This window comes from Erythrobacter sp. MTPC3 (genome assembly GCF_042854385.1).
In the GTDB taxonomy this organism is placed as follows: Bacteria; Pseudomonadota; Alphaproteobacteria; order Sphingomonadales; family Sphingomonadaceae; genus Erythrobacter.
The window spans coordinates 57672-115342 of record NZ_BTGP01000002.1 but is presented as its reverse complement, the minus strand read 5'-3'; the positions used below and the strand labels follow the sequence as shown (position 1 = coordinate 115342).

The following is a 57671-nucleotide window of genomic DNA, read 5'->3' as shown; positions in this document are numbered from 1 at the left end:
GTGCCGATGGACCAGATAGTCGGCCAGCGCGGCCAAGGCTGGTTCGTCGCCAATGCGACACTGGGCCATGAACGCGGTATGCTGGGTGATCCCGATGCGCTCGAAAACCGCTTTCAGTCACTGGTTAAGCTGATGCAGGAAGAACGCATTGGTCAAGGCCGGGCCATCGACAATGCCGCGCTGCGCGACCGACTCGCCGCGCTTCAGGCCGAAGTTGCGGCGATGAAATACAACGGAATGCGCATCCTGTCGGACAATCTAAAAGGCGATCCCGGCGGCATGGCCAAGCTGATCGTCAAGCTACAAAGCTGCGAACTGGCGCATCAGATTTCGGCGCTGGCGATTGATGCAATGGGCGAAATCGGCATCCTTTATCATGGCAGCGAGCGCGAGCGTGATGGCGGCGCATGGCAGTGGAACTATATGTTCCAGCTGGGCCTGATTATCGGCGGGGGCACTGCACAGATCCAGAAGAACATCATCGCTGAACGCGGATTGGATATGCCGCGCGAACCTAAGCTGGCGAAGCCTGCGCCAGCACAGCAAGGCGCTGCCGTCGCGGCTCGCCAGAAACAGGGAGCGGCCTGATGGATTTCGGACTATCTCAGGACCAGCAAATGCTGCGCGAGGCAATCGCGCGATGCCTCGCCGATACCTGCCCGCTTGATCATGTGCGTGAATGCGCTGAAGACGAGGCGTCTTACAGTGAAAAGGTCCAGTCGGCGCTTAGCGCACTGGGCCTGACGGGAATGATGGTTCCCCAAGGGCATGGCGGCCTTGGCATGACCTTGCTTGATGCAGCGGTCGTGGCCGAACAGCTGGCCTATGCGGTTGCACCGGTGCCGTTCCTTGCTCACCATGTGCTTGTCCCCATCGCGTTTACGCAGGCGGGCAGCGATGCACAGCAGGCCGAATGGCTGCCGAAAATCGCCAGCGGCGAGGTGAGGATAGCCGTGGCAATCGCCGAAACTGTTGAAGCACGAAGCGGCGCAGGCGTGACCTGCGACGGCGAAAAGCTGAATGGAACGGCGTTGTTTGCGCTCGACTTTGCCGGGGCGGATGCCTTTCTGGTGGCTGATACAGGTGGCCGGTTGCACATCGTGCGCGCTGAGGCCGGAGGGCTGGAGAAAATCCCGCTCACGACAATTGACCGGACCCGCAGCGTGGGTGAGCTGCGCTTTGAGCAAGTTGCCGCAGAACCGTTGGCCGATGATGGCGGGGCAACTGCTGCTCGGCTGCGCGATGCTGGGCGCGTGATACTCGCCGCGGACAGCATTGGCGCAGGTCAGGCCATGATCGAAAAGGCGGTGGATTATGCGGGGCAACGCGAACAGTTCGGGCGGATCATCGGCAGTTTTCAGGCGGTAAAGCATATGTGCGCGGAAATGGCCGCGCGTCATGAACCATGCCGTTCGCTGGTCTGGTATGCTGCCCACGCGTTTGATGCTGCACCGGATGAAGCTATGCTCGCTGCGTGCCATGCAAAATCGCATACGGGCGAAGTGCATCGTTTCGTAGCTCGCACGTCCACCGAAGTGCATGGCGGGATGGGCTTTACCGACCTTCTGGGCCTCCATTACTGGTTCAAACGGATCGGTTTCGACCGACAGATTTTGGGCGGACCCGAAGCGGTGAGAGCCGAGGCGGCAGTGCAGCAGGGATGGACCCGGGCGGCATGATGTAAGCAATTGCGGGGACGCACGCGAGACAAGCGGCGACCCGCCATGAGAGGAGATGAAACCGTGATCGACTGGAACCTTGGCGACATCCTTGATGCGATTGAACCGGCCATGCCGAAGGAAGCGCCCGCGCTGATCCATGGCGACCGGATCGTAACGTGGCCAGAAATGTCGGTGCGTTCGAATAATCTCGCTCGTAATTTGCGCGAACGCTGTGCCGGCAGTGGGGCGAAAGTTGCGTTCTACATGCGCAACCGGCCCGAATATGGCGAGTTAATGGCGGCCTGTTTTAAGGGAAGACTGACTCATGTGAACATCAATTATCGCTATGTGCCCGAAGAGGTGTTCTACATTTTTGACGATTCCGACAGCGAAGTGGTCGTCTACAGCTCCGAATTCCGCGACAACATCCTTGAGCTCAAGGACAGGCTGACAAAGGTTCACACGTTTGTCGAGATCGGTAATCCGTCCGACATAGCGCCTTTTGCGGTGCCGTATGAAAGCCTCACCACGCACGGCGACGGTTCGCCGCTGGGCATAGAGCGTTCGCCAAACGATCTGCTGTTTATCTACACCGGCGGAACCACAGGCATGCCCAAAGGGGTGATGTGGCAGCACGACGATATGCGCAAGGCACAGCTCGATGCGCAAAAGCTGCTTGGCCCCGTGCCGCAGTCACACGAAGAAAACATCGAGCTCATCAAAGGTGGGGAGACAGCACGCCGCACCCTTCCCTCTTGCCCGCTGATGCATGGGACCGGCTTCATCACGGCGATCGGTACGCTGATGTCGGGCGGTGCAATTGTTACGCTGGATGACCCGTCATTCGATGCCGAAGAATTGTGGGACACGGTCGAAAAGCATGGAGTCGAAAGCATCGCCATCGTCGGCGACGCCTTCGCCAAGCCGATGCTGGGGGCGCTCGACGACTATCCTGACCGCTGGGATACCAGCAGTCTCATATCGATCATTTCATCGGGCGTGATGTGGAGCAAGGAGGTCAAGGCGGGCCTGTGCAAGCATATCCCGCAAGCGGTCCTGATGGACAGTTTCGGCGCGTCCGAAGGGCTGGGCTATGGCCTTTCTGTTACCACCGCAGAAGGCGGCACCAACACCGCAAAATTCGGTATCGGCGAGTTTTGCGATGTGTTCGACGAGAACGACCAGAAGGTCGAGGCGGGTAGCGGCGTGCCCGGCTTCATCGCTCGCAAGGGCGCGATCCCGGTCGGCTATTACAAGGATCCCGAAAAATCCGCAAAGACGTTCAAGACCATCGACGGGGTTCGGTATTCGATACCCGGCGACTGGTGCCGGGTCGAATCCGATGGCAGCCTGACCCTGCTTGGCCGGGGCAGCGTCTGCATCAACACTGCTGGTGAAAAAGTTTATCCCGAAGAAGTCGAAGAAGCACTGAAAACGCATCCTGCCATTACCGATGCGCTGGTGGTCGGTATGCCGGACGAGAAATGGGGACAGGCGGTGACCGCCGTGGTCCATCTGAGCGATCAGGATGAATTCGATGAGCAGAGCGTGAAGGACCATGTCCGTCAGCAACTCGCAGGGTATAAGACGCCCAAGGCTATCCACCCCACAACCACGGCCTTGCGCGCTTCCAACGGCAAGGCGGATTACGCTGCCGCGAAGAAGATCGCAGAAGGCAACCGGGCGGCAATGTGAGCGGCAAGACCACCCCCGATTTTGATGCGGTGATCGTGGGTTCCGGGTTCAGCGGCATCTACCTTCTTCACAAATTGCGCGATGCCGGGTTCGAGGTCCTGTTGATTGATGCCGCCGCCCAGCCCGGCGGCATATGGTACTGGAATCGTTATCCGGGTGCGCGGGTGGATTCGCAGGTGCCCCTATACGAATTCTCGCTTCCCGAGCTATGGCAGACATGGTCTTGGAGCGAGCGTTTTCCCGGATGGGAAGAGCTGCGCGCCTATTTTCGTCATGTCTGCGATACCCTTGATCTATGGGCGCACATGCGTTTGGGCACGAGGGTCAAAAGCGCGCGCTTCGCCCAAGAGGCCTCGCTCTGGCGTCTGCAGTTGGACAGCGGAGATACGGTCACAGCGCGGTTTCTTCTCCCCGCTCTCGGTTTCGCATCGAAACCTTATGTGCCCGATATTCCGGGCCTCGATACATTCTCGGGCGACTGGTTTCATACTGCGCGCTGGCCGCAGGACGGGATCGATCTGGCCGGCCGGAAGATTGGCCTGATCGGCACCGGTGCCAGCGGTGTACAGGTGGCGCAGGAGGCGGCAAAATCGGCAGATCGGCTCACACTATTTCAAAGAACACCGATTCTCGCCCTGCCTATGCGGCAGGAAACAATGACCGCAGAAGGGCAGGTCTGCGAAAAGCAGAGTTACCCAGCCATTTTCAAACAACGCACGCAGACCAGCGGGGGTTTTGAATGCCAGTCGCTGGATGAATCGGCACTTGAGGTTGGCGATGAGGAGCGCACCGCACATTTTGAGTATCTCTGGCAGCGCGGCGGCCTGAAATTCTGGTATCACAATTTTGCGGATATGCTCACCGATCGCAAAGCAAACCGCTACGCTTATGATTTCTGGCGCGAGAAGGTCCGGGAGCGGATCGTCGATCCGGCGCTTGCGGAAAAACTTGCTCCTGCCGAACCGCCCCACCCCTTCGGCACCAAGCGACCATCGCTGGAACAGAATTATTACGAGATTTTTGCGCAGGACAATGTCGCGCTTGTCGATCTGAAGGACACGCCGATTGTCCGGATCAGCGCCGACCGTATCGAAACTCAGGACGGGGCGTTTGGCTGCGATCTGATCGTCTTCGCGACTGGATTCGATGCGGGACGCGGCGGCCTTATCGACATGAACATAACCGGGAAAGACGATCTCTCGCTGTCGGCTGCATGGGAAGACGGGCTGCGCGCCTATTTGGGCATGGCTGTGGCCAGCTTTCCCAATATGCTGTTCGCTTACGGCCCGTTGAGCCCTTCGGGGTTCTCCAACGGGCCGACCGCTGCCGAAGTCCAGGGCGACTGGATTTGCGACTTCCTGATCTGGCTGAGAGATAATGATTTCGAGCGCTTCGAGGCGGACCCGGACGCAGAAGCTGGTTGGACCGAAATGGTCGCTCAGGTTGGCGCGATGACGCTCTTCCCGGAAGCGGATTCGTGGTACATGGGCGCAAATATTCCTGGCAAAAAACGGCAACTCATCAACTTCCCCAGCGTGGCCGGTTATGCCGCCCTTTGCGAAGAGGCCGCGCGCAATGCCTATCGCGGCTTTGCCACCACAAAGCTCACCAGCAAGGAACCCTTCGCGCAATGAACGACATGAAGTCAGTTAACGCCCTTCCAGCCGACATCGATCCCATATGGGCCGGTGACGGTTCGCACCTGCCCGAGTGGTTCATAACCGCGCTCAGCGTGCCGCGCGAAGAGGGCTATGTCGAGATATCCGGTGCGAAGGTGCATTATTTTCGCTGGGGTAACCGCGATAAGCCGAAATTGCTGATGACGCATGGCTTCCTCGCCCATGCCCGATGTTTTGCCTTTATCGCGCCCTTCTTCGCGCAGGATTATGACGTGGTCGCCTTCGATCTGGCAGGCATGGGCGATAGCGAGATGCGCGGGTCAGCCGATACTGCCTCGCGCGGGCAAGAGTTTGTTGAAATTGCTGAAGCGCTGGGCTTGTTCGCGGATGGGCACAGGCCGACTATCATCGCTCACAGTTTCGGCTCTGGTGCCGCGCTGACAGCAGTAACCCAGTCGCCCCATGCCTTTGATGGAGTGGTTGTATGCGATCTCATGATCATGCGTCCCGAAATGCTCGATGGGTATTGGAATAAAGAGCGATCGAGCCCAGGCTCAGGAAATCCGGATAAACCCAACAGGCGTTATCCCAGTTACAAGGCAGCGCGCGAACGCTACATTCTCTCTCCGCCCCAGCCGGTCGCGGAGCCATTCCTTTTAGACTACATCGCGTACCATTCGCTGAGGCAAGAACGGGGCGAATGGACGTGGAAGTTTTCTCCAGAAGTTTTTCGCAGGAGCAATACGCCCGAAGAATGGCTGCATATGGGTAAGCGCCTCGCGCAAGCTCCGGGCCGCAAAGCCATCATACATGGAAGCAAGAGTATGCTGTTTTCTCCTGCTTCGGCCGATTACATTCGCGAAATAGGCGGAAATGATATTCCGATAATATCTGTTCCCGAGGCCCGTCACCATTTGATGCTCGATCAACCCTTGGCCTTTGTCGCAGCTATCGAAGGTGTTCTGGCTATGTGGAATACGCCGCCACGCATCGATTCTAACGAGAAAGTCTGACTTGTCGTGGCCTGACCTCATGATTTCATTCCAAATGTCACTAGGGCCCGCCCCGATAAAAAGACGGGCGAGATGAAAAGAACAAGGTTCAGCGATGTTGGACAAGGCAGCGCTGCTGGATCGTCTGGCATGATAATTCTGACGCCCGCCGTCATGTGGTAAGCTGTGGTTTTTCTCAAGGCCTGCCGCGTCACGAAATGCCTAGCTAAGCAAGAGGCTCCGCGAGCTAGCCAACCAGCGCGCCTATTCAGCTATCGGCCTCTGCATATTTCTCTAGGCCGACAGGGGAATACATAGCCTCAATCATGCTGTCGGCATGAGAGCACCTGCTCTGGTGCTGGCTCTCTCAAATTAGCACTGGAAACTCAACATCGTCTACGGCCAAATAGCGGCCGACGGACGGGTCCGAGTGCTCGACGTGATCGATGAGGTAACCAAAGAGTGCTGAGCAGCGTTGCCTGATATGTGAGTTCGGGACGCCGCGTAATGTGGGAACTCACGGAGCTGATCGTCCGGAATGGCAAGCACAGCATAATAGCCAACGATGGTCGCGAGCTACACATAAGAGCGCCCTTTACTCTTACCTGAGAACCGAGACCGCTCTAATGCCCCCTTCCGTTCCTACCCATGAAAATCAGGACTAATTTCATTCGAAGGACGGACTTTATTAAAGCCCTTTACCAAAGACATATAACGTCGTAGCTTTTTCATTAGAGGAAACTTTGTCATAGTTTTCTCTCCACAGACTAGGGGCAGCTCATGCAGCTGCCCCGTTTTTGGCGAGTGGCCGTGAGGGTGGCGCTCGCTCAATAAAAAATACGCGAGGGAGAGGCGAGAAATGCAAAAGAAAGCATATTGGCCAACGGGCGCAGCTTTGATGGTGTTGCCACAGGTTTCGAATGCTCAGGAGGTGGAATCTGAGGAGCTACGTGCGAGTGATAACGTGATAATTGTTACCGCACAGCGACAGGCACAAAGTCTGCAAGAAGTGCCAATCGCGGTCAGCGCTTTTGATACTAAAGCGCTAGAAAGCCAGCAGATCGAAAATGCAGCTGATCTGCAATTGACACTGCCTAATGTGTCTTTCGCAAAAGGTAATTTCACGGCATCGACTTTTACAATTCGCGGTATCGGTGATCTCTGCGTAGGGGTGACTTGTGATTCAGCAACTGCCATTCACGTCAATGGGTCGCCATTGTTCGGCACGAGGCTCTTCGAAACCGAATTTTTCGATCTTGAACGCGTCGAAGTTCTACGCGGCCCTCAGGGCACGCTTTTCGGAAGAAACGCGACCTCCGGCGTTGTCAACATTGTGACGGCCAAACCGGACCTATCCAGTTTCGGTGCTTCTGCAGAATTTGAATACGGGAATTTCAACAGCATCGAAGCGAGGGGAATGGTCAACGTTCCCATTGGCGATACGATAGGTGCCAGAGTATCGGGCATCTATATCAAAAGGGATGGCTACACGACCAACCTTTTTGACGATTCCGATGTCGATGACCGCGATTTGTACGCCGTGCGCGGGTCACTGCGTTTTGAGCCTACGCCCGATACCACGATCGATCTTATGGGGTATTATTTCCGCGAAGAGGATTCCCGACTACGAAATCAAAAGCAGGCTTGCCAGCGCGATCCTCTCGGCGTTCTCGGCTGTCTGAACAACCGGCGTGATTTTGACATCACCAATGCCAACTCGACGCTTGGCGGGGTGCTCGCGTCATCCGAATTTCTCGCAATCCAAGGCATTCCAGCCGCTCTTGGCCTTGGCAGCCTGTACGGGCCGGACGCCTTTGCCGGCTTCGACAAGCCTGATGACGTCAGGACGGTGAATACGGCTTTCACACCATTCTATTTTGCTGAAGAGGTACAGGCTCAGGCGCGTATCGAACAGACCATCGGTGCAATGACGCTGACAGCAACCGGGCTTTATCAAGATACCGAAGTGGACTCCCGCCAGGATTACTTTCTGGGCATCCAGGATCGAACCGGTTTTGCCACGGCGCTCAACACGCTCTCGTTCTTCGGAGCGAACGGCTTGCCGACGGGCCTTGCGCCGCCCGCGCCTGCTTTCATCCCCGGCTCTTCTGACTATTTTTCTCCAATCGTCGATGCCCTTATTCCCAACGGGCCACAGGGAGTACTTTGTACGTCCGACAATGATGACGGAAACAGGGGCGCTTTCGAGGGCAATGTAGTGTGCGGCGATACACCCTTGTCATTTGACAGGTCCTCTGAATCGCGCGAATCATGGAATGCTGAACTTCTTCTCGCCAGCGATTTTGATGGCCCGTTCAACTTCCTGCTTGGCGGCATCTACGCAAAATCGACAACTACCGATAACAGCTATTATGTGAACTCGTTCGCGCTGGACTATGCGAGCTCGATCCTTGGCTCTTTTGGATCGCTTTCGGGGGGCTTGCCGCCCTCTTACCTCGCCTCATCCATGTTCCGGAACAATTCCCTGGAATCGAACTTGGAAAGTTTCGGAATTTTCGGAGAAGTCTATTTCGACATCACGGATAGGCTCACCTTCACAGGCGGGCTGCGCTACAATGATGACACGAAAGATGTGACAGCGCGGAACACTTTTGCAAGCTTCCTCAATCCGTATTCCAACGATGGTGCCCCATTCGACTCGCCATTTGCGGGAACTTATGACGCAGACTTGGGACTTGATGGCAATCAGCTTGTCCAGTTCCGGGAGGTGGGTTTCGATGAAATAACCGGCCGTGCTGTACTCGATTATGAGGTTTCTCCAGATAGTAATGTCTACGCCTCCTACTCTCGAGGGTACAAGTCAGGGGGAATAAACCCTCCGCTTATTCCAATCTTCAACGTGCCCGAAAGCTTTGGGTCGGAAACGATCGACGCCTTCGAAATCGGCTCTAAGAACGTGTTTGCAAATGGTAAGCTACAGCTAAATGCCACCGCATTTTATTATAAATATAGCGGGTTGCAGCTCAGCCGAATCGTTGCCCGGACGTCGGTAAATGACACAATTGATGCCACTATCTGGGGCGTCGAGCTGGAATCCGTCATTCGTCCGGACCCGGACTGGCTAATCAATCTGACGTTCAGCTACCTTAACGCTGAGGTTGACGGAGACCAGTTCTTCTCAAACCCACGCGATCCCGGGGGCGGCGATCCTGATGCCGTGATCATCAAAGATATCAGCAATGGCTCCAATTGCGCCGTTACTGGACCAGCCCCTGGTGTTGCGGATGCGTTCGTTGCTGGAGTCAATGCGGCTCTTGGACTGCGCGGGCCTGAGGAATTCCCGGCCGACGGAAATCTCCCGTCCAGCGGCGCTTTTGGTATATGTGATGTCCTTGCAGGCGCGGTTCCCGCAAATAGCGGGATCAATGTCCTGAGTCCCGGCGTGGAAGTGAACATCAACGGCAACAAATTGCCGCAGGCGCCTGAAATGAAGGCCGCTATGGGCGTCCAGTACACTGCCGAATTCGACAATGGCATGACCATCGTGCCCCGGTTCGATCTCGCCCTGACAGGCGAACAATATGGCAATATCTTCAACGGCCGGGTCAATCGAATCAAGCCGTTTGTTCAGGCGAATGCGATCGTGCAGCTAAACAGCGCGGACGAGAGATGGTTTATTCGGGGCTTTGTCCAGAACATCTTCGACAGCAACTCTGTGACCGGGCTTTATGTCACCGATGCCTCTTCTGGCAACTTCACCAATATCTACACCCTTGATCCCCGGCGTTATGGCGTTGCGATTGGCGCCAGTTTCTGATGCTTTAGCGTTTCCCTACTGCCTACAGACCCGAGCTCCCGCTTAGCGAAGGAACCTGTAGGCAGGGGTGCGCTGAAACGATGCTGCATCGACTGCCAAGGTATCGTTTCACTTGACGGTAGCGCTGATGGAATAGGGTTTGGCCAACGTGGTGTTGTTTTCGGTGCGAGCGCAATTCAGGCCATAAGCTGTAGATTCAAGCTCAGTGTTGTGGCCAATCCATAGAGCTCGTTGACCAAAGACTATCAGTCCGGCGTCGGCCCGGTACATGCATGGGATTTTCTACCGCAAACGACATTTTTGCTTGGTACTTTGTAGAGCGACCTCGACTCTGTCCGAAATTGTGACACCAATTTCCGACACCAAGAGAGAAGGCGAAAAACTGACGGTGTAGAACGCGAACCCACGTTTCGCGCTTTTCGCCTTATCTGTCAGTTAGTTCAGTGATCGGCGCGAGAAGGAGCTTAAACTCGAACCGATAATTGATCGAGGCCCGTAACTAAGGCCGCAGCATCAAACAAACTGTTCTCCGTCAGCACCTATGGCACAGATTAGGGGTTGACGAGAAACACGTTTAGCCAGAACCAGATTTGGACCATCCGTTTCTTCCTTGATTGCGAAAAGCCCGTTCGAGATCGAGCGCACTTTGATCTAGCAATCGACAGTAAACTGAGAGGCTGTGATCTGGTAGAGCTTAAGATTGGCGATCTAGTCAGCGGGCTGGACCTTAGGAAGCGTGCCGCAATCACCCAGCGAAAGACTGGCAGGCCTGTTCAATGTGAGATCGCGAATGATGCCCATGACGGTCTGTCTGCATGGCTTAAACGTGGAGGCGGCATTATTGAACACTGCGTATTTCCAAGTCGGATCGGCCATTCAAATCATTTAGGCACTCGTCAACATGCCAGACTGTTAGGTGAGTGGGTGCGCGCCGCGACGGGATCATTCACACCGCCCTGCAGCGTATGACGCAGAGGAGGGAAGATGGCACCGCCCAGACAATCGGTCTGTGGGCATGTCAGAGGTGCCATATCGGATAGCAGCGTGCTGCCTTCATCATTGGGATATGTTGTCAATCGTCTGTCAGCCCCCGATCAACCAGCAGTTGCAATAGCGCATCCCACACACTTTGTTGAGCCCATTTTCGGAAGCTGACATAAACCGAATTCCACTTGTCGCATCGCCCATACATGTCGCGTCACGGGCAGCCGATCCGCAAGACGTGCAGCATGCACTTAAGAAAACAACTAATTCCTTCCCGTCGTGCCCAGCGGCCACGCTCAGGCGGCAGCAGCGGCCCGATCACGTCCCACTCTGCATGTGACAAATCTCCGCGACCCATGACTGCTCCTCAAAAAACAGTATCGAGTCAGAAGAAGCCGGGTTTGGGAATCCCTTTGTCAACACTGCCTAGTAGCCGGCTTGCGCTTTCGCGGCGGCGCTTGCCACTGCAAACGGCGCATGACTTCGGGCAAAAGGGCGTTGAAATTCGCATGCGCGGAGGCCTGAGACACGAAACCCTAGCTTAGCTTAGCTATTTATTCGCCTGTACCTTTCTTCGTATTCTTTGTCATCGCGATGGTTGCGTCGCTTCGGCCCGTGCGTCAGGCCGTGCCTGGCTGAACGCCTGAGCCGCCTTCCGCGCCTTTGCCCGGAGGCTGGGTAACCTTCTCATTGGTGTCATCAGCCGCTTGCTCCTCTCCTTCAAAGAACCAGGCATAGAGAATCGGCACGACGCCAAGCGTAAGCAGCGTTCCCACCAAGAGGCCAAAGGCTATCGCACTTGCCATGCCGTAGAACAGCACGTCTTGCGCGATAATCAGTGGCAGCAAGCCCAGGATGGTGGTTATGTTGGTCATCAGGATTGGGCGAAAACGTCGAAGCGAAGCTGTGATGACGGCATCTGTCACGTCGTTCTTCTGCTCACGTTCGATATCGCATCTGTCGACCAATACGATCGCATTGTTGATGATGATGCCGACGAGCGCAAACAGGCCCAAGATCACCATAAAGCCAAAATCCGCCCGCATAACATGCAAGCCGATAGCGGCACCGATAATGGACAGCGGCAGGGTTAACAGGATAATTCCGGTCCGCTTGAAACCCCGGAATAGCGCGACCAGCATGATGATTATCAAACCGATCATTGCCGGGACGCTGGCGAAGAGAGCGCCTGTGCCCTCCGCACTTTGCGCGATAATCCCATCCCATTCGATGAAATGACCGGGCGGCAAGCTTGCTTCGAGCTCGTCGAGCTGTTCCTGTACTATCGGCACCAGATCCTGCGGCGTTACCTCGGTCGGCCTGGCTTCCACGGTTAGCGTTTCGATCAGGTTCTCTGTCTGGATACGGCCGAGCTGCGGACGCAGCGTCACGGCCGCAATCTCGCCGAGTTGAACGGGTCCGTCGCGGCCGCTCAACGTAACCGCTTGGATCCGCCCGGGGTCGGAGCGTTCGCGTTCGGGTGCGCGTAAAATGATTGGCACCAGATCGTCCCCGTCGCGGAACTCGCCTGCAGGCTGGCCGGAAAAATAGCCCGATAGAGCCTGTGATACGTCCAGCGAGGACACACCTGCAGCCCGCGCAGCGGCTTGGTCAACCGCAACCCGGTATTGAAACGACCGGTTTTCCCAATCTGAAGTAACATCGATGGTGCCGTCCACATCGCGCAGGATGGCGGCCAGTTTGTCGCCTGTTTCCAGAAGCACATCTCGGTCGGGACCGCGTACCTGCACTTGAGTGATGTTGGGATCGCTGGGGCCAAGAAACATTCCCGCTATTCGAAGACGGATACCGGGAAACTGCGCTGCAAGATCCTCGCGAAGCGCCAGGACGCCCTCATCGCGGGCTTTGGCATCGGTGGCGTTGATGACCATGAAGCCGCGATTTGGAGCGGGATCGACGGGCGCGAGTGACAGGACGAAGCGCGGGCCACCAAACCCCGAATAGGCAGCGACATTGTCGAAATCGGGATAACGCTCATCATCTTCGATATATTGTGCAATCTGCTGTATCTGATTGTCCGTCGCGGCGCTCGACGTGCCGACCGGCATATCGGCGTAGACCAGTATCTGCGCCCGGTCGGAGGCGGGAAAGAACTGCTGTGGCACGAATTGCAGTGAATAGCCGGCCAGGAAGAAGGCCACGCCCATCGCCCCCATGAACAGCTTGCGGTGATCGAGCGCCCAACGCAGGCGATCTTCGTATTTATCGTTGGCCCATTCGAACGCCTGATCCACTTTGCGGCGAATTTTCCCTTGCGTTTCCTTGTCAGTCGGCCGCGCGAACCAATAGCACAAAGTGGGCGTGACCATCATCGCGATCAGCCATGAAGAAGACAGCGAGATCAGGATGACGAGCGAGATACTGCGGGTATATTCTCCCGAACCTTCCTCTGCCAGCATCAGCGGCAAGAAGACCAGGATCGTAGTAACCGTGGATGCCAGAAGCGGAAGAGCAAGCTCCTTGCCTGTTTCGCCGACCGCATTGCGGCGGTCTACCCCTTGCGCCAGCCGGGTTTTGAAATCTTCGGCAATAACGATCCCGTTATCGACCAACAGCCCCAACGAGATGACGATCGTCGCCAGGCTCATCCGCTCCAACTTGATCTCGAAAACGCCCATCACCCCAAGCGTTACGAGAATGACGATAGGCACGATAGACCCTACGATCAGGCCGGTCCTGACGCCCAGGAACAGGATAACGACGCCCAGTACCAACGCCAGCGTCTGCAGGACATTGAAGCTCACCCCATAGACGGCATTTTCGACCTGATCGGCTTGCCAGGTCATGACGTTCAATTCGACCCCTGCGGGAAGGGCTTGCTGCAATTCGTTGATCGCCGTGCGCGCACGTCCGGCGTAATTTATGGCGCTTTCTTCGTCGAGCATCGAGATCGCAAAAACGATGGCCCGTTCGCCGTTGAAGTAGGCGGTTTGCGATGGAGGTTCGAGGAAACCGCGCCTTATGTCGGCATAGTCGCCCAGCCGTATCGAGCCGATCTCCGCGCCGAGATCGAGATAGAGGTTGGCGATGTCCTCCACGCTGTCGAACGATCCCGACGGCTGAATTGCAATGCGCCTTGTTTCGGTTTCGATTGTTCCACCCGGCGCAACGGTGTTCTGGGATCGCAGGGCCCGCGCGACCGCCGAAAGCGGTGCGCCCAGCTGCGCTAAAGTGGCATTGTCCATTTCGACATAGATGCGTTCATCCGGACGGCCCAGAATGTCGACCTCCCGCGTGCCGTCGATCATGTAGAGCCGGGTCCGGATATGTTCGGCCAGATCGCCCAGTTCGACCATGTCGAAACTGCCGGACTGTAACGCCATGGTTATGACGGCGACATCGCCGAACTCGTCATTGATGAACGGCTTGCGCGCACCTTCGGGCAGCAGGGGCGTCGTTTCTTCGACCTTGTCCGCCAGCTCGTCCCACACCTGGTCGAGGTCACTTGCCGAAAATTCAACCTCGGCGTGGATGATCGACTGACCTTCCATCGAGGTCGCACGCACTTCCTTCACCTCGGGGATGGTCCTGATCGCTTCGGCAAGCGGCGTGGTAATCAGCTGTTCGACCCGGCTCGCCGCCAGACCCGGCTGGCTGGTGGAAACCACCGCTTCGCGAATGGTGATCTGGGGGTCCTCGCGCGCAGGCAATGTGAAATAGCTGATCGCACCGTAGATCATTGCCAGCACGACGGTGAGCAACACCGCAGGGCGGAATCTGAACCCGATTTCGGATAAGTTGATCATCGTGCGTAGCGCCGCGGACCGACGCCGAGACGGCTGACCTCTTGGCCTTCCGACAAGAAGGCCGCGCCTTTTGACACGATCACATCCCCGCTCGACAAGCCGGAAAGTACGACCAGCTGATTGCCGCTGGCCTCGCCGAACCGGACGGGAACCTTTTCAAGCTGCTGCGTGCGCGGCGCTATACGCCATACATATCCGCTATCGTCTCCGTCTGGTATGATGGCGGTCAGTGGAACCAGAAGCCGGTCGGTGGCCTGCCCGTTCTCCGTTTGCGCAGGGCGATCGGGTAGGCGAACCTCGACGACCTGCCCGGACTCCAGTTCAGGACTGCCCGCTGCCAGAGCAGCGACGATCTCGAATGCTCCGGGTCCGCTCGCCCTGCTGCCGATATCGGTGATGCGAGCGGAGCTTGTCACGCCATCGCCAGACGAGGGCACCACGGTAACGGTTTGGCCGACCGACAGCCGACCGAGCTGGCGCTGCGGGACCGAGAAGGTAACTTCCAGCTGGGTGCCGTCCAGTTCATAGACCGGCTGTCCGGGGGACACCTGCGTGCCCGGTTCGACCATACGGCGAGCAATCTGCCCAGAATAGGGCGCACGCAACCGTGTGTCCGACAGCGCTTCCCGGGCGACACCCAATTGCGCTTCGTTCGCATCCGCAATTGCGCCAAGGCTGCCAAGCTGCGCGCGAGCATTCTCAAGTCTGGCCTGCGATGCCGCGCCTTCGGAATAGAGATATTCCTGACGTTCTTCATCCAGCCGTGCCTGATTGAGCCGCGCACGGCTTTCGGCGAGGTTGGCCTGCGCCCCCGCAACCTCCAGCCGGTAGCTTGCCGGGTCGAGCGATGCGATGACATTGCCGCGCCCGACACGGTCGCCAATATCGGCAGACATGCTTGCGATGGTACCGCCCACTTCGAAGCTCAACACAGTCCGGCTCGCAGCCTGTACCCGGCCGGGAACGGCGGTTGCGATTTCGGTATCGGAGCCGGCACCGATTTCGATCCATGCAACCGGTTTACGGGGCGCTGGCTCTTCTTTGCTGCCGCAAGCGGCAAGGGCGAGCGAGAAGGCGACGAGAATGGTTGATCTACGAAGAGGTGGGAACGGCATCACAGCTTTCTGTTCAATCGGAAACGGGTATGGGTGCGGGTGTGGTTGGCGGTGGAGGAACGGCTTGCCAGCCGCCGCCAAGCGCCGCGTAAAGCTGCGCCAGTGCTAGCGTTGAATTGCGATAGGAAATCGCGCCGTTGCGCAGCGAATCGCTATATGTCCGCTCGGCATTCTGTAATTCGAACCGGTCGATTTCGCCGGCTTCGAAACGGATCCGCGCAAGACGCAGATTTTCCTGCGCAAGTTCTATCGTGCGCAAGGCAAGCGGACGTCCCTCCCGCGCGAGATCATATTGCGCGATCGCGATTTCCGCTTCCTCGATTGCGGTCAGCGTGCCTTCGACATAGGCTAGGGCAGCCGTACGTGCTTCGGCCTGTGCCAAACGGATATCCGCGCGCACCCGCCCACCATCGAAAACGCGCCAGGACAGGAACGGTGCGATTGTGAACCGTGTGCTGTCACTAGACAGGATCGCACCGGGATCGATGGAGGTAAAACCCCCCGACGCGTCGAGCCCCAGTTGCGGAAACAGCTCGCCCCGCGCCACACCGATTTCGAATGTCTGCACCGCCAGTTCGCGTTCGAGCCGGGCGACATCGGGGCGGCGCTTGAGCAAATCCGCGCGTGTTCCCACCGGAATGTCCGGCAGCTCCAGAAGCGGCGGGACCCTATCGACTAGGGCGATCTCGGTTTCCGGCAGGCGGCCGGTGAGAACGCCGAGCGCAAGCGCATTGGCCTGAATTTCCGCTTCGACACCCGGCAGCTGCTCCTCCAGGCGCGCAAGTTCCGCTTCCACCAGGATCAGCTGCGCGCGTGAAATGGCGCCCGCTTCCAACCGTGTTTCGGCAAGACCGAGCTGGGTACGTTGCGCCTCAATCCCGAGCAGTAGTGCCCGTTTCTCCTGCTGAAAGCCGGCCATGTTAAAATAGGTTGCAGCCGTTTCCGATGCGATGGCCAGACGCGCACCATTGGCGGCGGCGATCAGCAACTCGACCCGGGCATCGGCCGCATCGATACGGCGCCTTGCCTGGCCCCATAGATCGACCTGCCAGTTGAACGCCGCGCCCAACGCATATTGCTCATATTGCCGCTCGAACCCAGGAAACTGCGCTTGGCCAAGCTGGGTGTTAAGACTTTGTTGGAGCACGGTCGTCGAACTTTCCGCACTGACCGTGGGATAGCGCGCTGCGCGTGCGCGAAGGCGGCGGGCGTTGGCTTCTTCGATACGCGCCAGGCCCTGTCGGATCGTCAGATTGTTCTCGAGCGCCGCTTCGATCAGTCTGGCAAGTTCCGGATCGCCCAGTTCGCGCCACCAAGCGACGAATTCCTCCTCTGCCACCGCTACATTTGCGCGATCGATCCAGTCGGTCTGCGCGGCAGGCGGCGGTTGGCGATCGTAATCGCCTCCCACAGCCATGCACCCCGATAAAAGCGTACTGGCGAGCAGAATTGGCAAGCATTTGGGCACGAGGCGTAGCCGGGAGGATTTTTCGCTAGTCAATTCGGCCGTTACTCTACGTTATATGAACTGCGTGGTTCAGCTGATTGAACTACCGGGACAAGGTTTTCAACCCTTTTTGCAACTACCGTTATATCATCTATTTGGGGGGCCATCTACGAAGGGGCTTACCGGGGAAAAGGGTGGTTCTTTCTCGAAAAGCACCATTCGATGATCAACTACAAGGCTTCAGAAATGACTGCACCACGCCTCAGTATCCACGAAAAAATTCTCGATGCAGCGGTCGAACAGTTCGCTGCCGATGGTTTCGAGGGTACCAATATGGATGTGATCGCACTCCATGCGCGTGTCGCCAAACCCACGATTTACAATCATTTCAAGGATAAGGCCGCGCTTTATCTGGCGTCGATCGAATATATGCTGAGCCGCAATCGCGCTACTATCGCAAGCCCCTCCTTCGCCCGCCTCCCCGCCGAGGGAGGGCTTTTGAAAGTGGCGCTCGAACTCACCTGGCTGTTCGGTCGCGATGACGACATGCTCATGTTCTGCAAGATGTGCATTGCCGGAAACGACCGGTTCCAGACGGCAACCGATACCTTCCTTCGTAACGGTCCATGGCGCGGGACGGATGAGATCGCGTCCCTGCTTCGTGTCTGGCATGAACGTGGAGAACTGCAAATCGAACGCCCGAGCTTCGCAGCGCGGCAATTGAGTGAATTGTGCAAAACTGATATTTTCGATGCGCGGTTGTTCGGCGGACCGGCCCACGCGACCGAGGAGGAATGTCGTTTCACAGCAGAACAGGCCGTCAAAACGTTTCTGGCGCGTTACGGCGTAGACTGACGAAAGGCCGGGGCGATCGTTACCAGACCTTGGTCGCAAAAGACGTCAGCCATAAACGTGTAGGGACGAGGACGAGGAAGCTCTCGAACGAATGGCATATCACCCCCACCCATTAGTTTTGAAAAGTCGGCGCTTCCGAAAGCCGCGAAACATTCGGACTTTGGATATTTTAAGTGGGCATGATCGGCTCAAACGCGACGCGAGAGCGAACATATTCCCGCACCTTTTCAAACGAGAAGCGGATATTCTGCTATCGGCGTACTTCTAGCCGTTCAACATATCGGCGGAAATCAAACGGGAGCGAGAGTTCGATGACTTTCTTCTGCGTGCTGCGCAGACCAAAGCCGGCGGCTTTCAAGCTGCCTCTGCAAACTTCCTAACTTTGATCTCGTCCTCATGCGCCCGCGCTTGTGCGAGCTCATAGGTTGTCTGCATCCGCAGCAAGGTATCGGCTCTGACTCCGAAGGCCTTCTCGAAGCGGATCGCCATATCGGCAGAGAGGCTGGCATTACCGTTGAGCAGCGTGCTCAGCGCCTGCCGCGAGACACCGAAATGTGCAGCGAGGTCCGTCACGCTAACTCCAGCAGGCTCGACAATCTCGCTTTTCAGCCAGTCGCCGACATGGACTGCAAGCGAGGGATGCATCTTAAGCGCCATGATAATCCTCCATATCCATATCAATCAGCGCGCCGTTCTCATTCAGCTTGAATGTCAGGCGCCAGTTGCGTGTCACGGTCATGGACCAAGTGCCATTCCGGTCTCCCGTAAGTTCATGGAGACCAAAGTTGGGAGGCACAAACAACTCATCCATGCTTTCCGCTGCATCGATGAAGGCAAGCATCTTTCGTAGCCTGCCTGCATCACCTACCAGGCCTTTGGCATTGCCGGTCTCGAAGAACCGTCGCAGACCTTTATGTCTGATGGACTCGATTTCCATGTATCCTATTTATGCGTGACACTCCAAATTGTCAAGCGTCGCGCGACACATGACGTCGGTCAGCGTGCCAGATTTCTTATCAGTTATTTGATAGCCAAGAGACGCGTCGAGCGTTGCGCTTGTGGGCCTCTCGATGTGGTTTTGATAAGAGCCCGCGAAAAGGCCCGCAAAAATTTGAAGCTGGGTCCATGCGGGACAATTCGAACTGAGCGCTTCTGGGCTCGCTTGGAATTCGAAAAAACAAGTAGAGACAACAAGATAGAGTCCTAAACGAGGACTCACATTATCATCTTTTTCTCTTTATATTTCAATGGCTTAAGCCGTTGGTGCCCAGAAGAGGCATCGCACTAATCTTATAACCTCTTGAATTAATTAAACTATTCTCCGGGGTCGTTGAGAAAGGCCCGCAAATAGGACCGCACAATCAACGGTAAGTGCTTCATATTGTTGATATAATTAGCCTTCTTGGCTCATTTCTTCAATTGGAAATTTAGGAAACTCCCTGCTCGATCAGCGCCATTTTGCCTGCACCCGCCTGTCAGGGAACACAGAACTGGAATTCATGGCGATACTCTGATGACAGCAATGCGCCCTAGAAGTGGTCATTTCCGCGCACTGCGGTTTCGACCAGAAGCAGTCATTGGACTAGGGGGCGAGCAGGTACTTGTTTGGAAGACCATTCAGGATTGTATCGCCAAAATCGGATAGTGGGCACTTTTATTGAGCTGAGCAAAAGCTAGGTTCCCCTTAAACATACACTGATCTGAACTAGCCACCGAGGGCTTCGCTCCAGGTCTCCTGCCAAGCCTCTTTCGCCTTGCCGATCTGACGTAGGCTCTTCGCAGCATCAAGGTTTGCATCGCGTCCCTCTCCTTCTACGATCACAAGGCCGACGATGCCGAGGCTGCGATGCGGAAGGCAGTGATAGCTGTAATAGCCAGGCTTGGCGAACTTGACCGAAACCGGCTTGCCGATCTGGCCGCGCCAGCCTTGCGCGCCTTCCGGGATCATGCCGGGCGTCGAGATGCAACTGTGGGTGGGTTTGCTCGATTTGAACGTTACCGTGTCGCCCTTGGCCATCCGCAGGATACGCGGGCTGAACATCATGCGCTCATCAGTGGCTGGGTCCTCGGTTAGCATTTCAACAGTGTGTGAGCGCGCCTGTATGTCACTTTGCCGCTCCCGAGGCTGTGTTCAACAGACTCGGAAAGGGCAGGGCGATTGAACCGCCCGGGGATCGCCGGAGACTCCAACTCTTGAGTAGTTGGAGACCTTATGGACAAGACAATGAACAAGTTTTCGCCGGAGGTTCGCGCCCGTGCGATGCGGATGATATTGGATCACGAAGTCGATTATCTGTCCGGCTCGTCGTCGGTGGCCGACAGGATCGGCTGTGCGCCGCAGAGGCGTCACGAGTGAGTGAAGAAGGCGGAGGTCGACAGCGGTAGCTCTGCCAATCGGAGACAAGTTGTAATTAGTCTAACAGCACCCACGACGTACTTTCCTATTTTACGATTCATCAAATCGGTATGCCAGCGACGGGCTCTCAGCAGCCCCGTCAAATGGGCCGGAGCTTGCATGAAACGTACTTCAGACGCATGAATATGGTATGTCGAAAGCCAAAACCGCGCGCTGGGAAGAGAAGAGAGAGGCCATCCTCGATGCCGCTGCGCGCGTGCTGAACCGCACCGGCTTGTCTGGTTTCAGGCTTGCAGAGGTGGCCAAGGAAATCGGCCTTAAACGACCTAGCATTGTTTACTATTTTGCAAATGCCGAGGAACTGGCCGAGGCGCTGTATGCGCGGGCTCTCGACCAGATCGAAGATCGCGTTACCCTAGCTCAGGCGCAACAGAATGCTCGCGCGCATATAGACAAACTGTTCCAACTTGAACTTTCGCATCACGCCGACGAACGCGAGGGCAAGGCCATTCGCCGTCCCCAGCTAGGCGAAGTGCGCGCCTTGTCGAGCGAACGCAGGCGAAAGCTCGGTACTCGATACCGCAGGATTATCCAGCGCGTTGCCAATATGCTTGGCGACGATGCCCCGCGCTCGAAGCTGATCGAAAGAATCGGCCCTGCGCATATCGTCATGGAAACGCTTTTCTGGCTTCCAGCTTGGCTGGACGAATACGAGCCTTGGGCATTCCAGCAGGTCCGCGAAACACTTGTCGACACTTTGACAAACGGAGTTCTGGCATCGCCTGGCCACCTCCAGACGCACAGACTAGTGGAAAGACCGCGATTTCGAAGCGAGACCATTGATCAGGACGACTACCTTCGCGCCGCCTCGCACCTCATCTGCGATTACGGGATCCGCGGTGCAGCGATCGACCGCGTTTCCGCCGCTCTCGGGGTGACAAAGGGCAGTTTCTATCACCATGTGGCGCAGAAAAACGAGTTGATCGAGGCCTGTTTCGCGCACAGCCAAGATCGCCTCACAGCGATTCAAAAAATGGCCAGTGAGCGCGTATCTCCTGCGGAAGAGCGGCTGTCTTCGGTTCTCACTAGCATTGTTGAGATACAGCTAAGCGGCAATTTTCCCCTGCTGCGTAGTTCCGCACTACCGGCACTCTCAGCCGATGCCCGAGCGAAGATTATCGCTCAGTCCAATCGCAACTTTCGCTGGTTCGCCTCTGAAATTGCCGCGGGTGTTGCCGCAGGTGCATTGCGAAGCTTCGACCCACATATTTCGGCGCAGGTAATCGGCACCGCCATTAATGCGGTCTACGATTTGGGGCGCCTTTATGGTGACGAAATCGGGCCAGACGATACGGCTTTTTATCGCGACCTGCTGATGCACGGAATTCTGTCTCCCAGATAGCATGCACCACCCACTGCAATTCGAAGCTTGCATTAAATTTTTCATAAGCGCAGTATGCTGTTTGCTTGGGAGAGCGAAAAGATAAAAGATAGGCCGAACGGCAAAAGGCACGGCGGCTTCATTTGCATCCCTCCCATGCAAGAGAGAATTATATCCGGGGAGGATACATGAAAACTGTACTTAAGAGCTCAATTGCTCGCAGCGCACTCGGCGCGGCGTTGCTGACTGCGCCGACAACCGTTTTTGCTCAGGCCGATGAGCAGGACGCTGATCCGACGGCACAGGAAGAAGGGCGCACGATCGTCGTTACTGGCTCGCTGATCCGCGGTACGCCGGAGGATACATCGCTTCCGGTCGACATTTTCACCAGCGAAGAACTCTCCCAGGAAGGGATCAGTTCGCCGCTCGATTTCATCAAGGATATTCCTTCGGTCGGCGGCGTGATCGGTGATTCCAATCAGTTTCAGGTGCAGGGCCTTGGTCCAGTCGGCACCATCAATCTTCGTGGTCTGGGTGCAGAGCGCACGCTAGTGCTGCTCAATGGGCGCCGCACAATCGTCTCGCCGGGCGATGGCCTAGTCGACACCAACGCCATGCCGCTTTTTGCGCTTGAGCGGATCGAGTTGCTCAAGGACGGCGCTGCTGTAACCTACGGCTCCGATGCGGTTGCCGGTGTGGCCAACTTCATCACGCGCAAGAATTTTGAAGGCGTCGAGCTACAGGGCGATTATCGCTTCATCAACGATAGCGACGGCGACTGGACCGCGAGCATTCTTGCAGGGATTAATCTTGGCCCGGACGTAAACCTCATGGCAGGCTTTGGCTACCGTCACCGTTCGCCTCTGGCCGCCTTCGATCGCGATTTCTCCAACCTCACGCCTGATATCAATCCTTCGCCTTATTCGGGGATCGTCAATCCGGCGCAGTATTTTCCCGCTTTCCGGGCCACCGGCCCGATCCGCGACGCGCAGCCGGGGCCCAAGCCCAACGCAACCCTCTTGGGCGGCGGCGTTCAAGACGTGGGCTGCACTGAGCTTGGTGGCTTCATCCAGGCCGCGAACGGTCGCTGCCTCTACCAGTATACCGATTACAACAATCTCGTCGAAGAGCAGAATTTCTATCAGGCCTATGCCGCCTTGAACGCGGATCTTGACGACAAGACTCGTTTCAACGTCGACGTGCAGTATTCGTTTGGCGAATTGTTCACGCGCCTGTCGCCGTCCTATCCAGCAACGCAGGGCCCCAACGGACCGGGTCTGACATTCAACTTCTTCGTGCCGGAATCGAACCCGGGTTACCAGACGTTCGTCGATCAGGTTGCAGCGGCCGGCACACCTTTTCCGACCGATGCGGTCGGGGGTTTGCAAAACGGCGCCTCGATCGTGCTGTATCGCCCGTTTGCACTTGGCGGCTTCCCGCTGAGCGATGAATTCCCGTTCGGCAACAAAGCGCAGAACGAGAACGAGAGCTTTCGCATTTCAGCCGGGTTTGATCGGGACATCGGTGACAGTTTCGTCGCGAGCTTACAGGGAACGTATATCGATTCAAGCAGCCTGGCAGTGATCCAGGACACGCTTGGCGTTCGCTTGCAGAACGCGCTCGATGGTCTTGGGGGGCCGGACTGCGATGTAGCGACGGGCACCCCCGGCGCTGGCAATTGCCAGTATTTCAACCCGTTCTCCAACGCGATTGGCGGCAACCCGGTGACGGGCCAGGTCAATCCCTTCTATGTCGGGCCGAACGCCGGTGATCCCACCGTCAACAACAATCCATCCGAGGTGATCGATTTCTTCACCGAGCCTGCTGCCTCCAACCGTCAGAAAGAGCGCCAGGTCGTGCTCGACTTCCTGTTCAGCGGAACGCTCGATTCAATCGATCTTGGCGGTGGCCCGATCGGGCTGGGCATCGGTGCGCAGTACCGGCGATCGGAATTCGAACTTCGCCCGACGAACTTCAGCAGCTCGGTGGACTTCCCCTGTCAGCAGATTGGCGTGACTGACTGTCAGTTCCCGTTGGGACCGTTCATCTTCCAAGGTCCGCTCAATCCGGGCGAAAACACCCAGGATGTCTACGCACTTTTTGGTGAGGTTCAGGTACCAGTCACCGATCAGCTCGAGGTCAATCTCGCCTTGCGCTACGAGGATTACGGCAATCCAATTGGCTCGACGCTCGATCCCAAGGCTTCTGTGCGCTTTGAGGCGACCGATTGGCTGGTGCTTCGCGGCTCGATCGGTTCGACCTTCCGTGCGCCGCTGGCCGGCCAGGTGCTTCCTGGCATTCAGTTCACCAACCTGACGGGCATTAATGCAGCCGGCGGGTTCTTCTTCCCGGTGGACCGTATCGGAAACCCACAGCTCGGCCCGGAAACAGCGTTAACCTACAACCTTGGCTTTGTAGTCAAAGCAGGCGATTTCAACCTGCAGGTCGATTACTTCAATTACGATTTCGAGGGTTCGCTTACGGCAACCCCCGAAAACCCGATCACCAGCGCTGTGTTCAGCGGCCCTGGCGGAACCGCAGACTGCACGAGCCCGCTCGTTCCGTTGATTGGTTTTAACTCGGTTACCTGTGACCCAACTCTGACCGCTTCGACGAACCTTGCGCGCGTCAGCACACAGTTCGTGAATGGTCCGGACACCAAAACTAACGGCTTTGATGTGGAAGCGGATTACAGCTTCTTCCTCGACGATCTGACACTGACGGTCGGGGCCTCGTTCACCTACATTCTGAATTTCGATGTTGATCCGTTCGTCGTAAACGGTGTGACGGTGATCGATGAATTCGACGCGGTGGGCTTCCTGAACGCCGACCGTGCACAGAACTCGTTGTCGGAATTCAAGGCCAACACCTTCCTCAATGCGAACATTGGCGGGCTCAATGCGCGCTATGTATTCCGGTATGCCAGCGGTCTTCGCGACGATCGTTATGACAGCGATCCGACCTTCGGCGCTGCAACCCGGTTTGGTGAAGACATCGACCCGTTCACACAGCACGATTTCACGGTTCTGTACGACTTGCCCTTCGACAGGGCGGACATCCAGTTGCAGGCTTCGGTCGAGAATATCTTTGACGAAGATCCGCCCGCGGCACGCCTTGTGCTGGGATACGATCCGTTCGTGGGCAACCCGCTCGGACGCGTCTTCAGGATTGGTCTGAAAGCCGGTTTCTGATCGAAGTAAATTCTGGAAAGGCCGGGGCGTTGCGCCTCGGTCTTTCTTTTTGGGATCACTGGAAGTTCTTTTATGAACGAAGCTTCTGCAAGCCTTGATAGCGCTGGACAGGCCATCGCGCCGCGAGCGCGCAATGTTACTTTGGCACTGCTCACCATCACCTATTTCTTCAGCTACATGGATCGTCAGATTCTTGCGATCCTGCTCGAAGACATCAAGGCTGACCTACTCCTAAACGACACACAGCTTGGCTTGCTGTCAGGTTTTGCCTTTGCGATATTCTACGCAACGCTCGGCATTCCGGTGGCGGCGCTGGCTGATCGAATGAACCGGGTCAACATCATCTCGATAGCGCTTGCTCTGTGGAGCGGAATGACGGCGGTTTGCGGGCTCGCCCAGAACTTCACCCACCTGTTGCTGGCGCGCATCGGAGTCGGCATTGGCGAGGCAGGTTCCAGCCCGCCCAGCCACTCTATCATCGCCGACCTATACCCGGCCAACAAGCGCGCGCTCGCGCTTTCGATCTATTCGCTGGGCGTCACGCTGGGCGCGGCGGCCGGGCAAATGTTCGGCGGGAACCTCACCTATTTCTTCGACTGGCGCGTCGCCTTTATCGCCATCGGCGTTCCTGGCGTGGTGCTCGCAATCATTGTCAAAGTGTTCGCGACCGAGCCCATGCGCAAGGCAGAGCCGGGCGCCGTAGATGCTACCGAAACTCCATCGATTGGCGAAGGCTTCAAAACGATCTTTGCCAATCGCGCTGCACTATGGCTGATCCTGGGCGTCACGCTAACCTCGATGATCGGTTACGCGCTAACCGGGTGGACCCCGGCCTATTTGATCCGGTCGTTCGGTCTCAACACCTTGCAGGTTGGCAACATTGTCGCCCCGCTTTTGGCCATTGCCGGCGTTGCGAGCGGGCTTGGCAGCGGCTGGCTGGCGAACCGTCTGTCCGATCGCTTCGGCATGTTCGCTCAACCGCTGATGATCGCTGCATTGAAAGCGATCGCGCTGCCCTTCCTCCTCTGGTTCTACTTTGCACAGGATGCGGTGTGGGCCGTGGGCGCTTACCTTGTCGCCGTATTGTTCCAGTCCTGCTATCTCGGTCCGACCTTCGCATTGATCCAGACACTTGCACCGTTGCGGATGCGCGCGGTTTGGGCTGCGGTTACGCTGCTCATAATCAACCTTGTGGGTCTTGGTCTCGGTCCGACGATGGTGGGCGTGATCTCTGATCTGTTTGTTGAACGGCATGGGGACGAATCCCTGCGTTACTCGCTGCTGGTGATCGCCTCATTCACGCCGCTAGCTATCTTTGCCTATTGGCGCTCGTCGGTTGCGCTGAAACAGCAGCCTGTCGAAGCTTTATAGATGGTATTATCAGACTAACCAAGATTTGGTGAGTTCGATGGAGATCGGAACAAATCTTGCTGATCTTCTCAGTAAATTGGCAAGACACATGCAGATCAAAAGCAGGGCAAAGCTAGATATTGATGAACCGAATTCTGTACTAACTTATTTGGAAAATGGTGTTCCGTTAGTCTGACAACGTCATTTTGGAAGCTATTAGGCCATCCCTGCGCGAGGACAGACTATTCAATCTCAGAAAAATGCGTCGCAACTTAATTGTCGTTTCTTCGGGCGATTATTGCCCAAACCAGACAGTCTTCAAACGGCCCAATTGCGGCCATTCGAGGAGGTGCTAGCTTATGGCCATGCGGTATCTAGTCTTTGCTGGCCTGCCTATACTCGCCTTAATGGCGAGTGGCTGTACCGCGGACTTACAAGAAACAAGATGTGGCGCTGCGTCTTCATACGTTGCTCACGAGCTATCAAACGCTGATGGCGAGAAGCTTGTTTATGGTTCTGATGACGATGCGAGCACTTTTGACATCACTTGGATTTCAGAAGGCAAACGCGCTGAAATGATCTCATCTTTTGTGGAGGAACCGTGGATTGACGTTCGCGGAAGATCAATTTGGCAAGGCGCGGACTCGAACAGCATAGGCAAGACGACTGCCGACAGCAGCCTGTTGCGTAAGCTATTTGAGACTGGGAAAGCTACCAATGCAGTTCAGCAATGTCCTTCCGTCAGAAAGGTTTTGAATGACCATCGTATAGACTATGGAGAGGGAGCTGTCCGCGCGGTCAGTGCGATCGAGGACCCTAATCTGGGACAGCATTCAAAGACGATTGCGGATGTATATCTTCCCATTGTGTCCGATGACGGACAGTCTGCAGTGCTGCTAGTTTCGCGTAGTTGGGCTCCGCTGGCCGGTGCTGGAGTAGTTGTAAAAATCGAACGCCAAGACAACGGTGAGTGGACGCCGACCAGAGTTCAACAAATCTGGGTATCTTAGCGACCGCTTTCCACCCTCATTGCAGCCAACCGCACCTTTCCAGGCGCAACCCGAAAGCGGTCGACCAGGTGAGGTCGACCGCCCGAAGGTGTCAGATTTCCGTGCGCTCCGCCAGTAGTAGTGCGTCTTCGACATCGACCCCAAGATAGCGAACGGTGTTCTCGATCTTGGTGTGACCTAGAAGTATCTGAATTGCGCGGATGTTGCCCGTAGCGCGGTAGATCATCGCGGCCTTCGTCCGTCGAAGCGAGTGCGTCCCGTACTCAGATTTCCGTAGGCCAATCGCAGTAACCCACTCATCCACCAAGCGCGCATACTGGCGCGTGCTCATGTGTCCGGCGTGGTCGATCCTGCTTGGAAAGAGGTACTCGCTGGTCGAGCCGCCCCGACGTTCTAACCAGGAAAGCAGGGTTGAACGGACATCGGCTGTGAGCTCGAACTGAACTGGCCGATTGGTCTTCTGCTGGACGACAATTGCCCTAGTGCGGATGTCGGTCCTAGCTATGACGTCGCCGATCTTTATCTTGACCAAGTCGCATCCGCGCAACTTGCTATCGATTGCTAGGTCGAATAGCGCCTTATCCCGTAGCCGACCTTCACGATCCAGATGGAAGCGTATTGCCCAAATCTGTTTTTGTGTCAGTGGTCGCTTTGTGCCGACGGTCTTGCCAGCATTCCACGCTGCACGCGCCTGTATGGCAGGATCAAATCTCGAATAGCCCATTGTCGTTCTCCTCGGCCATGATTGGCCACAAAGAGAACGGTTGCAGCTTGGCGGGAGGTGGGCCGATAGCCGACGGTCAGCTAACGGCCCCGTTTCTGCCGTGCAATGCATGGGCGGGTATCTACCTGGACCTAAAGTTCAGTCACTTTCCGGCGGGCAATTCGCAGACACAGGTCGGTAGCTGTCACGCGGCTTCAGCGAACTTCCCGACTTTGATCTCGTCCTCATGCGCTCGTGCTTGGGCTAGTTCATAGGCTGTCTGCATCCGCAGCAAGGTATCGGCCCTGACCCCGAATGCTTTCTCAAAGCGGATCGCCATATCGGCAGAGAGGTTGGCATTTCCGTTTAGCAGCGTGCTCAGCGCCTGCCGCGAGACACCGAAATGTGCAGCGAGATCGGTTACACTGACACCGGTAGGCTCGACAATCTCGCTCTTGAGCCAGTCACCGACATGGACGGCGAGCGACGGGTGCATCTTAAGCGCCATGATAATCCTCCAGATCCATATCGATCAGCGCGCCTTCTTCATTGACTCTGAAGGTCAAGCGCCAGTTGCGTGTAACGGTCATCGACCAGGTACCTTTCCGGTTTCCTGCAAGCTCATGCAGGCCGAAGTTAGGTGGCACGAAAAGCTCATCGATACCTTCAGCTGCATCAATAAAGGCAAGCATCTTGCGCAGCCTACCGACATCACCCACCAAGCCCTTAGGATTGCCGGTTTCGAAGAAGCGGCGCAGGCCTTTGTGCCTAATGGATTCGATTTCCATGAGGTCAACCTAACCATCACACCTCGCGTTGTCAAGCGTCACGCGACGATTGACACGTCTCGTTCAGGCGGGATGTGACAAGGTCGACTCTCGAAAATGGGTCGCCGAAGAAAGCGTTTGCGGGCCTCGGAATGTGGTTTTCTGGGAAGCCCACAAAAAGGCCCGCAAAAATTTCAAGCTAGATCGATCCGGGACAATCAGAGATTCGAACGCCTGAAACCGTTAGGCACTGAAAGAGAACGAAAAAGACGTGCCGAGACAAGAGTTTGGAGAACCAATGTGAGTCCTCTAAAACAGCCAATTTCTCTAAGTATTTCAATTACTTAAATCGATGGTGCCCAGAAGAGGACTCGAACCTCCACGCCCTTGCGAGCGCCAGCACCTGAAGCTGGTGCGTCTACCAATTCCGCCATCTGGGCACCGGGAGCGAGCATCTTCGGATGTGCTCGCTGGGTAGGGGCGGGCCAATAGCGAGGGCGGCGCGTGCCTGTCAACGACTCATATTCACCGGCAGTGGCTATTACGGTGTTGATTGGCCATCTCGGCATTGAACCAGCTGCGCCGAAAGACTAAATGCACGGCACGCTCTCACTTCAGAAATTCACGCCCGCACGGGACCCGTTTGCCATGACCTCAACCTCGCCTCTTACCGATAAGCTAATCACTGTTTTTGGCGGGAGCGGCTATATCGGTAATTATGTTGCGCAAAGCCTGCTTGAACGCGGTGCGCGCCTGCGAATTGCCAGCCGCAATCCTGAAAAGGCGCACGATTTGCAGCCGCTCGCCAATCTAGGCCAGCTTCAATTTGCACGCTGCGATATTACCAAAGCTGACAGCGTGGCAGCCGCGATGCACGGCGCCGATTATGCCGTAAATCTGGTCGGTGCGTTTGAAGGCAATCTTGATGAGGTCATGGGCGAAGCGCCTGGAACAATCGCACGCCTTGCCAGCGAGAACGGTATTACGGCCATGGTGCATGTCAGCGCGATAGGGCCAGACGCCGATTCCAGCGCAGCCTACGCACGTGGAAAAGCGAAAGGCGAAGAGAATGTGCGCGCTGGCTATCCCAATGCGACGATCATGCGCCCCTCGATCGTTTTTGGGAAAGACGACAACTTCCTCAATATGTTCGGGCAGATGATCGAGATGCTTCCGGTTCTCCCCGTGTTCGGGCCGGATGCAAAGTTGCAGCTGGTCTTTGCCGATGACGTGGCAGAGGCGATTGCCGTTGCGCTTGAAAACCCTGCCGAACATGGCGGTCACATTTATGAACTGGGCGGGCCAGAACAGCTTTCGATGATGGAGATAAATCAGCGTATCGCCGAAGCTCAGGGCCGCAAGCGCCGCTTCATCGCGATGCCGGATGGATTGTCAGGTGCGTTTGCCAGCATGCCGGGCACACCAATGAGCAAGGATCAATGGACCCTGTTAAAACCCGGCAGCACGGTCAGCGGTGAACATCGTACGTTCAAAGAGCTAGGCATTGAGCCGCGCCCACTGGGCCTGTTTCTCGACAAATGGATGACCCGCTACCGCAAATTCGGGCGCTTTGGTCGTAGCAATGAACGAAACAAAGAGCGTGAAGCACGAGGCGCTGATGCGCCTGGGACCGGCGCAGGGGCCAACTCCTAAAGCGTCGCTGAATACAGCGCGACAAGCTCGCTATAAGCCTGATCGGCCGCTGCTTCGTTGTATGCAGGACTGTCAGGCACGGTCCAGCCGTGATCACCGGCGAACACTTTCACCCGGGCTGCGCGGCCAGCGGCCTCTGCCGCTTCGGAGAATGTCACTTTCGCTTGCGGGTCTTCGGCATCGTCATCCTGCGCAACAGCGATCAGATAGCTCGCCTGTGACTGGTCCAATACCTTATGCGGGCTCATTGGGTTATCCTCTCGCACCAGCCCGCCTCCGTGGAAGCTGGCAGCTGCCTTGACCCGGTCAGGGACAGCGGCGGCGCTCCAGACGGTGAACGGGCCGCCCATGCAATATCCCTGTGTGCCAATCCCGCGCGAGGTGTCTACCTGGTCCTGAGCGTCGAGCCATTCCACAATTGCGCTGGCGTCCCTCATGATTGCTTCGCCATCGAGTTTTGAACGCCACGGACGGACTTTCTGGAAACCCTGCTGATCGATGAAGGTTGCGAAGTCGGCAAACTGCTCGCCTTTTACGTCCCGGTAATAGGGGTTGGCGACGAAAACGGCATACCCTTCGTTCGCAAGGCGCATGGCCATTTCAATTTTCGATTGCCGCAAACCGGCGACATCGGGCCACAGGATGACACCGGGATATTGCCGGTCAGCTTCTGGAAAGACGAAAAATCCGTCCATTGTGCCATCTGCGGTCGGGAAAGAGACAGCCTTGCTGACCATGCTGATACCGCGGGAACCGCCCGCGGGCGTATCTGAAATGGCGCTGCCCGTGCTGGCGGCAGGTGCGCAAGCCGTAACCGCTGCGGCCCCTGCAATCGCACCGAATTGACGGCGGCTAAGAGCATCCTTGGCCCAGCTTTTGAGTTTGGCTTCATCGCACATCGTGGTCTCCTGCTGGCGCCGCAGCGTCCGAAAATTGTTTCTTGTAAGACGACACTTATGGACAAGAGTTCCCTCCCACGGCAACATTCAATCCGAGAGGGAGAGTTTTGGGATGATTATTGGAAAGTGGGCGCTGCCTATATGTATGATTGGTGCGGTATCGCTTGCCGGCTGTGACGGAATGCTGGAGGGATCGTCAGAGAATAGCGGCATAACTGCCCCTCTCCTGATCAGTGCCGACGAAGATACGGCCAACTGGATGACGCATGGTCGCACCTATTCTGAACAACGGTTTTCACCGCTTGATCAGATCAACACCGATACCGTCGGCGATCTTGGCCTCGAATGGTTTGCCGATATGGACACAGCGCGCGGTCAGGAGGCCACTCCGCTGGTCATTGATGGCAAGATGTACCTCACTACCGCGTGGAGCAAGGTGAAGGCGTTTGACGCAGCAACCGGCGCTCCGCTGTGGGATTACGATCCGCAGGTGCCGGGCGAAACAGCGGTCAAGGCGTGCTGCGACACGGTCAATCGCGGACTGGCTGCGTGGGGCAACAGCCTGTTTCTGGGCACTCTAGATGGCCGGCTCGTCTCGCTCGACCGGGATACCGGCGAAGTGCAGTGGGAGACCGTGACGGTTGATCAGGCACAAAGCTACACTGTGACAGGCGCGCCCCGCGTCATCGATGGCAAAGTCATCATAGGCAATGGCGGAGCGGAATTTGGCGTTCGCGGCTATATCGCTGCATATGATGCGTCAGACGGGTCCGAACTGTGGCGGTTCTACACTGTGCCAGAGGGGACGGAGGACGACGCCTCGCCAGAATATCTGCAAGCAGCTGCGCAGACATGGAACACCGATGTGCTGGCGGCAAATGACGCGATAGGCGGCGGCGGCACGGTCTGGGATTCGATGGCGTATGACCCGGATCTTGACCTGCTTTACATCGGAGTTGGCAATGGTTCGCCGTGGAACCGCGCCTATCGTTCTCCGGGCGAAGATGGCACTGGCGAGGGGGACAATCTATACCTCTCAAGCATCGTCGCGATCCGGCCTGGAACCGGCGAATATGTCTGGCATTACCAGACCACGCCGGGCGAGACGTGGGATTTCACCGCCACTCAGCACATCATGCTGGCCGATATGGAGATCGACGGAGAAGAGCGTCAGGTCCTGATGCAGGCGCCCAAGAACGGGTTTTTCTATGTCATCGACCGTGCCACCGGCGAATTCATCAGCGGCGACCCTTACGTCACGGTCAATTGGGCATCTGGCATCGGTGATGATGGGCGCCCGATTGAAAATCCAGAAGCCCGCGTCGACAAAACCGGACTTCCCGCGTTGGTCACTCCCGGCGCGCTAGGCGGTCACAACTGGCATCCGATGGCGTATCACCCCGGCGAAAATCTTGTCTACATTCCGGCATTCGAAGCTGGCATGATCTATGCCCCGGAAGAAAATTGGAAGCCGGACCGCGCACGTGGTTTCAATGTCGGGTTCAACCTCGGCGCGGGCGATCTGCCGCCCGATATGGGCATACGCCGTCAGGTTAGCGACAGCCTGAAAGGGATGCTGGTCGCATGGGATCCGATTGCGCAGGAACCGCGCTGGACGGTCGAGCATGAGGGGCCGTGGAATGGCGGCCTGCTTGCAACCGGCGGCGATCTCGTTTTTCAAGGCACCGCAGGAAGCGAATTTAATGCCTACAACGCCGGAACGGGAGAAAAGCTGTGGTCGTTCGCTGCCCAGACAGGCGTTGTTGCGCCTCCCATCACCTACACCGTTGATGGAGAGCAATACGTCGCCGTCCTCGCTGGATGGGGCGGTGCCTATGCCTTGTCCGTCGATGGCGGGCTGGTGTCGAGCAAGGCGCCGGTTCGAAACGTCTCACGTTTGATGGTGTTCAAACTGGGCGCGCAGGGCGAATTGCCGCCAGAAATGGAACTGGCTAGCCTGCCGCTAGACCCTCCGCCGAGCCGGGCGAGCGCGGAGACGATCGCCCTAGGATCTGAGAAATATGCGCGCTATTGCGCCGTGTGCCATGCTCCGGCTGCCGTTGGATCGACAGTGCTTCCCGATCTGCGCCGCGCCGGATCGCTGGGCAACCGTCAGGCATGGGAAGCGGTCGTTCATGGCGGTATGCTTAAAGATAATGGCATGGCGTCCTTCGCCGAATCTCTCAGCAAGGAGGAGATCCAGGCTATCCGGGAATACGTCATATTCCGCGCAAATCAGGACAAGGCGATGGAACCCAGCGGGCAAATAGCGCGCAAATAAACCGCGCGATCAATCCGCAAAGAAGTTCAATTCCAGCAGGACATTGTTCGGGTCTGAGGTAAAAATCTGCCTCAGACCCGCCGAAGATACTTCATTGATCGTGTAATCTGCACCGCGAGCGTCCAGCCGCGATTTCACTTCGCCAAAATCATTGCAGCGCAGCGCGACATGATGGATCGCACCGGTTTCAGCTCCGGGTTCGACCTTACGATCGAAATGCCGGGGGAAGTCGGCCGAGTTCAGGTGCAGGATCGCGATGCCGCTGCGATCAACCATCCAGCGCACCTGATCAGACCTCATCGGAGGCGGGCCGTCGCGTTCTTCAAGATCCAGTAATTCGCGATAAAACATCGACGTTTCGGCCAGCTTGTCGGTGATGATGTTCACGTGGTCCAGCCGCTCGACAATCATTATACTGGCTCCTTCAACCCCGGAAAACGACGGTCCGGTTGCCGTTCATCAGCACCCGTTCCTGCGCAAACAGCCGCACTGCCTCTGCCAGCACGCGGCGTTCGATATCGCGTCCCTTGCGCACCAGATCGGCCGCACTGTCAGCGTGGGTTATCCGTTCCACATCCTGATGGATGATTGGCCCTTCATCAAGGTCGGCGGTCACGAAATGAGCGGTTGCGCCAATGATCTTGACCCCGCGCTCATGCGCCTGATGATAGGGCCGCGCACCTTTGAAACCGGGCAGGAAGCTGTGGTGGATGTTGATGCAGCGCCCGGAAAAATGCGCTGACTGGTCATCGGAGAATATCTGCATATACCGCGCCAGCACCACGAGTTCCGCATCGGCGTCATCAGCAATGCGGCGAACCTCAGCCTCTTGGTCCGCTTTGGTGGATTTGGTGACCGGCAAATGATGAAAAGGGATGCTGCCAAGATCGGCCTGCGTGGTCTGCGCAAGGGCGTGGTTGGAGATGACAGCGACCGGATCAATATTCAGCTCGCCTGATCGCCAGCGGTAAATGAGGTCCACCAGACAATGATCGAACTTGCTTACCATGATGATCGTCCGGCGCGGGCGGTCTTGCGCCTTGATGGACCATTCCATGGCGTAATCACTGGCCAGCGGGACGAAGTCATCGCGCAGGCTCTGCGCGGCTGTGCCAGTCGGATCAAACGCAACCCGCATAAAGAACCGGTCAGCCCCGGTGTCGCCGCCGCGGTCATTGAACTGCTGCGCGTCTAGGACGTTGCAGCCCCGATCATAAAGAAATCCCGTGACCCGCGCGGTGATACCGGGGCGATCAGCGCAGCTGAGCGTCAGGATTAACGGCTGCGACACATTAGCGGCGCGCGAGCGCATCCTCGCATTCCTGCATCAGCTGGGCGATGATATCGGCGGCGGGCTCTTCCTGCTTTACCATCCCGACGCTTTGGCCAGCCATCAGCGATCCGTTCTCGACATCGCCATCGATGACAGCGCGGCGCAGGGCCCCCGCCCAGTAATGCTCGATCTGCAATTGGGCCTCGCCCATATCGACCTCTTCGCGGTCGAGGTTGCCAGCGACTTCCATCTGTTTGGCAGTGAATTCCTCCGTGCCCTTGTTCTTGAGAGCGCGGACCGGGATCACCGGCAGACGCGGATCGACTTGCACGCTTGCCTCAGCATCGCGGGCCTTCGCGCGGAAAAATGCCTTCTTGAAATTGGGATGCGCGATGCTTTCTGTCGCGCAGGCGAACCGGGTGCCCAGCTGCACGCCGCATGCGCCCATTTCCAGATAGCCCGCAATGGCCTCTCCTCGCCCGATGCCGCCTGCGACGAAGACCAGATGATCCTCGGCAAGCTCCGGCAGAAATTCCTGTGCCAGCACGCTCGTGGAAACCGGGCCGATATGGCCGCCTGCCTCCATTCCTTCGATCACAAGCGCGTCGCCGCCAGACCGCAGCAGCTTTTTCGCAAGCGCCAATGTCGGGGCAAAGACGATCACTTTCGCCCCAAACTCCTTGATCGCTTCGACACTACCCTTGGGCGGAATGCCGCCAGCTAATACGACATGGGTGACGCCGTGTTTTTTGCACACGGCGATCAGGTCGAACAATTGCGGGTGCATGGTGATCAGGTTGACGCCGAACGGCTTATCCGTGCGCGCCTTGGTCTCTGCGATTTCAGTGTCAAGCAGGTCGGGTGTCATCGCACCGCAGGCGATCACGCCAAATCCGCCCGCATTGGAAATGGCAGAAACCAGATTGCGCTCGGAAACCCAGCTCATTGCGCCGCAAAGAATTGCGGTTTCGCAGCCAAGAAATTCGGTGCCGCGCTGCATCATGGCAGCGGATTTGGGAAAATCAGTCATGCCGGCGGCGATTAGTCACCTGCGCCGCTTAAGGCAATGCGCTGACGGGCAATCGCCACCGCATGGACGCGCGAGGCGCCCTACTCGCGGTAACGAATACGTATGAGCTTCGCAGCTTCAGCCGCCAGATCGCGCGCCGCATCGGTGTCATCCGCGCTAGCCAGTGCTACGCCCATGCGCCTGTACGGACGCGTTGCAGGCTTGCCGAACAGCCGGACATCAACGTCACCTTCTAGGCCGAGTGCGGCATCCAACCCGTCAAATGCAAACTCTTCGCTATCCCTGTCGGCAAGGATGACCGCTGACGCTGCGGGGCAGGTGGCGATGCCCACCGGCACCGGCAGGCCCATCACGGCCCGTGCATGCAGGTCGAATTCCGAGAGGTCTTGCGAAATCATCGTGACCATGCCGGTATCGTGCGGCCTGGGTGAAAGTTCGGAAAAGATCACATCGTCGCCGCGCACGAAGAATTCGACACCGTACAGACCCCAGCCTTTCCCGCCGCCTTTCAGCGCCTCAGTCACCGTGGCGGCCATATCCTGCGCTTTTTCCAGCGCAGCCTCGCTCATGGCGGCAGGTTGCCAGCTTTCCTGATAGTCGCCGCGTTCCTGGCGGTGGCCGATTGGCGGGCAGAAACTGATGCCGCCGGCATGGCGCACCGTAAGCAGCGTTATCTCGTAATCGAAATCGATGAATTCCTCGACGATCACGCGCGCCCGGTCTCCGCGCATGTTGGCCACGGCGTAATCCCACGCTTCTTCCAGGCCGTCTTCGGTTTCGACCTTGCTTTGGCCTTTGCCCGATGAGGACATGACCGGTTTAATCACGCAGGGAAAACCCGTTCGCTCGGCACCGATCCGCACCTCTTCCAGCGTCGTCGCATAGCGATACCGTGAAGTGACCAGACCCAGATCGTCTGCGGCCAGATCACGTATCGCGTCACGGTTCATGGTGAGCTGCGCCGCCCGTGCCGAGGGGACAATGTTCATCCCCTCGTTTTCGAGCTCTGCGAGCACCTCGGTACGGATCGCTTCTATCTCGGGCACGATCATGTCGGGTTGGTGGCGTTTCGCCGCCTCGCGCAGGGCAGCCGCGTCCAGCATCGAAAATACCTCACGCGCATCCGCGACCTGCATCGCAGGCGCGTTATCGTAAGCGTCGCAGGCGATCACCCGCGCGCCGAGCCGCTTTGCAGAGATGACAAATTCGCGGCCCAGTTCACCGGAGCCGAGGAGGAGAATCGTTGCTGTGTGCGCCATGACCGCCGGATTAGCGCGGTAAACCTGCAACTCCAAATGCGCGATCAGGACCGGTCATGTTGGCAGCCACCGGCAGCGAGGCAACGGCATAACCGCACTGGCCGACCTGCTTGCCCCCGCCTGCCCTCGCCATGACCAGCGCCAATTCCGCCTGGCGCAGCGTCCAGTCCACCGTGCATTCTGTTGCCGCCATACCTGCGCTTGCGCTGAGACGCGGGCCGCGTGCAGACGTCGGCAGAGCCAGGGCAGAAAACGTTTGAAGGACATCTTCAGCCCACTCACGCGCCGCTTCCGCTGTCATATCCGGCAGGATCACGGCAAAGCGTTCACTGTCCAGCTGCGCAATTTCGTGACCTGGCAAGGCCATCGTTTCCAGGAACTTTGCAAAGCCCCACATGATCTCATCGGCGGTCCGCTGACCGTATTGCATGAACAACGCGCGCATTCCGTCAACTGCCATGATGACAAGGTATTGCCCGCCCCCGGCTGCAAGATGGCGGCGCAGGCTGGCGCAAAAAGCGTGGCGGTTGGCAAGTCCGGTTAACGGATCGGTGACCGCGCGGCTGTGCAATTCCCCTTCGAGCGTGCGTTTGTGCTGCACCGAACGCAGCAGGCCGACCGCGCCGGTGATTGTCCCGCCTTCCCCCGTGACGGCTTTGAGGCTCAACGCATACCAGCGCAGACGGTCTTCAGGTCTGACATCGGGTCTGGGCAGCGGGCCTGAACAATGGGCGGTTTCCGTTTTAAGGCTGCCTGCCACACCGCCATCGGCAGGTCGCAGCACGACCGGAAATTCGCACCACCCGCGTGTTGTCTGGCCTGAGAGAATGCGGCCGACGAAATCGGCGACCTCCTCGCCATGCTCACTCTGCGCGAGATCGCTGATGTGCGGCATGACCAGCATGCCGGTGAGATCACGGCCGATCTCGGAAATGTTCTCGGATGCGTAGACAAGAAATCCCTGCGGATCGAGACGTATCACGATATCGCCAGATGCTTCTTCTACCAGACCGTGCAACGCACGACCTTCGACGTCGTTCAAACCCATTTTCATGCCGAATTGCCCCCGGCTTTAGCGACCAACCCCTGTTTAACTCGTCAGGCTTTGCAAACTCGTAAGCTAACAAACTCGATCTGCGAAACAATTACACCCCTGTAATCCCACTGATCAATATTACTTTTGTTAGCTTATTCAATTTACTTGGCTAATTAACGAATCAACGCTGGAATTTGTTTACCATAAAAATGAATTCTGGCACGCGCGATCTCCCGGTATTTACAGAAAACGTGCTTCAGACTTCGATCATTATACGGACGTTGTCAGGGTCTGTTCCGTATTCAGCAGCAATACGCAGGCGACATTCCTGAACCATTGCAGCGCCTTGGCCGGATACTGAAGTGTCGCCAAGTTCATCGGCGCTTACCCCCAGCGCGTCTGCGATTGCATCCATCCGTTCCGGCAGCGGCCGCGCCTTGCCTTTTTCCCATGCCCAGACGGTTGGCTTGCTCACATCGAGCGCATCGGCAACCTGTGCAAGGGTGAGTGAGCGTTCGCGCCGCAGCCGGTTAAGCCTGATGCCGAACGGTTCAGATGTCTGTGATGCCGCTTTTCTGTCAGAGCGCCGCGCCGAAGACGCGCCCCGCGCACGGCCCAGCATGTCAGTTGTTTGCGCAGCTGCAATTGCGCTTTCATCCAGCTGCTTGCGAAACTCGCAGCCATACAGCCGCTCATTGGCCCAGACGATCTTGGCCGTGACCCGCCCGGCCTCTGGCAGTTTAACCGAAATCATTTCGCCCTGATCAAGCGCTATGTCCGTTTCCAGCAACATCCCGGTGGCTGACAGATTGTGGACCGTGACATTTGCCTCGGCTGCGCCAGCCTGCGCGGCAGAAGTCTGAAGCTGCATCTCGCGGCGCGGGTTGCCACGCTCGTCCGAAACAGACGGGGACGGGTTTAGGTGGGCTTTGAGAACCATTCTTCGCGACTCCTTATGGAGCGCGATAAGTCGGGTTAGCACTCTTAAGAGATTGCTACCAAACAGGGTTAACAGCGGCGAAATGCCCGCCCCGTGCCGCGAGGCGTGGCGCGTTAATCCTCTGCGTCGAGACCATAGGCTGTATGCAGCACGCGGACCGCCAATTCCGTCTCGTCTTCGTCGATCATCACGCTCACCTTGATCTCGGACGTGGAGATTGCCTGAATGTTGATGCCGCGGTCTGACAGAGAGCGGAACATGGTGCTGGCGACACCGGCATGGCTTTTCATGCCGACACCGACGACGCTGATCTTGGCGATTTTGCTGTCGGTTATGATCCGGTTGAAACCGATGATTTCCCGCTTGTCCTCCAGCATCGCCTGCGCACGGGCCAGATCGGCCTGCGGAACGGTAAAGGTCACGTCGGTTTCGCCTTTGTCGCGGCCGACGTTCTGGATGATCATGTCAACGTTGATACTGGCATCGGCCAGCGGCTCAAAGATATGCGCCACCGCGCCCGGTTTGTCGGGGACCCGGGTGAGGATGATCTTCGCTTCGTTCTTGTCGTGCGCGATACCTGTGACGTGCCGGCGTTCCATCAGGCCCTTCTCCACCAATTCATCCATTTCTTCGTCCGACACGATCATCGTGCCGGGCAGTTCGTCAGCCGCAATCGCATCATCGCCGGTAAAGCTGGAGAGGACTTGCAATCGCACGCCCTCTTTCATTGCCAGTCCGACAGAACGCGTCTGAAGGACTTTCGCACCGACGCTGGCGAGTTCCAGCATCTCTTCGTATGTGACCGCTTTCAGCTTCCGGGCCTTGGCAACGATGCGCGGGTCGGTTGTATAGACCCCGTCTACATCGGTGTAGATATCGCAGCGATCAGCACCGACTGCGGCGGCCACCGCGACAGCAGAGGTGTCGGACCCGCCGCGCCCAAGGGTGGCGACCCGCCCCTGCGCGGAGACGCCCTGAAAACCGGGCACGACCGCGATTTCGCCGTCAGCCATTGCGCCAACCATTTCCGGAGCGTCGATCGTGTCGATCCGTGCCTTGGCATGGGCCTCAACCGTTTTCAGCGGCATTTGCCAGCCGAGCCAGCTGCGCGCCTTGCACCCCAGCGATTGTAGCGTGAGCGCCAGCAAGCCGCTGGTCACCTGTTCGCCGCTGGCAACGACCACGTCATATTCGGCAGGATCATAAAGCGCGTTTGCCTCGCGGCAGAAATTGACGAGCCGGTCCGTTTCGCCCGCCATCGCGCTGACGACGACTGCAACTTCGCTTTCCACGCCGTCCTTGTTCGGCGCGGCCTGCGCGCGCACGATATTTGCCACGCGCCGAATACGCTCGGTCCCGGCCATTGAGGTGCCGCCGAATTTCATCACGATGCGTTGTTTGCTTTTGGCCAAGATGCCCAAGCTCCTGCTGGTGACTGTGCACGCGCGCTGTTAAGGAGGCTTCATGGGAAACGCAAACGTATCAAATGTAACCATCCGCCCCGAAGAGGCCGAGTTCTTCTCCGATCTGGCGCGCGACTGGTGGAACCCAAACGGCAAGATGGCCAGCCTGCATCAGGTCAATCCGGTGCGAATGGAGTTCATCAGGGCCGCTATAGATGCGCATTGGGGCGGAGACAGCCGCTCCATCAGGCCGCTGACCGGGAAGACCGCGCTCGACATTGGCTGCGGCGCAGGGTTAGTTTGTGAGCCACTCGCGCGTCTAGGCGCAAAGGTGACGGGCGTTGATGCGTCGGCGGAAAACATCTCGGTTGCCGCCACCCATGCCGAGGCGAGCGAGCTGGATATCCGTTATATGGCTGGCGAAGTCGGCGGCTTGGACATTGGAACATTCGATCTGGTCACCTGCGTCGAGGTGATCGAGCACGTGGCAGACAAGCGCGCATTTCTCTCCAACGTCGTTGACCGCCTTGCGCCCGGCGGATTGCTGGTAATGTCCACGCCCAACCGCACGGCGGCTTCGCGCCTGTTGCTGGTCGGCGCGGCAGAGGCTGTGGGTTATGTGCCCAAAGGCACGCACGACTGGAATGACTTCATCACGCCGGAGGAGTTTGAAGAATTGCTCGGCGAGATCGGTCTTGAAGTGGTCAAACGGCGCGGTATTTCCTACGCTTTGGGTAAAGGGCTGCACCTGTCAGGCAATGAAAGCCTCAATTATATCTTGTCGGCCCGCCGCATCTGACGCGGCGCTTTATTCCGCGCCCGACACTTCGATAAATTCGCTGACATTGTCGGTGAAGAACCCGTCAGCGCCGCTGGCAATCGCCTTTGCCCATAACAGCCGATATTGCCCGTCAGCAGCGGGACCGCCGCCTGTCTGAAGCGCCGCGGGGAGAAATCCGTTTTCCTTGCGTAGGGTCCATGGATGGACTTTCAGGCCATTGGCGTGCGCTCTGCCAACCAGTCCCGTGTCCTCCATCGTTGAGGGGTCGAGCACATAGCCGAGCCATGGGCCGATACCGTCTGCATATTCGGCAATCTCCTCCAGCCCGGTCGGTGAGATCATTTCAGCATACCGCATGTCCGGTTCATCCGCCGGCCCGCCTTCGGGGGAGATCAGCTGCACTAGCTTGTAATCGCTGCGCTGGTTCAGGCGTTGCAGCGGCCCCACTTCGAAACTTTGGATGAAGATCGGACCATCAGCAGAAATATCGAGGTCGCGCAGTTCGAGCAATATGAGATCGACCATATCGATACCGGCATCCTCGAGCAAAAACGTGGGATGCTTCAGCTCCGGATATAAGCCGATTGTGCGTCCAGTTTCCGCTTCCTTGATTCGCACCAGCTGGACGATCTCCTTAAAGGTTGGAACCTGATAGAGGCCGTTATAGCGCACATTGTCAGGCCGCGCGCTCGGCACGCGTTCGCGGGCCCGCAGGGTGCGCAGCTCGGCCAGCGTGAAATCTTCGGCGAACCAGCCTGCCACGCGCTGTCCATCGATAGTCTTGTCGCGGCGGCGATCCTCGAACTCTTCGCGGCTGGCGACATCGGTTGTGCCCGACAGTTCGTTTTCATGGCGCGAGACAAGCACCAGATCCTTGGTCACGACGAGGTCCGGTTCGATATAATCGGCACCTTGCTCAATCGCGAGCTCATAGGCGGCCAGCGTATGTTCGGGCCGGTCTCCGCTTGCACCGCGATGCGCGATGACAATCGGATCGCCTTGGGCAAGCGCCATAGTCGGCGTGGCCATAGCAAGCGCCAGCGCGCTCAGGACAAGTTTGCGGACCATTCGTCTTCCTTGAAACCTACCAGGATGCCACCAGAATGTTCGACCACTGGGCGTTTGATCATTGAAGGGTGCTGAACCAGCAGCCTTGCAGCTTTATGACTAACGGCAGCCTCAGCTTTTTCTTCGTCCGAAAGCTTGCGATAAGTCGTGCCGCGTCTGTTGAGCACGACATCGGTGCCCTTGTCGGCGATCCACGCGCTGACTTTCGCAGGATCGGCACCTTCTTTCTTGTAGTCATGGAAGGTGTAATCGAGGCCGTTTGCATCAAGCCATTTGCGCGCTTTTTTCACCGTGTCGCAATTGGGTATGCCGTAAACATGTATGGTCATTGGGTACCTACTACTCAGGCTTGTATTCGTGGGTCGCGGAGCACCTAGACGTGCTGCGCAGCGAACCGCAAGACCGGGTTTCATACTGACAAAAAAAGGCCGCCGGTTGATCCTCGGCGGCCTTCAATTCGTTTTTGGACTAGTTACTGTGCGAACCAGGCACCTGTTCCGCGCGCATTGGCATTGGTGTACCATTCCATGGTCAAATTGCCGTTGCGGCCGGCGTTTTCACCCTCCTTGCCCTGCAACGCACCAATGCAGCCGAGAGGGGCATCCGGTCCGGGCTCGCCGATGAAATTGCAACCATAGGCAAGCGATGCGGTCCCCGCTTCTTCCTTGGTCGTGCAAGCCAAGTGAATAGCGAAGATCCCGCCGTCAGGCTGATCCGTACCGACGCATTTTACAGTGCCATTATTCACCGTCCCGTCGGCATAAGTGGTGGTATACCTCCCTTCGACAACGCCGCCCTGGTACTGCGGTCCGTCTGGTCCGGTTATGCCGCCAATCTGTTCGACAGGCTGCCAAACAACTTCATAAGTAAAGCTCTGCGCATGGGCCGCAGAACCGGCGAGCATGGCTGCGCCAACCACCAGTGGTAGTGCAAGTTTCGTCATGAATACTCTCCCGAGTCGTCTGCGCGACCACGGGCTTTGTTACCATTTTTACAACTTACAGTCGATCATGCCCGCTTCGTGTGCGCCGCAGCGATCGCGACGGCAAGCGCGTCGGCCGCATCGGCCCCGGCGATTTGTGCCCCCGGCAGTAGCACCTTCAACATCGCTTGGACCTGCGCCTTGTCGGCCGCGCCGGTGCCGACCACCGCTTTTTTTACCAGCCGCGCAGCGAGTTCATCGACGGTGAGGCTGCTTGCGCCGCAGGCCGCCAGTACGGCTCCCCTCGCCTGCGCCAGCTTCAGCGTGGATTTCGGGTTCTTGTTCACGAACACTTCCTCGCACGCAGCCCGGTCCGGCGCATGGGTTGCAATCACGGCCAGCACGGCGTCATGCAGGTGGTGCAGCCGATCCGTCACAGGCGCTTTTGCATCGGTTTTCACCTGACCGTTGGCAATGTGCTGAATGCGCGAGCCCTCGGCGCGGATCACGCCCCATCCGGTGCAGCTTAGCGAGGGGTCCAGGCCGAGGATGATCATAATCCGATCCTAAGGCCCAACCGCCATGCAATCGCGGTCAGAAAAGCGAGGCCCAGAGCAGCCGCGAACAGCCACTCACGCCAGCTCACGCGTCCAGCTTGTCCATGATCTCGTCGGAGATTTCATAATTGCCCCAGACGGTCTGCACATCGTCATCATCATCCAGCACGTCGATCAGTTTGAGCAGGGTGCCCGCGCCTTGCTCGTCCATGTCGACGGTGATGTTCGGCTTCCAAGCAAGCTTCACGTTGGCCGCTTCGCCCAGCGCCTTTTCCAGGTCGCTCGCAACCTGATGCAGGTCATCGGCGGCGGTCCAGATGGTGTGGCCGTCTTCGGAGCTTTCGATGTCCTCCGCCCCGGCGTCCATCGCCGCTTCCAAAACGGTGTCTTCGTCGCCGGCGCTGGCTGGATATTCGATCAGGCCCAGCCGTTCGAAGCCGTGCTGAACCGACCCTTCGGTGCCAAGATTGCCGCCATGCTTGCTGAAAGCGGTGCGCACTGCGGTGGCGGTGCGGTTGCGGTTATCTGTCAGCGTCTCGACGATGATCGCGCTGCCGCCCGGGCCGTACCCTTCGTAACGAACTTCTTCGTAATTCTCATCATCGCCCGCAGTCGCTTTATCGATCGCGCGCTGGATGTTGTCTTTTGGCATGGACTGCGCTTTGGCCGTGTTGACGGCCAGCCGCAGGCGCGGGTTCATATCGGGGTCGGGCGTCCCCATTTTCGCGGCCACGGTGATTTCGCGGCTCAGCTTGGAAAACAGGTTCGAACGCTTTTTATCCTGCGCACCTTTGCGGTGCATGATGTTCTTGAATTTGGAATGGCCTGCCATGGGAACTCTTTGTAGGGCTTGATAAGAATGAACAGGGGTCCAATAGCCGCATGACAGGTCAAACCACAAGCCCGCTGGTGGAGAGTGATGCGCCGCGTATGCCCGCCGCCAACGCTGCCGAAGAATGGCGCGGCTACCTGCAATTCCTGAAACGCCCGGACCTGCCGCAAGGCACCGCCTCGTACAAAACGGGGGTGATCGGCACAATGCGGATCTTCGGGCTCGACCTGATTGTGATGTTCATCATTCTCAGCGTGCTGTTTGCGGTGATCGCAGCCGGTTTTGAATTGCCTGAAAATTACAACAGCACGCTGGAATTGAACTTTAGTTTCGTGTTGCTGGCGGTCGTTGTCGCTCCAGTAATCGAGGAGCTGGCTTTCCGAAGCTGGCTGACGGGGCGGCCGCGTTTTCTCTACGCGCTTGGCGTGCTTTTTATCACCGGCATCATCGCCGTCATTGTTTGGGCGGCGATCTCGGGCCCGGCGGGCGAGACAGCACCCGGCCTCGTCATATTGGCGGGCATGGGCGCGGCTGTGATTGCGTCGATACTGGGCTGGAAACGTACGGCCCCTGAATGGTTCGCCCCAATTTTCCCCGCAGCATTCTGGCTGAGCAGCGCGGCCTTCGCACTCGTCCATCTGTTCAATTATGCCGAAGGGGCGCTGTGGGTTTTGCTGCCGCTGATCGTGCCGCAATTCATATTGGGCACAATGGCAGCCTATGTCCGCGTCCAGTATGGCTTTGTATATGCAGTGCTCTTGCACGCGGCGCATAACGGGTTCGCGATCAGCGTTGCTGCGCTGTCGATGCAGTCCGGTTGAACCTTGCCAGCTAGATCTTGACCGCGGTGCCACTCGCGCTGACCATCAGCATCGATCCGGTATCGCCGATCACCTCGTAATCGAGGTCAATACCCACAACCGCGTTGCCGCCGCGGCTTGCCGCCTCTGCCTGCAATTCCTCGATGGCCTGATTGCGCGCATCGGCAAGGATGCGTTCGTAACTGCCAGACCGGCCGCCCACGATGTCGCGGATATTGGCAAACAGGTCGCGGAACAGGTTCGCGCCGACAATCACTTCGCCGACCACGATCCCGCAATATTCCTGGATCGGATGACCTTCCACCGTGGGCGTGGTCGTGACGATCACGCCGCGCGCGTCTTTCCAGGGTTCTGGCATCGAAAATCTCCCTATGCTGCTGTCTTACCCATATAACACAGCTTCGGCAGATTTCAACGCCAGCCAGGCAAGATCAGCCCATTCCAAGCGCAGCCTTGTAAGTGTCGAGGATCATTTCCTGCTCGCTGCGGTCATCCGGCTTCATTTTGCGCAGCCGCACAATCTGGCGCATGATTTTCGCATCATATCCCACGGCTTTCGCCTCGGCGTAGACGTCACGAATATCATCGGCGATGCCCTTTTTCTCTTCTTCGAGGCGTTCGATGCGCTCAATCAAAAGGCGCAGGCGGTCATCGGTGGCTTCGGCCATCTGTCGGGTCTCCGGTTGTATGAGAATCAGTTGATGGATCGGATAGGCGCAGCCGCGCGCTCACGAAAGGGCGCAATCCACAAACCGAGACAAATTCAGCGAAGATCAGCCTTGTTCTTCGTCAGGCTGGCTTCCATCGCGGCGATCTGTTCCTCGGTCGCCGGGATTTGCCGCGTGGTTTTCCATTCATCCATCGGCATCCCGTGAATCAGTTCGCGCGCCGCCGCCTTGTCACCGTCGTAACCGGCATCACGGATCCAGTCCGCAAGGCAATTGCGGCAAAATCCTGCCAGTCCCATCAATTCGATATTCTGCGCATCATGGCGGTGGCGCAGATGCCGCACCAGTCGGCGAAACGCCGCAGCGGCGACGGCATCGTCCAGCGTATCGAGGCTATCGGGTGAATTCGTATCCGCAGAACCGGGTTGCATGTGACTATTCCTTGAGTTGCCATACATTGCTGCCATAGCGTGTCCCATCAAAGGGATATGGAACCGATGGCAAAAAGCGATCAGACTAGGATCGACCCGCGCGGGCGCAAGGTCAAGATTTTGGCAACAATCGGCCCGGCCAGCCGCTCACCCGAAATGCTGCGCCGCCTGTTCAAGGCGGGGGCCGATGCGTTCCGCGTAAACATGAGCCACGGTGAACACGCCGATCATGCGAAAGCGATCAAGGCGATCCGAACGCTGGAAAAGGAATTCAACCGGCCGATCGCGGTGCTGGCTGATTTGCAGGGGCCAAAGCTGCGCGTTGGCACTTTCAAGGATGGCAAGGCGGTCATCAAGCATTCGGCGCATTTCACGCTGGACCGCGACCCAGCCCCCGGAGATGAGAACCGCGTCTGCCTGCCGCATCCCGAACTGTTTGGCATCATGGAACGCGGCCAGCGCCTGCTGATCAATGACGGCAAAATCAGGCTGACGGTAAAAGAGGCGGATGAAAACCGCATTTTTTGCTCAGCCGAAGTTGGCGGGGTCATATCCGACCGCAAAGGCGTGAACGTGCCCGATGCCGAGGTGCCCATCCCTGCCCTCACCGACAAGGACCGCAAGGATCTGGCCTTTGCCGTGGAGCAGGGCGCAGACTGGATCGCGCTGTCATTCGTGCAGCGCCCCGATGACATGGCCGAGGCGCGCAAGCTGGTGAACTCCCACGGCGGAGCGTCGGTTGCGCTCTGCGCCAAGATCGAAAAGCCGATGGCGGTCAAGCGGCTCGACGACATTATCGACATGTCCGACGGGATCATGGTCGCGCGCGGCGATCTGGGCGTGGAGCTGGAACCGCACGAAGTGCCGCCTTTGCAAAAGAAGATCGTCAATGCAGCCCGCAGGGCAGGCAAGCCGGTGATCGTCGCCACGCAAATGCTGGAATCGATGATTGAAAGCCCGATCCCGACCCGCGCGGAGGTCTCCGACGTGGCCAATGCGGTCTATGACGGGGCCGATGCAGTGATGCTTTCAGCAGAGAGCGCGGCAGGCGATTGGCCCGAGGAATCGGTGGCGATGATGCATTCGATCGCGCAGCAGGTTGAACGCGACGAGGATTATGTGAAGCGTGTCCGTTTCCTCGACACTCCGCCGGATTCGACCACGTCCGACGCGCTCGCGCACAGCTGTATGACGATTGCCGATACCGTTTCGATTAGCGCGATAACGGTCTTTACAGCATCCGGTTCGACCGCGCGCCGCGTCGCCCGCGAACGCCCCGATACGCCGGTGCTGGTGCTGACCCCTTCGATGCGGACAGCGCGCCGTGTCGCCCTGCTTTGGGGAACACAGGCTGTCGCGACCAAGGATATTGGCAGTTTCGAAGAGATGATCGCTAAGGGCAAACGCATGGCCCTGCGCCACGGATTTGGCAAAGCGGGTTCGAAACAGATTGTGCTGGCAGGTGTGCCGTTCGGAACGCCCGGCTCTACCAACCTTCTGCATGTGGTCACACTGACCGGGAAAGAACTGGACCGGCACGGCAATTGAGGGGCTGAACGCCTCTCGTTCAAGCCGCAGCCCGCTCCAGTCTCGCACGAGCCTCGCTTTCACCGATCAGGGGCAGTAGCTCGCCCATATCGGGGCCGTGGTTCATACCGGTGAGCGCCTGACGCAGCGGCAGGAACAGCGCCTTGCCCTTGCGGCCCGTGCTCTCTTTCAATGCCGATGTCAGCGCGCCCCACGGATCATCGGACCATGACAGCGTCTGCGCCGCTTCGCCCAGATAGGCTTTGTCTTCGGACGTGAATTCGGGCTGGTCCACCGGGCCTGTTACCAATCGCCACCACTCCGCTGTTTCGGCAATGGTAGCGATGTTGGGCTGGACTGCATGCCAGCCCGCTTCGTCCATGCCAGCAGGCAGACGGCCCTTCACAGCCTCATAGGGCATGGCGTGCACAATTGCGGTGTTGATCCGCTTAAGGTCCGCGTCGTCAAACTTTGCCGGAGCGCGGCCGAATGTCGATAGGTCGAATGTCTCAAGCAAAATCGTGCGGTCTGCAATCGGCTCGACTGGCAGCGAAGTTCCCAGCCGCGCCAGCAGCGCGATAATAGCTTCTGGTTCGATCGCGCGCTCACGAAAAGTGTCACAGCCCAGCGAGCCGAGCCGCTTGGAGAGCTTGCCTTCTTTGCCCACCAGCAGCGCCTCGTGTGCGAATGCCGGCGGGGCTGCGCCCATTGCGGTGAACATCTGGATTTGCACCGCCGTGTTCGACACATGATCTTCTCCGCGCAACACCTGCGTCACGCCCATATCGACATCGTCGACGGTGCTCGGCAGCATGTAAAGCCATGAACCATCGGCGCGCCGGATGACCGGGTCCGACAGCAGTTTCGGATCGAATTTGACCGTGCCGCGCACGCCGTCTTCCCAAATTAGCGGCTCTTCATGGTCCAGCTTGAAACGCCAATGAGGCGCGATGCCCTCTGCTTCCTTGGCCGCGCGATCCGCATCGGTAAGGTCCAGCGCGCCGCGATCATAGATGGGCGGCAAACCGCGGCCCAGCAGCACCTTGCGTTTAAGCTCCAGTTCCTGCTGGGTTTCATAAGCGGGATAAATCCGGCCCGCGGCCCGCAATGTTTCGAATGCAGTTTCATATTTGTCCAGCCGCCGCGACTGGCGCTCCACCCGCGCAGGCTCAATTCCCAACCAGGCGAGATCTGCGTCAATCGCCTCGATATATTCTTCTTTTGAACGGGCGGCATCGGTATCGTCGATGCGCAAAAGAAATTGTCCGCCCGCTTTTTCAGCCAGCAACCAGTTGTGCAGCGCGGTGCGGATATTGCCGACGTGTAGACGGCCTGTGGGCGAAGGGGCAAAACGCGTGATGGTCATGGCCCGTCCGGTAAACAGCGCAGCACCGCGCGGCAAGCGTTAGGATAGGATGCCGCCCTTCGCCTCTGCGGCGACCAGAGCCAGCACCGGCTCCCACAGCCGATGCGCGCGGTCCGGGCGCACCAGCCCCGAAATCGCGCTTTCAAAGCCTGCACGGTCTGCGCGCGCGGCACTGTCAACCATCGCGCCGATGGTGAGTTCATCATGGGTCAGCATTTCGCAGCAGAACCGCGCGACATGGATGTTCTCCGGCCAGCACGAAGCGATCGCTTGGGTTAACGCCAATGCCTTTGCGGCTGTTTCGACACTCCCCATTCTTACCGCCAGTTCGGGCACAGGATCACGTCTGGCCCGCTTGTGCAGTGCGATCAGGCGCTGCGAATAGACAAACCTCGCGCCGATTGCAGAAAGGCTTTCGATTCGCGGGGGTTCGGCGAGGCGTTCGATAAGAGCCTGCCGGGTGGCGGACGGTGCTGAGTGATGCTTCATGGGCCTCCAGAGGGTGAGCGTGATAAAGACGACCTACCCTTGATGCGAGTGCTTCGCAATAGCATAATATGGGTCTACCACCGGACTGCTGACACTTGTTGTTCAGATCGGTTGGGTTATGCTCCGCGCAAATCAAATTCGACGGAGAGACATTACCCATGCCCCGCGCCACGACCCTGCTGCTGTCCGCAGCGATTTTCGCCATGCCCATCGCGGCATCGGCGGATGATCGCTCGCCCGCCCCGCCATCGAGCAAATTCGATCTGAGCAACTGGAAAATTACCCTGCCAATCGACGAGAACTCGGATGGCAAGCCGGATGAAAAGACCGTCGCGGAGCTTGAAAATTACCAGCACAGCGACTTTTTCTTCTTGAATGAGAATAGCGAACTGGTCTTTGCAGCGCCCAATAAGGCGGCCACGACCGCTAATTCCAGCAACACACGCAGCGAATTGCGCCAGATGCCGCGCGGGACGAACACCCGGATCGGCACGCATGATGCTAAGAACAATTTCGCCGTCGCAGCGCGCAAAGGCTCGGACCAATTCGCCTCCATCGGCGGCAAACTCGAAGCGACCCTGCGTGTCGACCACGTGGCTCTCAACGCAGGCGAGCCTGAATCGAAAGCGGCGTATTCCGTTGTTGTCGGGCAAATCCATGCGGTGAAATACAAGAGCACCAGCAGCGGCTTCGGCTACGGCAACGAACCAATCAAAATCTATTACAAAAAATTTCCCGGCCACGATGCCGGCATGGTCTTCTGGAATTACGAGCGCAATTTGGCGAAAGACGATCCTGATCGCAACGACCTGTCCGTTCCGGTGTTCGGCGGCAATTGGGAAACAAAGGACGATCCGGGCGATGCCGGTATAAAGCTGGGCGAGGAATTCAGCTACACCATCAATGTGCACGAAAACACGATGTATCTGACATTCCACAACGAACGGTTGGGCACCGTCGAGCAGTCGCGCAGCCTGGTTCGCGGTGCGGATGCGAAAGATAATCCTTACGCTTACGGCGGGGATTCGCTGTATTTCAAAGCGGGCGTTTACAACCAGTGCAGCACCAAAACGGGCGGCGGCAATTGGTATGCGGCCTGCGCCGGAACGGGTGACTGGGGCATCGACAAAGCCAATGGCGATTACGCGCAGGCGACTTTCACCCGGATAGAAGTGAGCGATTCCACGCCGCCCGAGTGATACCTGCCGGATCGCCGCAGCCATAGGACGGCGCGCCTTCGCAATACAAAAGGCCCCGCAGGAGCATCAAAGCTTCTGCGGGGCCTTTTTGTTAGCGTCAGGCTTTCAGCCTTATTCTGCCGCTGGTGCGTCTCCGCTTTCTGCAGCGCCGCCCATAGCAGCTTTCATCGCTTCTTCGCTCGATACCGGGTCGGCGGCGGGCTCAGGCTCGACAGCGTTTTCTGCTGCCAGCTTGTCCTGCTGCTTCTTCCACTGCGCCTTCAATGCGGCGTCGCGGCTGGACGCCGTGACACGAACGCGGTTCATGCCGGCGCCGGTGCCTGCCGGGATAAGACGGCCGACGATGACGTTCTCCTTGAGACCGATCAGCGTGTCCTTCTTACCTTCTACGGAAGCCTGCGTAAGAACGCGGGTGGTTTCCTGGAACGAAGCGGCCGAGATAAAGCTGCGTGTCTGGAGCGACGCCTTGGTGATCCCGAGCAGAATCGGCGTGCCTTCGGCAGGCTGCTTGCTCTTCGTCAATTTGGCGTTGTATTCCATCATCTCAGCCAGATCGACCTGCTCGCCCGGAAGCAAGGTGGTGTCGCCGCCATTGGTGATCTCAACCTTTTGCAGCATCTGGCGAACGATCACCTCGATGTGCTTGTCGTTAATTTTCACGCCTTGCAGTCGATACACTTCCTGAATCTCGTTGACGAGATATTCAGCGAGCGCCTCAACGCCCATGACTTCGAGGATGTCGTGCGGGTTCGGCGCGCCGGAAATCAGGGTATCACCCTTCTTCACGAAGTCGCCTTCCTGCACGTCGATCACCTTGGTCTTGGGGATCAGATATTCGACTGCATCACCTTCCTCGGGGATAATCGCGATCTTGCGCTTCGCTTTGTATTCGCGAACGAACTCGATCTTGCCCGAGATTTTGGCGATGACCGACATGTCTTTCGGCAGACGTGCCTCGAACAGCTCGGCAACACGCGGCAGACCGCCAGTGATGTCGCGCGTCTTGGCAGCTTCGCGGCTGGCACGGGCGAGGATGTCGCCTGCTTCAACCGTCTGGCCATCTTCAACCGACAGGGTCGTACCCGGAGCCAGCATGTAACGCTGCGCATCGGTTTCATCGTCGATGGTCTGACCCTCGCCCTGAAGGATCATGCGCGGACGCAGCTCTTCCTTCTTCTTGCGGCCGGTTGCCCGGTTTTCAGTCACGACACGCTGGGCGATACCGGTTGCATCATCGGTCTGCTCCTCAAGCGTCGTTCCCTCGATCAGGTCCTGATACTTCACCACACCCGACTGTTCGGTGATGATCGGCAGGGTGAACGGGTCCCACTCGGCAAGACGATCGCCTTCTTTGACCTTCTGCCCGTGCTTGAACATGATCACGGTACCATACGGCACCTTGTGCATTTCACGCTCACGTCCCTCGGCATCGATCACGGCGATCTCGCCGTTCCGTGCGAGCGACAGGATGCGGCCCTTTTTATCGACGATCGTAGGCATGTCGCGAAGCTCGACGGTACCATCGGAAATTGCTTCCAGATGGCTCGTTTCATTGAGCTGTGCCGCACCACCAATGTGGAACGTACGCATGGTCAGCTGGGTGCCCGGCTCACCGATGGACTGCGCGGCGATCACGCCGACAGCTTCACCGATATTCACCGGAGTACCGCGAGCAAGGTCACGGCCATAACACGTGCCGCAAACGCCCATATCGGCTTCGCAAACAAGCGGTGAACGGATCTTGGCTGACTGAACTTCAGCCGCTTCGATTTCGACCACCATAGGCTCGTCGATCAGAGTGCCCGCTTTCACGATCACCTCGTCGGTGGCCGCGTTCACGATGTCTTCGGCCACTGTGCGGCCAAGGATACGCTCACCCAGCGAGGCAATCACGCTGCCGCCCTGAACGATGGCACGCATTTCCAGCGCGTTCTCGGTCTTGCAATCCTCGACGACGATCGTGCAGTCCTGCGACACATCAACCAGACGGCGGGTCAGGTAACCCGAGTTTGCCGTCTTGAGCGCGGTGTCGGCCAGACCCTTACGGGCGCCGTGGGTGGAGTTGAAGTATTCAAGGACGGACAGGCCTTCCTTGAAGTTCGAGATAATCGGCGTTTCGATGATCTCGCCCGAAGGCTTGGCCATCAACCCGCGCATACCGGCAAGCTGCTTCATCTGCGCAGGCGAACCACGCGCACCGGAGTGGCTCATCATGTAGATGGAGTTGATCTGCGCCTCTTTGCCGTCCTTGTCGATCGGCTGCGACTTGATCTCTTCCATCATGGCGTCGGCGACCTGATCGCCGCAGCGGCTCCAGGCGTCGATAACCTTGTTGTATTTCTCCTGCTGCGTGATGAGACCGTCCTGATATTGTTGCTCATAGTCAGCAACCAGCGACTTCGTTTCATCGACCAGGCGGATTTTCGAATCCGGGATGATCATGTCATCCTTACCAAACGAAATGCCGGCCTTGAATGCGTGGCGGAAACCCAGAACCATGATCGCATCGGCGAACAGGACGGTGTCCTTCTGGCCGGTGTGACGATAGACCTGATCGATCACGTCGCCAATCTCACGCTTGGTCAGCAGGCGGTTGATGATGTCAAACGGAACCTTGTGGTTCTTTGGCAGACATTCCCCAATCAACATGCGGCCCGGAGTGGTTTCAAACCGCTTCATGGCCACTTTGCCCTTTTCATCCGCCTGCGGAACGCGGGCAAGAATCTTGGTGTGGAGCGTGACAGCCTTCGTTTCGAGCGCCTGGTGCACTTCGGCCATATCGGCAAAGCGCGGTAGAATCTCGACCTTCGTGCCGTCTTCGTTTTCGAGGTATTCCGGCTTCTTCTCCTGACGTTCCATCGAGAGATAATAGAGGCCGAGGACCATGTCCTGCGAAGGTACGATGATCGGCTTGCCGTTGGCGGGCGAAAGGATGTTGTTGGTCGACATCATCAGGACGCGCGCTTCCAACTGCGCTTCGAGCGACAGCGGAACGTGAACGGCCATTTGGTCGCCATCAAAGTCGGCGTTAAAGGCAGAGCAGACCAGCGGGTGAAGCTGGATCGCCTTACCTTCGATCAGCACCGGCTCGAACGCCTGGATGCCAAGACGGTGAAGCGTCGGCGCACGGTTCAACAGAACCGGGTGCTCACGGATCACTTCATCAAGGATATCCCAGACTTCCTTGCGCTCCTTCTCGACCCACTTTTTCGCCTGCTTCAGGGTCATGGAAAGACCCTTTGCATCGAGGCGGGCGTAGATGAACGGCTTGAACAGTTCGAGCGCCATCTTCTTTGGCAGGCCGCACTGGTGCAGTTTCAGTTCCGGACCGGTCACAATGACCGAACGGCCGGAATAGTCGACGCGCTTACCGAGCAGGTTCTGACGGAAGCGGCCCTGCTTGCCCTTGAGCATGTCGGACAGTGATTTCAGCGGGCGCTTGTTTGCACCCGTGATCACGCGGCCGCGGCGGCCATTGTCGAACAGCGCATCGACAGCTTCCTGAAGCATACGCTTTTCGTTGCGGACGATGATGTCCGGCGCGCGCAATTCGATCAGGCGTTTCAGGCGATTGTTACGGTTGATCACGCGGCGATAGAGATCGTTGAGATCCGACGTCGCGAACCGGCCACCATCAAGCGGCACCAGCGGGCGCAGCTCTGGCGGGATCACGGGGATCACTTCGAGGATCATCCATTCCGGGCGGTTGCCGGAATCGATGAAGCTTTCCACGACCTTCAGACGCTTGATGATCTTCTTCGGCTTGAGCGTCGACTTGGTAGTCGCCAGCTCTTCCATCAGATCGTCGCGTTCCTGCTCCAGATCGAGATCCATCAGCATGACCTTGACGGCCTCTGCACCGATGTCGGCAGAGAATGCGTCTTCGCCGTATTCGTCCTGCGCTTCGAGCAGTTCGTCTTCCGTCAGCAGCTGGAATTTCTCAAGCGGGGTCAGGCCCGGCTCAATCACCACATAGCTTTCAAAGTAGAGAATGCGCTCAAGCTGTTTGAGCTGGATGTCGAGCAGCAGGCCGATGCGCGATGGCAGCGACTTCAGATACCAGATGTGCGCAACCGGAGCGGCGAGTTCGATGTGGCCCATGCGCTCACGGCGCACCTTGGTCACGGTGACTTCGACGCCGCACTTTTCGCAAACGACGCCCTTGTACTTCATGCGCTTATACTTGCCGCACAGGCATTCGTAGTCCTTCACTGGGCCGAAGATGCGCGCACAGAACAGGCCGTCACGCTCAGGCTTGAACGTACGGTAGTTGATGGTTTCCGGCTTTTTGATCTCGCCGAACGACCATGAACGGATGCGCTCTGGCGAGGCAATGCCGATCTGAATCTGGTCGAATGTTTCCGGCTTGGCCAGCTGGTTGGTGAATTTGGTCAGTTCATTCATGACTTGGTTCCCTCAGGGGGTGAAATCTCTTGGAGCGAAAATGGGAGGGGCAATTAAGCCCGCTCCCTTATTCCGCAGCCTCCGGCCATTCATCGCCGTCTTCGCCATCGCCGAGCGATGTGAGTTCGACGTTCATGCCCAGCGAGCGCATTTCCTTTACGAGAACGTTGAAGCTCTCCGGGATGCCTGCTTCGAAGGTGTCATCGCCTTTGACGATCGCTTCGTAGACCTTGGTCCGGCCAACGACATCGTCCGATTTGACGGTGAGCATTTCCTGCAAAGTATAGGCGGCGCCGTATGCCTGCAGTGCCCAGACTTCCATCTCACCAAAGCGCTGTCCGCCGAACTGCGCTTTACCGCCCAGCGGCTGCTGAGTGACGAGCGAGTACGGGCCGATGGACCGAGCATGGATCTTGTCGTCAACAAGGTGATGCAGTTTCAGCATATAGATGATGCCGACAGTTACCTTGCGGTCGAACGCTTCGCCTGTGCGTCCATCATAGAGCACCGACTGGCCAGAGCTGTCGATGCCGGCCTTTACCAGCATGTCCGACACGTCCGGTTCACGCGCGCCATCGAACACTGGCGTACCCATCGGGACACCTGCCGAAAGGTTCTGCGCAAGCTCGACGATCTGCGGGGTCGAACGGCTTTCGAGATCTTCGAAATACTGTTCGCCGTAAACGTCTTTCAAACGCTCCACGACCGCCTCTGGCGGCTTCACATCGGCGTAATCCTCGGCTGCGTTCGGATTGGCGCGTTTCCACTCTTCGAGCTTGTTCGCGATATCCATGCCCAAGCCGCGCGCTGCAAAACCAAGGTGCGTTTCGAAAATCTGGCCGACATTCATACGCGAAGGCACACCGAGTGGGTTCAGAACCAGGTCAACGGCAGTGCCATCTTCTAGGAACGGCATATCCTCAACCGGCAGGATGCGTGAAATCACGCCCTTGTTTCCGTGACGGCCGGCCATCTTGTCGCCCGGCTGAAGCTTGCGCTTCACAGCGACGAAGACCTTGACCATTTTCAGGACGCCCGGTGCCAGCTCATCGCCGCGCTCCAGCTTTTCCTTACGGTCTTCGAACTTCGCATCGATACCGCCAACGGCTTCGTCATACTGGGCCTTGATCGCTTCGATCTGGGCCTGACGTCCGTCTTCGGCGACAGCGAATTTGAACCATTCGTGGCGATCAACTTCGTCGAGGACTTCCTCGGTGATTTCGCTGCCCTTCTTCACACCCTTCGGAGCAGCCGATGCGGTCTGGCCGAGCAGCATGTCCTTCAGGCGGTTGTAGGTCGCACGGTTGAGGATGGCACGTTCGTCGGCGGCATCCTTGCCAAGACGCTCGATCTCCTCGTTCTGGATCGCACGGGTACGGTCATCGATCTCGATACCGTGGCGGTTGAAGACGCGAACCTCAACGATGGTCCCGGCAACACCTGGCGGCAGGCGCAGCGAGGTATCGCGAACGTCCGAAGCCTTCTCACCGAAGATGGCGCGCAGAAGCTTTTCTTCCGGCGTCATCGGACTTTCGCCCTTTGGCGTGATCTTTCCGACCAGAATGTCGCCCGGATGCACTTCTGCACCGATGTAGACGATGCCTGCCTCATCGAGGTTACGAAGCGCTTCCTCGCCGACATTTGGGATGTCGCGGGTGATGTCTTCCGGCCCAAGCTTGGTATCGCGGGCCATGACTTCGAACTCATCGATGTGGATCGAGGTGAACACGTCGTCTTTCACGATGCGTTCACTTATCAGGATCGAATCTTCGTAGTTGTAGCCATTCCACGGCATGAACGCGACGAGGCTGTTCTTGCCGAGCGCCAGCTCACCGATATCGGTCGAAGGACCATCGGCGATAATGTCGCCTGCTTCGATCGTCTCACCCACCTTCACCAGCGGACGCTGGTTGATGCAGGTGTTCTGGTTGGAACGCTGGAATTTCTGGAGCGTGTAAATATCTACGCCGGACCGACCGGCTTCGACATCGCCGATTGCGCGGATCACGATACGGGTCGCGTCCACCTGGTCAACGATCCCGCCGCGCTTGGCAGCAATCGCAGCGCCGGAATCGCGCGCCACGGTTTCTTCCATACCGGTGCCCACCCACGGTGCCTCTGCTTTCACAAGCGGCACAGCCTGACGCTGCATGTTCGATCC

The 57671-nt window shown here is 57.8% G+C and carries 47 protein-coding genes and 1 tRNA gene (2 of these 48 cut by a window edge); 18 read left to right on the top strand and 30 right to left on the bottom strand.

Annotated features, from left to right (window positions below):
* The 6 genes from ACGHU1_RS03250 to ACGHU1_RS03225 form a co-directional block, all read left to right on the top strand.
* Window positions 1-588: the final stretch of an acyl-CoA dehydrogenase family protein gene (locus ACGHU1_RS03250; RefSeq protein ID WP_390583407.1), read on the top strand. It extends 663 nt beyond the left edge of the window; the window shows 588 of its 1251 coding nt (coding positions 664-1251); its start codon lies off the left edge, out of view; the stop codon is at window positions 586-588.
* Window positions 588-1679, top strand: a complete 1092-nt coding sequence (locus ACGHU1_RS03245) for an acyl-CoA dehydrogenase family protein (RefSeq protein ID WP_390583405.1) — start codon at window positions 588-590, stop codon at window positions 1677-1679. Before ACGHU1_RS03250 ends, ACGHU1_RS03245 begins: the two co-directional genes overlap by 1 nt.
* A gap of 45 nt (window positions 1680-1724) precedes the next feature.
* A complete protein-coding gene (locus tag ACGHU1_RS03240; protein ID WP_390583403.1) occupies window positions 1725-3356 on the top strand; it encodes an acyl-CoA synthetase in 1632 nt (543 codons plus the stop codon).
* Window positions 3353-4990 carry a flavin-containing monooxygenase gene (locus ACGHU1_RS03235; protein ID WP_390583401.1) on the top strand — a complete coding sequence of 546 codons (1638 nt, stop codon included), beginning with the start codon at window positions 3353-3355 and terminating at the stop codon, window positions 4988-4990. The genes ACGHU1_RS03240 and ACGHU1_RS03235 overlap by 4 nt, the downstream gene beginning before the upstream one ends.
* Entirely contained in the window at window positions 4987-5988 is a 1002-nt protein-coding gene (locus tag ACGHU1_RS03230; RefSeq protein WP_390583399.1) for an alpha/beta fold hydrolase, read from the top strand. The genes ACGHU1_RS03235 and ACGHU1_RS03230 overlap by 4 nt, the downstream gene beginning before the upstream one ends.
* 838 nt (window positions 5989-6826) lie before the next feature.
* Window positions 6827-9745 carry a TonB-dependent receptor gene (locus tag ACGHU1_RS03225; protein ID WP_390583397.1) on the top strand — a complete coding sequence of 973 codons (2919 nt, stop codon included), beginning with the start codon at window positions 6827-6829 and terminating at the stop codon, window positions 9743-9745.
* Window positions 9746-11349: 1604 nt separating this feature from the next.
* On the opposite strand, the gene ACGHU1_RS03220 is transcribed toward ACGHU1_RS03225, so the two are convergent.
* The 3 genes from ACGHU1_RS03220 to ACGHU1_RS03210 are packed head-to-tail and all read right to left on the bottom strand — an operon-like array spanning window position 11350 to window position 17079.
* On the bottom strand, window positions 11350-14496 hold the full coding sequence (locus ACGHU1_RS03220) for an efflux RND transporter permease subunit (RefSeq protein WP_390583395.1): 3147 nt from the start codon (window positions 14494-14496) through the stop codon (window positions 11350-11352).
* Complete coding sequence (locus ACGHU1_RS03215) at window positions 14493-15611, bottom strand: efflux RND transporter periplasmic adaptor subunit (RefSeq protein WP_390583392.1); 1119 nt, start codon at window positions 15609-15611, stop codon at window positions 14493-14495. The genes ACGHU1_RS03220 and ACGHU1_RS03215 overlap by 4 nt, the downstream gene beginning before the upstream one ends.
* Before the next feature lie 13 nt (window positions 15612-15624).
* Window positions 15625-17079 carry an efflux transporter outer membrane subunit gene (locus tag ACGHU1_RS03210; protein ID WP_390583926.1) on the bottom strand — a complete coding sequence of 485 codons (1455 nt, stop codon included), beginning with the start codon at window positions 17077-17079 and terminating at the stop codon, window positions 15625-15627.
* A 225-nt stretch (window positions 17080-17304) separates the two neighbouring features.
* Here ACGHU1_RS03210 and ACGHU1_RS03205 point away from each other — a divergent pair, with 225 nt between their 5' ends.
* Window positions 17305-17913, top strand: coding sequence for a TetR/AcrR family transcriptional regulator (locus ACGHU1_RS03205; protein WP_390583389.1), 609 nt, complete (start codon window positions 17305-17307; stop codon window positions 17911-17913).
* A gap of 354 nt (window positions 17914-18267) precedes the next feature.
* Here ACGHU1_RS03205 and ACGHU1_RS03200 read toward each other — a convergent pair whose 3' ends face one another.
* The 3 genes from ACGHU1_RS03200 to ACGHU1_RS03190 all read right to left on the bottom strand — a co-directional run bounded on the left by ACGHU1_RS03200 (window position 18268) and on the right by ACGHU1_RS03190 (window position 19990).
* Window positions 18268-18570 (bottom strand): HigA family addiction module antitoxin, encoded by a 303-nt coding sequence (locus ACGHU1_RS03200; RefSeq protein ID WP_390583386.1) that lies wholly within the window; start codon window positions 18568-18570, stop codon window positions 18268-18270.
* Entirely contained in the window at window positions 18560-18850 is a 291-nt protein-coding gene (locus ACGHU1_RS03195; protein ID WP_390583384.1) for a type II toxin-antitoxin system RelE/ParE family toxin, read from the bottom strand. The genes ACGHU1_RS03200 and ACGHU1_RS03195 overlap by 11 nt, the downstream gene beginning before the upstream one ends.
* Before the next feature lie 768 nt (window positions 18851-19618).
* Window positions 19619-19990 carry a plastocyanin/azurin family copper-binding protein gene (locus ACGHU1_RS03190; protein ID WP_390583383.1) on the bottom strand — a complete coding sequence of 124 codons (372 nt, stop codon included), beginning with the start codon at window positions 19988-19990 and terminating at the stop codon, window positions 19619-19621.
* 147 nt (window positions 19991-20137) lie between these two features.
* Between ACGHU1_RS03190 and ACGHU1_RS03185 the strand changes: the two genes are divergently transcribed.
* From ACGHU1_RS03185 to ACGHU1_RS03165, 5 genes are all read left to right on the top strand, one after another.
* Entirely contained in the window at window positions 20138-20269 is a 132-nt protein-coding gene (locus ACGHU1_RS03185) for a hypothetical protein (RefSeq protein WP_390583381.1), read from the top strand.
* A gap of 190 nt (window positions 20270-20459) precedes the next feature.
* Window positions 20460-21671 (top strand): TetR/AcrR family transcriptional regulator, encoded by a 1212-nt coding sequence (locus ACGHU1_RS03180; RefSeq protein ID WP_390583379.1) that lies wholly within the window; start codon window positions 20460-20462, stop codon window positions 21669-21671.
* Between the two features lie 167 nt (window positions 21672-21838).
* Window positions 21839-24841: a TonB-dependent receptor plug domain-containing protein gene (locus tag ACGHU1_RS03175; RefSeq protein ID WP_390583377.1), complete on the top strand. Its 3003-nt coding sequence runs from the start codon at window positions 21839-21841 to the stop codon at window positions 24839-24841.
* Between the two features lie 72 nt (window positions 24842-24913).
* The gene (locus ACGHU1_RS03170) at window positions 24914-26212 is read left to right on the top strand and encodes a spinster family MFS transporter (RefSeq protein ID WP_390583375.1); all 1299 of its coding nucleotides are present in this window, start codon (window positions 24914-24916) and stop codon (window positions 26210-26212) included.
* Between the two features lie 338 nt (window positions 26213-26550).
* Window positions 26551-27201: a hypothetical protein gene (locus ACGHU1_RS03165; RefSeq protein ID WP_390583373.1), complete on the top strand. Its 651-nt coding sequence runs from the start codon at window positions 26551-26553 to the stop codon at window positions 27199-27201.
* 91 nt (window positions 27202-27292) lie between these two features.
* Here the strand turns inward: ACGHU1_RS03165 and ACGHU1_RS03160 are convergent, their stop codons facing one another.
* From ACGHU1_RS03160 to ACGHU1_RS03145, 4 genes are all read right to left on the bottom strand, one after another.
* Window positions 27293-27925: a tyrosine-type recombinase/integrase gene (locus ACGHU1_RS03160; RefSeq protein ID WP_390583371.1), complete on the bottom strand. Its 633-nt coding sequence runs from the start codon at window positions 27923-27925 to the stop codon at window positions 27293-27295.
* 184 nt (window positions 27926-28109) lie between these two features.
* A complete protein-coding gene (locus tag ACGHU1_RS03155) occupies window positions 28110-28412 on the bottom strand; it encodes a HigA family addiction module antitoxin (RefSeq protein ID WP_390583369.1) in 303 nt (100 codons plus the stop codon).
* Complete coding sequence (locus tag ACGHU1_RS03150) at window positions 28402-28692, bottom strand: type II toxin-antitoxin system RelE/ParE family toxin (RefSeq protein ID WP_390583367.1); 291 nt, start codon at window positions 28690-28692, stop codon at window positions 28402-28404. The genes ACGHU1_RS03155 and ACGHU1_RS03150 overlap by 11 nt, the downstream gene beginning before the upstream one ends.
* A 332-nt stretch (window positions 28693-29024) precedes the next feature.
* Window positions 29025-29111, bottom strand: a tRNA-Leu gene (locus tag ACGHU1_RS03145).
* A 208-nt stretch (window positions 29112-29319) separates the two neighbouring features.
* On the opposite strand from ACGHU1_RS03145, the gene ACGHU1_RS03140 reads away from it, so the two are divergent.
* Complete coding sequence (locus ACGHU1_RS03140; RefSeq protein ID WP_390583365.1) at window positions 29320-30324, top strand: complex I NDUFA9 subunit family protein; 1005 nt, start codon at window positions 29320-29322, stop codon at window positions 30322-30324.
* On the opposite strand, the gene ACGHU1_RS03135 is transcribed toward ACGHU1_RS03140, so the two are convergent.
* A complete protein-coding gene (locus tag ACGHU1_RS03135; protein WP_390583363.1) occupies window positions 30321-31223 on the bottom strand; it encodes a dienelactone hydrolase family protein in 903 nt (300 codons plus the stop codon). The two genes, ACGHU1_RS03140 and ACGHU1_RS03135, sit on opposite strands and share 4 nt — an antisense overlap.
* A gap of 112 nt (window positions 31224-31335) precedes the next feature.
* On the opposite strand from ACGHU1_RS03135, the gene ACGHU1_RS03130 reads away from it, so the two are divergent.
* Window positions 31336-33504, top strand: coding sequence for a PQQ-dependent dehydrogenase, methanol/ethanol family (locus ACGHU1_RS03130; protein ID WP_390583361.1), 2169 nt, complete (start codon window positions 31336-31338; stop codon window positions 33502-33504).
* Between the two features lie 9 nt (window positions 33505-33513).
* Here the strand turns inward: ACGHU1_RS03130 and ACGHU1_RS03125 are convergent, their stop codons facing one another.
* The 7 genes from ACGHU1_RS03125 to ACGHU1_RS03095 all read right to left on the bottom strand — a co-directional run bounded on the left by ACGHU1_RS03125 (window position 33514) and on the right by ACGHU1_RS03095 (window position 40427).
* Window positions 33514-33915 (bottom strand): VOC family protein, encoded by a 402-nt coding sequence (locus tag ACGHU1_RS03125; RefSeq protein WP_390583358.1) that lies wholly within the window; start codon window positions 33913-33915, stop codon window positions 33514-33516.
* 13 nt (window positions 33916-33928) lie between these two features.
* On the bottom strand, window positions 33929-34795 hold the full coding sequence (gene purU, locus ACGHU1_RS03120) for a formyltetrahydrofolate deformylase (protein ID WP_390583923.1): 867 nt from the start codon (window positions 34793-34795) through the stop codon (window positions 33929-33931).
* Between the two features lies 1 nt (window position 34796).
* Window positions 34797-35807, bottom strand: coding sequence for an NAD(P)H-dependent flavin oxidoreductase (locus ACGHU1_RS03115; protein WP_390583355.1), 1011 nt, complete (start codon window positions 35805-35807; stop codon window positions 34797-34799).
* 80 nt (window positions 35808-35887) lie between these two features.
* Window positions 35888-37066 (bottom strand): formate-dependent phosphoribosylglycinamide formyltransferase, encoded by a 1179-nt coding sequence (purT, locus tag ACGHU1_RS03110; RefSeq protein ID WP_390583352.1) that lies wholly within the window; start codon window positions 37064-37066, stop codon window positions 35888-35890.
* 10 nt (window positions 37067-37076) lie between these two features.
* The gene (locus ACGHU1_RS03105) at window positions 37077-38120 is read right to left on the bottom strand and encodes a GGDEF domain-containing protein (protein ID WP_390583349.1); all 1044 of its coding nucleotides are present in this window, start codon (window positions 38118-38120) and stop codon (window positions 37077-37079) included.
* A 238-nt stretch (window positions 38121-38358) separates the two neighbouring features.
* Window positions 38359-39042 (bottom strand): helix-turn-helix domain-containing protein, encoded by a 684-nt coding sequence (locus ACGHU1_RS03100; protein ID WP_390583346.1) that lies wholly within the window; start codon window positions 39040-39042, stop codon window positions 38359-38361.
* A gap of 113 nt (window positions 39043-39155) precedes the next feature.
* The gene (locus tag ACGHU1_RS03095; protein WP_390583921.1) at window positions 39156-40427 is read right to left on the bottom strand and encodes an aspartate kinase; all 1272 of its coding nucleotides are present in this window, start codon (window positions 40425-40427) and stop codon (window positions 39156-39158) included.
* Window positions 40428-40506: 79 nt separating this feature from the next.
* Between ACGHU1_RS03095 and ubiG the strand changes: the two genes are divergently transcribed.
* Window positions 40507-41244 carry a bifunctional 2-polyprenyl-6-hydroxyphenol methylase/3-demethylubiquinol 3-O-methyltransferase UbiG gene (gene ubiG, locus ACGHU1_RS03090; protein WP_390583343.1) on the top strand — a complete coding sequence of 246 codons (738 nt, stop codon included), beginning with the start codon at window positions 40507-40509 and terminating at the stop codon, window positions 41242-41244.
* Window positions 41245-41253: 9 nt separating this feature from the next.
* On the opposite strand, the gene ACGHU1_RS03085 is transcribed toward ubiG, so the two are convergent.
* From ACGHU1_RS03085 to ACGHU1_RS03065, 5 genes are all read right to left on the bottom strand, one after another.
* Window positions 41254-42294: a glycerophosphodiester phosphodiesterase gene (locus tag ACGHU1_RS03085; protein WP_390583340.1), complete on the bottom strand. Its 1041-nt coding sequence runs from the start codon at window positions 42292-42294 to the stop codon at window positions 41254-41256.
* The gene (locus ACGHU1_RS03080; RefSeq protein WP_390583337.1) at window positions 42273-42623 is read right to left on the bottom strand and encodes an arsenate reductase; all 351 of its coding nucleotides are present in this window, start codon (window positions 42621-42623) and stop codon (window positions 42273-42275) included. Before ACGHU1_RS03080 ends, ACGHU1_RS03085 begins: the two co-directional genes overlap by 22 nt.
* A 143-nt stretch (window positions 42624-42766) precedes the next feature.
* Window positions 42767-43237 carry a hypothetical protein gene (locus tag ACGHU1_RS03075; protein WP_390583334.1) on the bottom strand — a complete coding sequence of 157 codons (471 nt, stop codon included), beginning with the start codon at window positions 43235-43237 and terminating at the stop codon, window positions 42767-42769.
* Window positions 43238-43302: 65 nt separating this feature from the next.
* A complete protein-coding gene (gene ruvC, locus ACGHU1_RS03070; protein ID WP_390583332.1) occupies window positions 43303-43773 on the bottom strand; it encodes a crossover junction endodeoxyribonuclease RuvC in 471 nt (156 codons plus the stop codon).
* Window positions 43774-43858: 85 nt separating this feature from the next.
* A complete protein-coding gene (locus ACGHU1_RS03065; protein ID WP_390583329.1) occupies window positions 43859-44605 on the bottom strand; it encodes a YebC/PmpR family DNA-binding transcriptional regulator in 747 nt (248 codons plus the stop codon).
* A gap of 50 nt (window positions 44606-44655) precedes the next feature.
* On the opposite strand from ACGHU1_RS03065, the gene ACGHU1_RS03060 reads away from it, so the two are divergent.
* A complete protein-coding gene (locus tag ACGHU1_RS03060; RefSeq protein WP_390583326.1) occupies window positions 44656-45426 on the top strand; it encodes a type II CAAX prenyl endopeptidase Rce1 family protein in 771 nt (256 codons plus the stop codon).
* 10 nt (window positions 45427-45436) lie between these two features.
* Here the strand turns inward: ACGHU1_RS03060 and ACGHU1_RS03055 are convergent, their stop codons facing one another.
* From ACGHU1_RS03055 to ACGHU1_RS03045, 3 genes are all read right to left on the bottom strand, one after another.
* Window positions 45437-45754, bottom strand: a complete 318-nt coding sequence (locus ACGHU1_RS03055; protein ID WP_390583919.1) for a heavy metal-binding domain-containing protein — start codon at window positions 45752-45754, stop codon at window positions 45437-45439.
* Between the two features lie 103 nt (window positions 45755-45857).
* The gene (locus ACGHU1_RS03050) at window positions 45858-46094 is read right to left on the bottom strand and encodes a DUF2312 domain-containing protein (RefSeq protein ID WP_190788839.1); all 237 of its coding nucleotides are present in this window, start codon (window positions 46092-46094) and stop codon (window positions 45858-45860) included.
* 95 nt (window positions 46095-46189) lie between these two features.
* Window positions 46190-46525: a DUF1244 domain-containing protein gene (locus tag ACGHU1_RS03045; protein ID WP_390583323.1), complete on the bottom strand. Its 336-nt coding sequence runs from the start codon at window positions 46523-46525 to the stop codon at window positions 46190-46192.
* Between the two features lie 66 nt (window positions 46526-46591).
* Between ACGHU1_RS03045 and pyk the strand changes: the two genes are divergently transcribed.
* Window positions 46592-48073, top strand: coding sequence for a pyruvate kinase (gene pyk, locus ACGHU1_RS03040; RefSeq protein WP_390583320.1), 1482 nt, complete (start codon window positions 46592-46594; stop codon window positions 48071-48073).
* A 19-nt stretch (window positions 48074-48092) separates the two neighbouring features.
* Here the strand turns inward: pyk and gltX are convergent, their stop codons facing one another.
* Window positions 48093-49418: a glutamate--tRNA ligase gene (gene gltX, locus ACGHU1_RS03035; RefSeq protein WP_390583317.1), complete on the bottom strand. Its 1326-nt coding sequence runs from the start codon at window positions 49416-49418 to the stop codon at window positions 48093-48095.
* A 39-nt stretch (window positions 49419-49457) separates the two neighbouring features.
* Entirely contained in the window at window positions 49458-49907 is a 450-nt protein-coding gene (locus ACGHU1_RS03030) for a DNA-directed RNA polymerase subunit beta' (protein WP_390583315.1), read from the bottom strand.
* A gap of 158 nt (window positions 49908-50065) precedes the next feature.
* On the opposite strand from ACGHU1_RS03030, the gene ACGHU1_RS03025 reads away from it, so the two are divergent.
* Window positions 50066-51106, top strand: coding sequence for a polysaccharide lyase family 7 protein (locus ACGHU1_RS03025; RefSeq protein ID WP_390583312.1), 1041 nt, complete (start codon window positions 50066-50068; stop codon window positions 51104-51106).
* 111 nt (window positions 51107-51217) lie between these two features.
* On the opposite strand, the gene rpoC is transcribed toward ACGHU1_RS03025, so the two are convergent.
* Together rpoC and rpoB are read right to left on the bottom strand one after the other, a co-directional pair.
* On the bottom strand, window positions 51218-55510 hold the full coding sequence (rpoC, locus tag ACGHU1_RS03020; RefSeq protein ID WP_390583309.1) for a DNA-directed RNA polymerase subunit beta': 4293 nt from the start codon (window positions 55508-55510) through the stop codon (window positions 51218-51220).
* 67 nt (window positions 55511-55577) lie between these two features.
* On the bottom strand, window positions 55578-57671 hold the 3' portion of the coding sequence (rpoB, locus tag ACGHU1_RS03015; protein ID WP_390583916.1) for a DNA-directed RNA polymerase subunit beta. It continues 2142 nt past the right edge of the window; only the last 2094 of its 4236 coding nucleotides appear in the window; the start codon falls outside the window, past its right edge; its stop codon occupies window positions 55578-55580.

What these genes read in the sequence shown, in the direction of transcription:
- ACGHU1_RS03245 (WP_390583405.1), top strand. Translation starts at nt 588, where the DNA reads ATGGATTTCGGACTATCTCAGGACCAGCAAATGCTGCGCGAGGCAATC.
- ACGHU1_RS03240 (WP_390583403.1), top strand. Translation starts at nt 1,725, where the DNA reads ATGAGAGGAGATGAAACCGTGATCGACTGGAACCTTGGCGACATCCTT.
- ACGHU1_RS03230 (WP_390583399.1), top strand. Translation starts at nt 4,987, where the DNA reads ATGAACGACATGAAGTCAGTTAACGCCCTTCCAGCCGACATCGATCCC.
- ACGHU1_RS03225 (WP_390583397.1), top strand. Translation starts at nt 6,827, where the DNA reads ATGCAAAAGAAAGCATATTGGCCAACGGGCGCAGCTTTGATGGTGTTG.
- ACGHU1_RS03220 (WP_390583395.1), bottom strand. Translation starts at nt 14,496, where the DNA reads ATGATCAACTTATCCGAAATCGGGTTCAGATTCCGCCCTGCGGTGTTG.
- ACGHU1_RS03215 (WP_390583392.1), bottom strand. Translation starts at nt 15,611, where the DNA reads ATGCCGTTCCCACCTCTTCGTAGATCAACCATTCTCGTCGCCTTCTCG.
- ACGHU1_RS03205 (WP_390583389.1), top strand. Translation starts at nt 17,305, where the DNA reads ATGACTGCACCACGCCTCAGTATCCACGAAAAAATTCTCGATGCAGCG.
- ACGHU1_RS03200 (WP_390583386.1), bottom strand. Translation starts at nt 18,570, where the DNA reads ATGGCGCTTAAGATGCATCCCTCGCTTGCAGTCCATGTCGGCGACTGG.
- ACGHU1_RS03195 (WP_390583384.1), bottom strand. Translation starts at nt 18,850, where the DNA reads ATGGAAATCGAGTCCATCAGACATAAAGGTCTGCGACGGTTCTTCGAG.
- ACGHU1_RS03190 (WP_390583383.1), bottom strand. Translation starts at nt 19,990, where the DNA reads ATGCTAACCGAGGACCCAGCCACTGATGAGCGCATGATGTTCAGCCCG.
- ACGHU1_RS03185 (WP_390583381.1), top strand. Translation starts at nt 20,138, where the DNA reads ATGAACAAGTTTTCGCCGGAGGTTCGCGCCCGTGCGATGCGGATGATA.
- ACGHU1_RS03180 (WP_390583379.1), top strand. Translation starts at nt 20,460, where the DNA reads ATGTCGAAAGCCAAAACCGCGCGCTGGGAAGAGAAGAGAGAGGCCATC.
- ACGHU1_RS03175 (WP_390583377.1), top strand. Translation starts at nt 21,839, where the DNA reads ATGAAAACTGTACTTAAGAGCTCAATTGCTCGCAGCGCACTCGGCGCG.
- ACGHU1_RS03170 (WP_390583375.1), top strand. Translation starts at nt 24,914, where the DNA reads ATGAACGAAGCTTCTGCAAGCCTTGATAGCGCTGGACAGGCCATCGCG.
- ACGHU1_RS03165 (WP_390583373.1), top strand. Translation starts at nt 26,551, where the DNA reads ATGGCCATGCGGTATCTAGTCTTTGCTGGCCTGCCTATACTCGCCTTA.
- ACGHU1_RS03160 (WP_390583371.1), bottom strand. Translation starts at nt 27,925, where the DNA reads ATGGGCTATTCGAGATTTGATCCTGCCATACAGGCGCGTGCAGCGTGG.
- ACGHU1_RS03155 (WP_390583369.1), bottom strand. Translation starts at nt 28,412, where the DNA reads ATGGCGCTTAAGATGCACCCGTCGCTCGCCGTCCATGTCGGTGACTGG.
- ACGHU1_RS03150 (WP_390583367.1), bottom strand. Translation starts at nt 28,692, where the DNA reads ATGGAAATCGAATCCATTAGGCACAAAGGCCTGCGCCGCTTCTTCGAA.
- ACGHU1_RS03140 (WP_390583365.1), top strand. Translation starts at nt 29,320, where the DNA reads ATGACCTCAACCTCGCCTCTTACCGATAAGCTAATCACTGTTTTTGGC.
- ACGHU1_RS03135 (WP_390583363.1), bottom strand. Translation starts at nt 31,223, where the DNA reads ATGTGCGATGAAGCCAAACTCAAAAGCTGGGCCAAGGATGCTCTTAGC.
- ACGHU1_RS03130 (WP_390583361.1), top strand. Translation starts at nt 31,336, where the DNA reads ATGATTATTGGAAAGTGGGCGCTGCCTATATGTATGATTGGTGCGGTA.
- ACGHU1_RS03125 (WP_390583358.1), bottom strand. Translation starts at nt 33,915, where the DNA reads ATGATTGTCGAGCGGCTGGACCACGTGAACATCATCACCGACAAGCTG.
- ACGHU1_RS03115 (WP_390583355.1), bottom strand. Translation starts at nt 35,807, where the DNA reads ATGACTGATTTTCCCAAATCCGCTGCCATGATGCAGCGCGGCACCGAA.
- purT (WP_390583352.1), bottom strand. Translation starts at nt 37,066, where the DNA reads ATGGCGCACACAGCAACGATTCTCCTCCTCGGCTCCGGTGAACTGGGC.
- ACGHU1_RS03105 (WP_390583349.1), bottom strand. Translation starts at nt 38,120, where the DNA reads ATGAAAATGGGTTTGAACGACGTCGAAGGTCGTGCGTTGCACGGTCTG.
- ACGHU1_RS03100 (WP_390583346.1), bottom strand. Translation starts at nt 39,042, where the DNA reads ATGGTTCTCAAAGCCCACCTAAACCCGTCCCCGTCTGTTTCGGACGAG.
- ACGHU1_RS03095 (WP_390583921.1), bottom strand. Translation starts at nt 40,427, where the DNA reads ATGAAATTCGGCGGCACCTCAATGGCCGGGACCGAGCGTATTCGGCGC.
- ubiG (WP_390583343.1), top strand. Translation starts at nt 40,507, where the DNA reads ATGGGAAACGCAAACGTATCAAATGTAACCATCCGCCCCGAAGAGGCC.
- ACGHU1_RS03085 (WP_390583340.1), bottom strand. Translation starts at nt 42,294, where the DNA reads ATGGTCCGCAAACTTGTCCTGAGCGCGCTGGCGCTTGCTATGGCCACG.
- ACGHU1_RS03080 (WP_390583337.1), bottom strand. Translation starts at nt 42,623, where the DNA reads ATGACCATACATGTTTACGGCATACCCAATTGCGACACGGTGAAAAAA.
- ACGHU1_RS03075 (WP_390583334.1), bottom strand. Translation starts at nt 43,237, where the DNA reads ATGACGAAACTTGCACTACCACTGGTGGTTGGCGCAGCCATGCTCGCC.
- ruvC (WP_390583332.1), bottom strand. Translation starts at nt 43,773, where the DNA reads ATGATCATCCTCGGCCTGGACCCCTCGCTAAGCTGCACCGGATGGGGC.
- ACGHU1_RS03065 (WP_390583329.1), bottom strand. Translation starts at nt 44,605, where the DNA reads ATGGCAGGCCATTCCAAATTCAAGAACATCATGCACCGCAAAGGTGCG.
- ACGHU1_RS03060 (WP_390583326.1), top strand. Translation starts at nt 44,656, where the DNA reads ATGACAGGTCAAACCACAAGCCCGCTGGTGGAGAGTGATGCGCCGCGT.
- ACGHU1_RS03050 (WP_190788839.1), bottom strand. Translation starts at nt 46,094, where the DNA reads ATGGCCGAAGCCACCGATGACCGCCTGCGCCTTTTGATTGAGCGCATC.
- ACGHU1_RS03045 (WP_390583323.1), bottom strand. Translation starts at nt 46,525, where the DNA reads ATGCAACCCGGTTCTGCGGATACGAATTCACCCGATAGCCTCGATACG.
- pyk (WP_390583320.1), top strand. Translation starts at nt 46,592, where the DNA reads ATGGCAAAAAGCGATCAGACTAGGATCGACCCGCGCGGGCGCAAGGTC.
- gltX (WP_390583317.1), bottom strand. Translation starts at nt 49,418, where the DNA reads ATGACCATCACGCGTTTTGCCCCTTCGCCCACAGGCCGTCTACACGTC.
- ACGHU1_RS03030 (WP_390583315.1), bottom strand. Translation starts at nt 49,907, where the DNA reads ATGAAGCATCACTCAGCACCGTCCGCCACCCGGCAGGCTCTTATCGAA.
- ACGHU1_RS03025 (WP_390583312.1), top strand. Translation starts at nt 50,066, where the DNA reads ATGCCCCGCGCCACGACCCTGCTGCTGTCCGCAGCGATTTTCGCCATG.
- rpoC (WP_390583309.1), bottom strand. Translation starts at nt 55,510, where the DNA reads ATGAATGAACTGACCAAATTCACCAACCAGCTGGCCAAGCCGGAAACA.